Genomic DNA, 54,226 nt, shown 5'->3' with positions numbered 1-54,226 from the left:
GACTTGTTGAGGTTGCCGCCGGGACCGCGCACGCGAACGTGCACGCCCTCCAGACCGGCGTCCTTGACGCGCTCGGCGACGACCTCCGCCATCTGCATGGCGGCGTACGGCGACGCCTCGTCGCGGTTCTGCTTCACCACGGTGCCGCCGGACGACTTGGCGATCGTCTCGGCGCCCGTCTCGTCGGTGACCGTGATGAGCGTGTTGTTGAACGACGCGTACACGTGGGCGATGCCCCACTTTCCGTCCTCGGATTCACTCATGGTTGGTTACTCCTGTGACTCCGCGCGCTCGGGGTGGAGATCGTCCGCGAGCGGGCTCGTCTCGTCGAAGGCGATGGCGCCCTCGTCGTCGACGTCCACCTTCACCGACGGGCGCGTGACGCGGGCGCCGTTGACGGTGATGTGGCCGTGGACGATGAACTGGCGGGCCTGCTGGGTTGAGGAGGCGAAGCCCTGTCGGTAGACGACCGTCTGGAGGCGACGCTCCAGCAGGTCGGTCACGTCGAGCGACAGGACCGTCGAGATGTCGTCGTTGTCGCCGAGGATGCCGATCCGGCGGAGCCGCGTAACGAACTCCGCGCCGGCGTCCTGTGCGGCGTCGACGTCACCCTGCGCCTCGCCGAGCAGCCGTCGGGCCTCTCGGCGCATGTTGCGCAGTTCGGACTGGGCGCGCCAGAACTCCTCTTTGTTCTTCAGACCGTACCGCGAGAGGAGGTCGGACTCCTCGGCGATGCGCTCGCCCTGATACGGGTGGTTCGGCGTCTCGTAGCCCTTGGTGTTCTTTCCGGTGCTCATTCGTCGTCACCGCCCTCGTCGTCTTCCATCTCCTCGCGGATCTCCTCGACGTTGACCCCGATGGTCCCCTCCGAGCGACCCGTGGACTTGGTGCGCTGGCCGCGGACCTTCTGCCCGCGCTTGTGGCGCACGCCCTTGTACGATTCGATGATCTTCATCCGGTTGATGTCGTGGCGCCGCTTCTCGTTGACGTCCGTGCCGACGAGGTGCGTCGTCTCTCCGGTGAAGAAGTCGTTCTGTCGGTTCGTCATCCACGACGGGACGTGGTCTTCGAGGTTCTCGGCGATGTCGACCACCGCGTCGATATCCTCCTCGTCGAGGAGCCCGAACGTGGCGTTTCGGTCCACGTCGGCCTTCTCGGCGACCAGCCGCGCCGTGCGCGTGCCGATGCCGTCGAGTTCGGACAGGCTTCGCTCGACCGTCTTCGTCCCGTCGAGGTCCGCGCCCCCGATCCGAACGAAGTACTGGAGGTCTTCCTCCTCCTCCGGCGAGTCGTCCTGTGGTTCTTCCGTGCTCATGTGTTGGTTGTGGTGAGCCCTACCGGCGCGATCCGGCGGTACTCGTCCGTTCGAGCGTTGCGGCGGGGATTCGAACCCCGGAGGCAGTGACGCCACAGAGTTAGCAACCCTGCGCCTTGGGCCAGGCTTGGCTACCGCAACCCGCGTTGTATCATCGCCCTCTCGGACTCGGGGCCCGACGCCCCTACAGTTCGTGCGTTCGTATGCTCCCGCTTTCGGTACTTAAACATCACGAAACGGTCGGGTCGCTGTGGGCGACTCGCACGGTGGCTGCGAGCGTCGTCCCGCGGGCCGCGCCGGTTCGATGGTCGCGTCAGTCCGGTGGCCGCGCCGGTTCGATGGTCGCGTCGCTCGTTTCCGTGAGGCGTACTGTTTAGTGGGTCCCGCGGGAGGGTCCGAATATGAAGGCCGTTCAGTTCGCCGACCACGGCGACCGCGACGTGATCGAGTACGGCGAGTTCCCCGAGCCCGACCCCGACCGCGGCGAGGTGCTCGTCGACGTCAAGGCGGGGGCGTTGAACCACCTCGACGTCTGGACTCGCCGCGGAATGCCCGGCATCGACGTGGAGATGCCGCACATCCCGGGGAGCGACGCCGCGGGCGTCGTGGAGGCCGTCGGTGAGGGCGTGACGCGCTTCGAGCCTGGGGACCACGTCGCCGTGAGCGCCGGCGTCTCCTGCGGCAACTGTGAGTTCTGCCGGAACGGCGAGGAGTCGCTGTGCGTCTCCTTCCACATCATCGGCGAACACGTCCGCGGCGTCCACGCCGAGAAGGCGTCGGTCCCGGCCGAGAACCTCGTCCCGGTCCCCGACGGCGTCGACTGGGAGGTCGCCGGCTCCGCGTCGCTCGTGTTCCAGACCGCGTGGCGGATGCTCCAGACGCGCGCGGACATCGAGGCGGGCGAGAAGGTGCTCGTCTTGGGCGCCTCCGGCGGCGTCGGCCACGCCGCGGTCCAGATCGCCGACCACGCGGGCTGTGAGGTGTTCGCGACCGCCTCCACCGAGGAGAAGCTCGCGCACGCCGAGGACTGCGGCGCCGACCACGTCATCGACTACGAGGCGAACGACTTCGCGGACGAGATCGCGGCGCTCACCGGCAAACGAGGCGTCGACGTCGTCGTCGACCACGTCGGCGAGGCGACCTACCCGAACTCGCTGAAGTCGATGGCGAAGGGCGGCCGGCTCGTCACCTGCGGCGCGACCACCGGCCCGAACCCGGGCGCGGGGCTCAACCGAATCTTCTGGAACCAGCTCTCCGTCATCGGCTCGACGATGGCGACGCCGGGCGAGGTCGACGATGTCCTGGAACTGGTCTGGGACGGGACCTTCGAGCCCCGCGTCCGGGAGGTCCTCCCGATGAGCGAGGCTGCGCGCGCACACGAGATGATCGAGAACCGTGAGGGCTTTGGCAAAGTGGTGGTTAGACCCGACAGTGAGCTCTGAGACCGACGCGGCCGACGGCGACGCGGCCGATCGCGACGCGGCCGCGGGCGCCGACGGCACTACCGACGGCGGCTATGTCCACGCCCCGGAGGGCGAGAGCGGCGGCGCCGACGGTACGGGGCCGTCGGAGTCGGCCGGTCGGGAGCCGGCGGCCGACGGCTTCGGCCGCGAGGGGTGGGCGCTGACGGCGGCGCTTTTCGTCTGCGCTATCGTCATCCCCGGGATCATCTACGCGTATCCGTACGCGGCCGGGTGGTTCGGGCTCCCCTTTTTCTCCACGTACCTCGTGCTGCCGCTTGTCCCCGCGCTCCTGCTCGGCCTCGTCGCCGTCTGGTCGATGACGGCCGCGACGGCCGACCCCGAGGCGTGAGCGAGCCGGGTCGGTGACGGCGAGCGAGTCCTCGACACGGGCGCCGACGGGCGCGCGCTCCCGCAGCCGAACGACAACCGTTTTGAACGACACCCGCGCAGTGGTGATATGTTGATCACCGTCTCCGGCCCGCCTGGAAGCGGGAAGAGCACCAACGCCGTCCAGCTGGCGGACGCGCTCGGTCTCGGGCACGTCTCCGGCGGCGACATCTTCCGCGAGATGGCGGCCGAACGCGACATGACGCCGGTCGAGTTCAACGAGTTCGCCGAGGAGGACCCGCAGATCGACCGCGACCTCGACCGCCGGCTCCGCGAGATCGCCGTCGAGCGCGACGACGTGGTCCTCGAATCGCGGCTCGCCGGGTGGCTCGCGGCCGACCACGCCGACTTCCGGTTCTGGTTCGACGCGCCGCTGTCGGTCCGCGCGGAGCGGATCGCGGAGCGCGAGGCGAAGCCGACCGACCGCGCGCGAACGGAGACGGAGCGCCGCGAGGCCTCCGAGCGCAAGCGGTACCGGGAGTACTACAACATCGACATCGAAGACCTCTCGATCTACGACGCCGCGTACAACACCGCCCGCTGGGGGCCCGAGCGCTTCCTCGACGTCCTCGTCGCGACCGTCGAAGCGTACGACCCCGACGACGACGAGGGGAAAGCGCCCGTCGACGGCGTCGTGTACGACTTCTGAACCCGCGACTGACCTCCGCATGACAGATCCTTCCGACGCCGACCCCGACCCGCTCAGAGCGCCTCCCGGAGAGCGGTCGGTGCCGGAGCTGCTCCGGTTCGGCGTCGTCAACCTCGACAAGCCCGCCGGGCCCTCCTCGCACCAAGTGTCGGCGTGGGTGCGGGACGCCATAGACGAGACGCTCGCGACGCTCGACCCCGAGGGGCCGCCGACCCGCGGCGTCGCTCACTCGGGGACCCTCGATCCGAAGGTCACTGGCTGTCTCCCCACGCTGACCGGCGACGCGACGCGCATGGCGCAGGTGTTCCTCGAAGGGGCGAAGGAGTACGTCGCGGTGCTGGAGCTCCACGGGTCACCCCCGTCGGACTTCCGGGAAGTCGTCGCCGAGTTCGAGGGCGAGATCTACCAGAAGCCGCCGCGGAAGAGCGCCGTGAGCCGTCGGCTCCGCACGCGGACGGTCCACGAGTTGGACCTGCTGGAGGTCGCCGACCGCCGGGCGCTCCTCCGGATCCGCTGCGAGTCGGGGACGTACGTCCGGAAGCTGTGTCACGACATCGGACTCGCGACGGGGGGCGGCGCGCACATGGGACACCTCCGGCGCAGCGCCACGGACCCGTTCGACGACCGCGACCTCCGCACGCTTCAGGACCTCGTGGACGCGCTCGCGTGGGCCGGGGACGGCGACGACGCGCTCCTCCGCGAGGTGGTCCGCCCGGCGGAGGACGCCCTCGCCCACCTCCCCGCGGTGACGGTCGCCCGGTCGGCCGCCCGCAGCGTCGCGACCGGGGCTCCCGTGTACGCGCCCGGCGTGATCGACGTCGACGACGCGGCGATCCCGGCGGCGGTCCGCGACGACGCGTCGAACGATAGCGACGCGCCGACCGACACGGATGGCGACGCGCCGACTGACCGCGACACGGACCCGGACCCGCCGCTCGCCGCGTGCTTCACGCCGGACGGCACCGCGGTCTGCCTCGGGCGCGTCGTCGGCGACCCGGACGCCGAGAACGGGACGGTCGTCGCCTTGGAGCGCGTTCTTTTATAAATTCGCCGCCCCCAGATGCGGACATGGACGAGCCGGACGCAGACGGAGGCGGAGTGGTAGCCGTCGGGAGCGCGAGCGCCGAGCCCGGAACGCTTGACCGCGGGTGGCTCACGGTCGGGGACCTGCCGACCGGCGGCACGGAACGGCTCCCGGTCGCGGTCGCGAACGGTGCCGCCGACGGGCCGACGCTGTGGCTCACCGGCGGCGTCCACGGCGACGAGGCGACGGGCGTCGCGGTCGTCCAGGACGCGGTCGCGACCTTCGGCGACCGCCTCGCCGACCTCGCCGGCGTTGTCGTCGTCGTGCCCGTCGTCTCCCCGGCCGGCCTGCGCCGGAACGCGCGAGAGACGTACTACGCCGACGAGGACCCGAACCGGCACTTCCCGGACGCCGACGCGGAGTCGGCCCGCCCGCCGAAGCTCCAAGAGCGGATCGACGCCCGGCTGTACGCCGCGATCACCGGCGAGTCGTCGGTCGAGGGGAACGAGTTCTCAGTCGACGCGGTCGGCACCGACGCGACCGCGGACGCGCTGATCGACTGTCACACCGCGGGCGTCGGTAGCGAGCCGTTCGCCATCCGCGACCGCGTGCTGTACGGTGACCGACGGAATGAGGCCGAGGCGGCCGCGCTCTCTGAGGACCTCGGCCGACTCGTCGAGGCGTTCGGGCTTCCGGTGGTCCGGGAGTATCCCGCCGCAGAGTACGTCGAAGAGAACCTCCAGCGATCGACCGCGGGCGCCGTACTCAACGAGGCGGGGATCCCGGCGTTCACGGCGGAGCTCGGCGCCCACAGCGTCGTCGACGACGCGCTCCTCGACGCTGGCGTCGCGGGCGTCGTCGGCGTCGCGGTCGAACTCGGGCTCCTTGACGAAGTACCCGAGTCGGCTAGCGAGCCCGGGGTCGGCGTGGCCCCGGCCCCTGTCGAGTTTCCCGTGCGGCGCTTCCGCGGGCCGACGACCGATATCTCCGGACTCGTCCGGCACCGGGTGGCGGCCGGGGACGCGTTCGACGAGGGAGATGTCCTCGCGAGCGTGGTCGACGCCGCGGGCGCGGAGCGCGGGACGGTCGAGGCGGACCGCGATGGGTACGTCCTCGGTCGCGCCGAGGGGCTGGCCGTCTACGAGGGCGACGCGGTCGGGAGCCTCGCGGTGCGGGACGCGGGCGACCTCGTGGTCCCGCGGGACGGCGACGACTGAAGCGAAGTCCTTAATTACCGGACCGTCGTTTTTCAGCGTGTAGTCAGGGACCGTGGGGTAGTGGTATCCTATGCGGATGGGGTCCGTATGACCTGAGTTCGACTCTCAGCGGTCCCATACGGAATTCTACGCGGACCGTCCGGATGCGGCTAGCGCGACCGCTGTCGCTCTTCGCGGACGGTGCGACGCGATCCGGGACAGTACACGTGCGGGTCGGTAACGGATGCGTACCTCTTTGCCCGTGTAGAATATCAACGAAACATGAAACGAACGGGCGGTGCGTTCCGGATCCTCCTGCTCGCGGGGATCATCTTCCTCGCGGGCTGTGCCGGCGCGGTACCCGGCGATCAGGCGCCGACGGGACCGGACGCGGGCGACGAGACGGCGGCCGAGGCGGCGAACGGCACCGTCGAGGTCCACTTCATCAACGTCGGGCAGTCGGTCAGCACGCTCGTCGTCGGGCCGGAGGGAGCGACCATGCTCGTCGACACGGGTCACTACAACGACGACGGCGAGTACGTGCTGGAGTACCTCCGGCGGCACGACATCACGCGGATCGACCACCTCGTCACCTCGCACAACGACGCGGACCACATCGGCGGCAACGCGGCGATCATCGAGCACTACGAGACGGAGGCCGACGGGATCGGTGCCGTCTACGACCCCGGCATCGCCGCGAGCACGCAGACCTACGCCGAGTACCTCGACGCGGTCGAGGAGCACGACGTGACGCTGTACGAGACGCGCGAAGGCGACGCGATCTCGTTCGGCGCGGTCGGCGTCGACGTGCTCGGGCCGCCCGAGCCGTACCTCGAAGGCGAAGCGCGCAACGAGAACAGCGTCGTGCTCAGGCTCACCCACGGCGAGACGAGCTTCCTGCTGTCCGGCGACGCCGAAGACGATCAAGAAGCGTACCTGATCGACGCGTACGGGTCGGAACTGGAGTCGACCGTGCTGAAGGCCGGCCACCACGGCTCGTCGAGCTCGTCGAGCGGCCCGTTCCTCGACGCGGTGGGACCGCGGGCGGTCGTCGTGTCGAGCGCGTACGACTCCCAGTACGGTCACCCGACAGAGGAGGTCCTCCGGCGGTTCGCGGACCGGTCGCTCCCGACCTACTGGACCGCGACGCACGGGACCGTCGTCCTCGTGAGCGACGGGAACGGCGTCTCCGTGCGGACGCAGCGCGACGCGCCCACCGACCCGCTCGCGGTGCGCGACGGCGAGCCGATCGAACCCGGGGCAGGCGGCGAGGTCGTCGAACGCGCTCGGCTCGGCGGCGACCCGGTCGACGGCGGTTCCGGAGGCGGAGGCGACGACGACAGCGACGCCGACGACGACGGCGGCGACACTGACGGAGGGGACGAGACGGCGTCGACCGATCCGGCCGCAGCCTTGGAAGTCGCGGCGATCAACGCGGACGCCGAGGGCGACGACGGCGAGAACCTGAACGACGAGTACGTGGTCTTCGAGAACGCGGGCGACGAGCCGATCGACCTGTCCGGGTGGACGGTCGCGGACGAGGCGGCGCACAGCTACGCGTTCCCGGAGGGATACACGCTCGACGCGGGCGCGACGGTGACGCTCCGGACGGGGAGCGGCGCAGACACCGACGCCGAGCTGTACTGGGGGGCGGGGTCGCCGGTCTGGAACAACGCCGGCGACACGGTGATACTCTCGAACGCCGCCGGGGAACGCGTGCTTGCGGTGAGCTACGAATGACCGGTATCGATCTCCCCGACGGCGAGTACACCGCGGTCGTGGACGGCGTCGAGGACGGGCTCGCGACCGTGTTCTTCGAGCGCGACGGCGACGAGGTGGGGGACGCGGTGCTGGACGCCTCGCGGCTTCCGCCGGACGGAGGGCACGCCGACGCGGTCCTGTCGGTGACGCTCGACGGCGGGCGTATCGAGGCCGCCTCGTACGAGCCCGAGGAGACGGAGCGCCGCGCCGAGGCGGCGCAGGACCGGTTCGATCGGCTCTCGGAGCGACCGCCGTCCGACGAGGGGGCGTAAGGGCGGCGCCGGTCGCTCCGCAACCACTAAACGCGGCTCGCTCCTTGCTTCGGTAATGGCCGACTGGACGGAGAAGTACCGCCCGAGCACGCTCTCGGAGGTGCGCGGCAACGACAAGGCCCGCGACGCGTTCGCGGAGTGGGCCCGCTCGTGGGACGACCATCACGAGGCGGTCGTCCTCCACGGCAGCCCCGGCGTCGGGAAGACGAGCGCGGCGCACGCGCTCGCGAATGACATGGGGTGGGAGACGGTGGAGCTGAACGCCTCCGACCAGCGCACCGCCGACGTCATCGAGCGGTTCGCGGGCCGGGCCGCGCGGAACGCCACCCTCAGCGGGAGCGCGGCCGGCGGCGGCGCGGCCGGCGGCGACACCGCCTCGCGACAGCTCGTCATCGTCGACGAGGCGGACAACATCCACGGCAACTACGACCGCGGCGGCGCCTCGGCGATCACGACGCTGGTCAAGGAGTCCGGCCAGCCCATCGTGCTCATCGCCAACGACTACTACGACATGTCGCGGGGGCTCCGGAACGCGACCCAGGAGATCGAGTTCCGCGACGTCTCCGCGCGCTCCATCGTCCCCGTCCTCCGCGACGTCTGCCGCAAGGAGGGAATCGAGTTCGACTCCGACGCCCTCCAGCGGATCGCGGAGGGGAACCGCGGCGACCTCCGAGGCGCGGTCAACGACCTCCAAGCCGCGACGCAGGGGCGCGACTCGATCGCGGTCGAGGACGTGGTCACCGGCGACCGCGACAAGGCGCTGGGGCTGTTCCCGTTCCTCGACGCCGTGTTGAAAGAGGAGTCCGCCGAGGAGGCGCTCCGGTCGGCGTACGCCGTCGACGAGACCCCGGACGACCTGACGGCGTGGATCGAGAACAACGTCCTCGACGTGTACGAGCCGGCGGCGGCGGTTCGCGCGTACGACTTCCTCGCGAACGCCGACGTGTGGCTCGGCCGCGTCCGCGCCACGCAGAACTACTCCTACTGGCGGTACGCGACCGACAACGCGGCGGCGGGCGTCGCGTCCGCCCGCGACGGCGAGAAGGGGGGCTGGACCCGGTACGGCCGCCCGCAGTTCTGGTCGTCGTCGGACGCGACCGCCGACGAGGTCGTCGGCAAGATTGCGGCCGCGAGCGGCTGTAGCGTCGCGACCGCCAGACGCGAGGTGCTCCCGTTCCTCGAGACCGTCACGCACCACTGTAAGCCCCGCGACCTGACCGTCGCGATGGCGGCCGCATACGACCTCGACGAGGCGGGCGTCGCCTTCGTTACCGGCTCCGGCGAGTCGACGAACAAGGTCGCGTCGATCGTCGAGGACGCGCAGGCCCGCCGCGAGGAACTGATCGAGGAGCACGCGGACGGCGCCTTCGCGCACGCCGCGGCCGACCGTCGAGACGACGAGAGCGACTCGGGCGCGGCCGACGACCCGGACCGCGACGGCTCCGAGGCGACCGCCGACGGGAGCGACCAGCGCGACTCGGCGGACGGCGCGGCCGCTGACGAAGCGGCCGACGAGGAGGAAGACGACGATCAGGCCGGGCTGACCGACTTCATGTGAGCCGGTCTCGGTGGGTAGTTCACCGGTTCCCGCTGCCGCTGAGGGGGGACGAACTCGGCCCCGAACCGCCGTCGCTCACGCCCGCAGGCTCGATCGCATCCACGCGGCAGAACTCGAACCGCGCGCCGCCCTCCCGGCCCTCCGTCACCGAGACGGTCCACCCGTGCGCCTCGGCGATTCGCTCGACGATGGCGAGCCCGAAGCCCGTCCCGTCCTTCGCGGTGGTGTGTCCAGCATCGAAGACGGCGTCTCGCTGGTCGGGGTCGATCCCGGGCCCGTCGTCAGCGACGTAGAACCCCTCGCGCGTCCGCCCGACCCGGACGCGGACCGCGGCCTCGTCGGGGTCCGAGGGAGTGCCGTCAGCCTGCGACCCCGCTCCCGAGGCGAACGTCCTCGGCGCGCCGCGCTCGTCTGGGTCCGACTCGTCGCCGCCGGTGCCGGCCGAGCCGGGTCCGTCCGGGGTCCCGTGTTCGATCGCGTTGCGGAAGAGGTTCTCGAGCGCCTGTCGGAGTCGGTCCGCGTCCGACCGGATCGTCGGGAGCGGTGCGTCGACGACGAGCGCGGCGTCGGCCGGTCGGCCCGTCGTCCGCCACGCGCTCTCGACGACCGACCGCAGGTCGGTCGGCTCGGTCGCCTGAACCGTTTTCCCCTCGCGCGCCAGCGTCAGGACGTCGCCGATGAGGTGGTCCATGCGGTCGAGGGCGTCGAGGGCGCGGTCCAGCTGCTCCGTCGACGCGTCGCCGTCGAGGTCGTCGGCCAGTTCGATGTTTCCGACCGCGACGGAGAGGGGGTTCCGGAGGTCGTGGCTCACGACGCTCGCGAACTCCTCCAGCCGCTCGCGCTGTCGTTCCAGCCGTTTGCGGCGCTCGACGCGCTCGTCGGCGGGGAAGAGGTACCCCGCCACGTCGCCGCGTTCGGTCGCCCGGCCACGCTCGTGGACCCACTGCGGCTCACTGTCGGACGCGACGCGGTACACCACGTCGACGGGGTCGGTCTCGAGCGCCTCCCGGAGACGGTCGCGGTCCTCGTCGGCCACGCAGTCGAGCCAACCGCCGTCCGGCCGCTCCGGGGCGTGGACCCGCGGATCGTCTCCCGCCTCGATCACGAACCGAGAGGGGTCCCCCTCGGGTCGGCGGTAGGCGATCCCGGGCCGTCGCTTCATCGGTCGTGACACGTGTCAACCAGATTACTCGGTCCACATAAACATTACTCAACTATCACTTGTCATACACTGAGATCAAGTCAAAATAACACGAAAAAATCGATCGCGGAAGCGGAACCGCCGAGAGACCTTTGTCGCGTCCGCCGATTGATCGCCGTATGCGCGCTGCGATCCTTCGAGACCACGGGGAGCCGCTCGCGGTTCGCGAGCTTCCCGACCCCGAACCGGAGCCCGACGGCGCCGTCGTCCGCGTGGAGGCCTGCGGCGTCTGCCGCAGCGACTGGCACGCGTGGGCCGGTCACGGGGAGTGGGCGGACGACCGCGTCCCGCGCGGCCAAGTGCTCGGCCACGAGCCGGCCGGCGAGGTCGTCGCGGTCGGCGACGAGGTCGACCGGTTCCGCCCGGGCGACCGCGTGGTCGTCCCCTTCTCGCTCGGCGACGGGACGTGCCCCCACTGCCGCCGCGGGGCCGGCAACGTCTGCGAGGACGGCCGCGCGCTGGGGTTCGAGGCCGCCGCCCCGGGCGCGTTCGCGGAGCGAGTGGCGGTGCCGGCCGCCGACTACAACCTCGTCGGGCGCCCCGCCTGGCTCGGCGCGACCGCGGCCGCGGCGCTCGGCTGTCGGTACATGACGGCGTACCACGCGCTCGCCGAGCGCGCGAACGTCAGCGGCGGCGACGCGGTCGCCGTCCACGGCTGCGGGGGCGTCGGCCTCTCCGCGGTCCAGATCGCCGCGGCGCTCGGCGCGCGCGTGATCGCGGTCGACATCGACGACGCGGCCCTCTCGCTCGCTCGCGAGCTCGGCGCCGACGAGAGCGTGAGTCTGGGGTCGTTGCCGGAGGAAAGTTCGGTCCCCGAGCAAATCCGCGACCTCACCGACGGCGGCGCCGACATCTCGCTCGACGCTCTGGGGATCGCCGAGACCTGTCGGAACTCCGTCCGGTCGCTGCGTCCCCGAGGCACCCACGTCCAAGTCGGGCTCACGACGGACGCCGAACGCGGCGAGGTGTCGCTCCCGACCGACTGGATGACCCGGTGGGAGATCTCGTTCCTCGGCTCGCGCGGGATGCCGCCGACGAGCTACCCGGACCTGTTCGCGCTGATCGAGTCGACGGGGATCGACCCCGGCGCCCTGGTCGCTCGCGAACTGTCACTGCCGGAGGTGTCGGGCCGGCTCGCGGCGATGGACGAGTACGAGGTGGCGGGCGTGGAGGTCGTTACCGAGTTCTGAGCGCGGCCTACAGCAGTCGCGAGAGGAACTGTTGCCCGCGGTCCGTCGACGGCTCGTCGAAGAAGGACCGCGTCTCGGTCCGCTCAACGACTCGGCCGTCGGCCATCAAGACGATCCGGTCGCCGACCTCGCGGGCGAAGCCCATCTCGTGGGTGACGAGGACCATCGTCATCCCGTCGGCCGCGAGCCCCTCGATCACGTCGAGCACCTCGCCGACGAGCTCGGGGTCCAACGCGCTCGTCACCTCGTCGAACAGCATCACCCGCGGCTCCATCGCGAGCGCGCGGGCGATGGCGACGCGCTGCTGCTGGCCGCCCGAGAGCGCGCCCGGGTGCGACTCGGCCTGATCGGCGAGCCCGACCCGGTCGAGGAGGTCGGACGCGGCCCGCTTCGCCTCGCCCTCCGGCTCGCCTTTCACCTTCTCCGGGGCGAGCGCGACGTTCTCCAGCGCGGTTTTGTGCGGGAAGAGGTTGAACGACTGGAACACCATCCCGATCTGCTGTCGGATCTCGTTGACGTCCGTCTCGATCACGGACCGGCCGTCGAGCCGGATGTCGCCGCCCTGAATCTCCTCTAGCCGGTTCGCACACCGGAGCAGCGTCGACTTCCCGGACCCGGACGGTCCGATGACGACGACGACCTCTCCCTCGTCGACGTCGACGTCGACGTCGTACAGCACCTGCGTGTCGCCGAACGACTTGTCGACGCCGTCAAACTCGACGAGCGGACCGGTCACGCCTCCTCACCCCCGTCGTCGTCGCCGGAGCCGAGCCCCGACAGCCGACCGAACATCCGGCTGTCGGACCCCCAGTCCGACCGGCGCTCCAGTCCGTTGACGAGCTGGCTCATCGACATCGTGATCGCGAGGTAGAGCACGCACACCCACACGAGCGGGGTCCACGGGTCCAGTTGGTTGCTGTTGATGTTTCGGAACACGCTCATGATCTCCGGGACGGCGATGACGGTCAGCAGCGAGGTGTCCTTCACGAGGATGATCTGGTCGTTGCCGATGGCCGCGAGCGCGTTGCGCCACGCCTGCGGGAGGACGACCTGCCGCAGCGCCATCACGCGGGACATCCCGAGCGACCGGGCCGCCTCCATCTGGCCGTTGGGGACGGCGTCGATCCCGCCGCGGATCGCCTCGCCGACGTACGCCCCGTGGTTCAGCGTGAGCCCGATGATCGCGGCCGGGATCGCCCAGTCCGTGAAGGGGAACTCGCCGGTCGCCCAGAGCCGCGGCACGCCGAAGTAGATGACGAACAGCTGGAACAGCAGGGGCGTGCCGCGGAAGAACTCGACGTACCCCTTCGCGATCCGTCCGGTGACGTTCGACGTCGAGATCCGGCCGAGCCCCACGAGGACGCCGAGCGACACGGAGAGGAGACTCGAGATCACGACGATCTGGATGACGAGGAAGAACGCCTCCGCGAACCGCCGCGCGATGAGCGGCGAGGCGAGCAGGCTGTAGTCGACCTGCGTCGAAAGGATCCAGGCCAACAGTCCCCCGATGGCCAGCACGAACCCCCCGGCGGCCACCTCGCCGACCCGCTTCACCAGCCGGTCGCGCATCAGTACGCCGCCGCCGCTCGACTCCGATTCTGTCTGTGTTGCCATGTGATATCAGGTAGAGACGGCGAGGTCCGGAGACTCAGCCGTCGAAGTACTCGTTGTAGATCTCCTCGTACGTCCCGTTCTCGCGGATCGTCGCGAGGGCCCCGTTGACCTCCTCTCGGAAGTCGTCGTCGTCCTGCCGGAACGCGATCCCGTACTCCTCGATCGTCAGCGTGAGGTACGGCGGCGCGTCGTCGCGGTCGGCCGCGACCCCGTCTCCCTCGAGGAAGACGACCTCCTCGTTCTCCGCGGCGAACGAGGCGCTCACGGTGTTGTCGTTGATGACCGCGTCCACCTGATTGTTGAGCAGCGCGTCGAACGCGCCGTTGATCTGGTCGTAGCTCTCGATCTGGAGGTCGCCGCCGAACTCCTCTTGGAGGTCCTCGGCGGCGGCCTCGCCGGTCGTCCCGCGCTGGACGCCGACGGACGTGCCCTGGAGGTCCTCGCGGGAGCCGATGTCGCTGCCCTCCAAGAGGAGGACGGTCTGGTACGCGGTGAAGTACGGGTCCGAGAAGTCGACCCGCTCGGCGCGCGACTCGTTGATCGTCATCGCGCTCATGATGACGCGGAAGTTCGCGTTGTTCAGCGACGCGATGATCCCGTCGAAGGAGGTCTCCTGGAACTCGTAGTCCATGTCGAGCTGCTCGCCGAACACGGCCTCGGCGATCTCGACGTCGAATCCGATGAGGTCGCCCGCCTCGTTGCGGTACTCGAAGGGCGCGTATGGGATGTCGGAGCCGATGGTGATCGTCTCACCGCCCCCGCCGCCGCCGCCGATACAGCCGGCGGTGGCCGCCAGTCCGCTCGCGCCGACCGCGGTCAGGTACTGTCGCCGGTTCACAGAACGGTTTTCGTCCATACACCGTTTCTCGGTTGATCACGATTTCAACGTTTCGGCCGCGAGATAGCAATATTTGCCGAACTGCGGGGGTTCGACAGGGTCGTTCAGGAGAGACGCCGCTCCGTTCGGGGCCGCGACCCGACGGCGAGCGGCCCGATCAGTCGCCGCCGATCGGGACGCTCCCGTCGCGCATCTCGTCGGCGCCGCGGAGGGTCCACGCCGCGCCCGCGGCGAGCGCGACGGCGACGGCCAAGACGGCGAGGTTGATCTGCTGCCACGTCGCGGTGTACAACACGAGGTCCCGGCCGAGCAGCAGCGTGCCCACGAGCGCGGCCAACGACCCGGCCGCCAACGCGCGAACGGTGTTGGCCGTCCCGGCGTCGAGCCCGTCGTACCCGCCCCGGACCGCCTCCGTCGCGTACGCGACGGCCGCGACGAGCCCGAGGTGTCCGGCGAGTCCGGTGATGTAGAAGGCGGCCTGCGCGGGCGGCGCGTATGTGAGGAACGGGACTGCCCGCGAGAAGACCGCGCTGGCGACGATACCGGCGACGGCGATTCCCGCGGCCGCCCGGAGCAGTCGCGCGTTCCCGCGCCCGCCGCCCCAGATCGTCGCCAGCCCGAGCAGCGTGAAGATGATCAGCGCCACGGACAGGTGCGCCGCGTGCGTGGACACCGTGTACCCGCCCGGGATGAGCCCGCTGAGGGTGACGGTGATCGCGCCGACGGTGATCTGGAGCGGTAAGATAGCGACCGCCAGCGTCGCCGCCAGCTTGGTCCGGCGCTCGAACCCGGACCCGAGCCACGTCCACCCGGCGACGCCGACGATGAGGAAGCCGGTGACCATCGCCCACGCCCGGTGGAACCACTCGATGAAGTCGGGGTTGATCGTGAGCGCCGGGATGAGCTGGTCGGAACACAGCGGCCACTGGGCCTGACACGCCAGCCCGGAGCCGGTCGCCGCGGTGTAGACGCCGAGCGAGAAGAGGACGAGCGTCATCCCCGTCGTCGCCGCCGCGTATCGCCTGAACGTTAGCCACGCGGGCCGAAGACTCATTAGCCGATTTCGGGCGCGCGCGCACTTAGACCGTTCGGCCGCTCCTCGCGATCGAGAAGGGCGCACGGGTCGACAGGCGGCGACGGACGGTCGAGGCGGTCGAGCGTCCCCCGGTACGCGACCGCTACCCGGACAGCTCTCGCTTCGCCCGCCGCGCCCGCTCGGACATCTCTTCGTCGCCGTCGACGTCCGCGAGCGTCTCGATCGCCTCCAGCTTCCGGACGGAGTCGTCGAGGAACGAGAGCACGTCGCCGGTGTACGCGTACACCATGTAATCGTCGGCCATCACGTCGACGATGGCCTGCGGGCCGAGCCCCTCGGCGCGCAGTTCGAGGACATAGCGCATGAACTTCTCCTCGGGGCAGCCGCAGTACGGGTTCGAATCGCAGTCGCAGTCGAGGAAGTCCTCGGCGAAGTCGAGGACGCGGTCGCGGGTCGTTTCGTCGAGCTTCGAGAGGCCGTCGCCGGTGAACAGCAGGTCGAGGGTGGCGCCGGCGAACGCCCCCTTCGGGATGTTCGCCTCCAGCTGGGAGGCGAGCTGCCGGTGGTTCTTCACGTAGATCTTGTCGGTAAAGGCCACAGTTAGCGATTTGTACGCCCGCAGCCCTCAAAAGCGACGCGGTGATCGAGAGACCGTCGGCGGTTCGAACGACATCGCGTCACACGCCCGTCCGGGAGTCGTAACCGTTATTTATCGAAGCGGGGTACTAGACGACGCGTGTCCGGGTTAGGGTAGTGGACTATCCTTCAGCCTTGTGGAGGCTGAGACGCGGGTTCGATTCTCGCACCCGGACCTACACGGCGGAGCCGTGTGGCGTTTTCACCGGTTCTCAACACAACGAGGACCATATGTCTCAAGTCAAAAAGGCGGGTATCCGGGTGGTCCCAAAACCGTCCGAAGAGTACCTGTCACAGCGTCAGTTGACCGACTACCGAGAACACCGAGAACGCCTCATCGGCTGGATGGTAAACATCGGGAAGGATCCCGACCACGGAGACGGATATGCCTACGATACTGCGAACGGACGAGCATATCGTCTCGACGCCTTCTACCGGTTCGTATGGGACGAAGAAGACCGCTATACTACCGAGATCACACACGATCACGCAGACGCCTACATGAGGAAGCTTGCCTACGGAGAGACCTCACAGGAGAACAAGGCAAGCCACCTGAAGGCAGTCAAAATGCTGTTCCGCTGGCGCGCACACACGCTTGACGGGGAGGAGTGGGAACCAGAAATCACGTTCACCACGAACACCGGGAATACCAACCCCAAGGACTTCCTCACCCGCGAAGAGCGTAGTGCCGTCAGAGAGGCCGTGCTGGAACACGGGAGCGTTCCGAGCTACAACAACCTCACACCCGAACAGCGCGACCGATGGAAGATACACCTCGCACAGCGCTTTGAGAAGCCTAAGAGAGATGTAGGCCCCGACGAATTCAAACAGGCCAACTCGTGGAAGATACCGAGCTTGTTCTGGACCGCACTTGATACCGGCTTACGCCCGGTAGAAGTCAAGCGGGCGAAAGTCGATTGGGTAGACGTTAGGAACTCTCTCTTACGGATTCCCAAAGAGGACTCTTCCAAGAACACCGACAATTGGACCGTCTCCCTCACGGATCGTACCGCGAACGCACTCGATAGATGGCTCACCGAGAGACAGCAGTACGACAAGTATCTGGATTCGGATTCTCTGTGGCTCAATCGGTCGGGGAATCCGTACCAGTACTACTCTCTGAACCGTCTGTTTCGACAGATCTGCGAGACTGCGTGTATTCCCTCTGAGGGACGCACGTTCTATTCGATCCGCCACTCGACGGCGACCTACATGGCCCGAGAGGAAGACTTGGGAGCGGCACAGGCTCAACTAAGGCACAAGAGCGCACAGACAACTATGCGATACGATCAGGCACCGGTAGAAGATCGACGGGACGCGCTGAACCGGATGGGATAACGATGACAGAGATCAATATTGACACCGAAGAGATCGAGGCACTCACCGAAGAATACGTTTCCTGTGGGACTCCCAAGCGGCGTCGGGAGATAGAGATAGAGCTACTGGAAGTGACCCTTTGGAAGGCACTTGAACGGGAGAACGGCCGCGCATTTGCGGAGTTCTCCAAGGAAGAAATGGAACTCATCTCTGACGCTATAGAGGGAGATGATCCCGACGTGAGTAGACTGGTTCGAAGGCCGTTCTTAGACAACCTATAAATAACCATAAGTAATATCCCAATCGGCCCAATTTTATTGGGAGAACAAGAGTTGGTGAGGCTACCTCAACACCGAGGATACGTCAAGCGGGTCTTCCGAGAGTACCGAGAGTGATGGGTCGTCCAGCACCTCCGGCTCTTCTGACGGCCCCGTGGCGGAGTTCTACGAGACGTGTAAGGAGCTGTCCATCGACACGGAGTCAGTCGTGGCTGAACAGCTCAAGGACACAAGCGACAAAAATATTATGAGGGAACCGACAACAAATTGATATTGTATGGATCCGGATTTCCCCGCTTCGGTGCCAGTTTGTAATGACATGGATGAAAAGAATGAGCAATACCAGAGAGCGAAAAATGAACAGAGACCCTTCCTCGCCGTGGTTGATGACGATGATCTTCCCGGTTGGCAAGCAATCTACGTAATGGATACTACTGGTGAAGATCGACGAAACTGGTACTATCTTACCGAAGAGGGTGTGGAAATTGCCGAAGAGCGGCGGAGTACTGCTGAGACACATCTCCAACACGATTCTTGGGTATCTACTTGTTCTAAAACTCGTGGAGAATTACACGGACTTTCAAAAGGTGACGCCGAATACCTCGCAGATCGTTTCGCAGAGATTGTTTGGAATACAGAGTATTGGAAAGAGGTAACCCCACGTGAAATATTCCAAGGTGAATATTAAAACAGTCTTTATTTGAAATACTTCGATTTGGCGAATATCTACAATTATGTCTCAATCAATTTGACAAAGCAAGATTAGTTCTTGTGCCAAGTCAGATCGGGAGGGAGCTTGTCAGCCATTCTACCCATGACCTCAGCAATCTTCTCTTCATCAAGACCGATTTTTTCGACTAATTCGACAAAGCGCTCGTCATTATTTTCCGCCGACTGAGTGGGGTGGTAGAATTTTCGAGAACCTTCAGAAATAGAATTAGGACCCATGGGGGACCATGTTGAACCTTCAGGCGTTCTACGCGCGTATGTGCCGTATCGACCGATAAAAACACAGAGACAGAACGAGGTGTACTCATCTTCACAACCCATATCTCTCAGAGGCTGAGTGTTTCTTAGATTTCTACCAGTAGATTTCTGATAGTGTGTGAAGCCTAATTGAGACGCAATAGCGTCGAACCGGTTTTTTCGATCCATCATCTGTTTTAGTGATTCATCATCACCTCGCTTTCGACGATCTCCACGGCCCGCGTCAAGCCATTTGAGATCAGCATACTCATCTTGTCTCTTGTGGTAGTTTCTATTGGTGAGAAGGCCCTCTTTAGCCCAAGATGTACTCGGTTCTGTACACTCGTTTGGGTGAAACATAGTTTCGTTCGATGTATCAAGCGAGGTGATCGGCTCGGGTTTGTTTTCGTCGAATGGCATATTGAGACGGGGAGATAGACTGAGTCGAGACTGTTCGCTCTCATGGCTGTAATTTGGAGCAGTACTCCATTAAGCTCCGATCTGACCGTAGGGTTGGTCTTTAAAAACATGTGTTCGCGAGAAGGCCCCCGTTCCAACTATTCTGACTGATCGCGGGGATCCTAATAACGAGAATCCAGCTACCGCAAATTTGATCGGAAGCCCGTTCTCGCGATTAGGTGTCCCGCAACGCATTCTGGTAAGTAGCTACGCCTAATCGGAAACAGCTGATCAGAGACAACCAATTAGAATGAACGCGTCGCTCGACTCGTTCCCTCTTTTACAGACGCGGTCTGTAGGTTTAACCATAGCGGTTTGCCTTTTAAAGAGAAATTATGCTGGTTCGCGTTTTTGACTGAACCTTCCACCCTAAGTAATACACAACGGTATATATAGGGGGGTGGGCCTTTATAAGTGGAATCTCTGAATATCTACATTAGCTCCGCAATCCCACACACGTTCTTGTATAGATCCGGCTATTTTGTAGAAATCGGCTCTCAAAGTTATTCTCGTGCGCGCTTGGGAGACAGTCGTTCTCGCGAATAGATTCGTCGATTAGAGTCCCTTGTAGCTCGTCAAAATCGGGAAAATTTCTGAGCGGGTTACCTCCGTCAGATGATGGATTAGAAGATATTCAAGTCATAACCACCTGTTTGTGAACTAAAATACGATATAATTATTTCGCATGTCCTTACCAATCTTTGATACTATATCTCCATCTACGGAGACTCTGGCTATTGAGATCATCAAATTCGTAACGATACTGTGTGTGATTGTGTGCCGTGGTACTCTCTTGACAATACATACAGCTGTTAACAGTTAATGGTAATGTTATAGAATAGTATTGTTGTTGATAGTATCGTCAACATACTTTGTCTCAGTTGGGAAAAGCCTGTAAAAGCCTGTAACGTACAGCAAATCTATTTGCGAGAAGGCGGCTTTGCTGTAGCTGTAGCTGTACTGTAGCTGTAGCTGTACTGTAGCTGTAGCTGTGGTAGTATCCTTGCTGTCTTCACAAAGATCTTGAACCGGCTATCAAGGCCTAATACAGCGGTTTTATGCTTGATAAGCACCGACTGTTGTTACGGTAGAAGCGTACCGAGTGTATGATGGAGGCTCTGCCCCTTGGCGAGGGTCGATTCTAAGGCCCCTGTCGTGTCTTCTAATAGCTTTTATGACTTCATAAGTAGGTTGATATGTCTTGGGGTTAAAAGCTCTTAGAGACAATCCTCAACCGTCTGAGAGGATCGGTGCTTTGACCGGGTTTTATTGTAGATTATTTGTCTGTGTTTTCGAAGAACGTGAACTGGTAAATCCAACCATTTTAATTTAGTTAATATATCTGATATAGGAATTATAGGAATGACAAATAAGTTGTGATATTCAAATTCTACGCCTATAGATCGCTTTCAGAGAACACCAACTGTGTGCTATTGGCGTCCAGCCAGTAAGCGTGTTTCTCGTATTCAGAGTCGTATTCAGCAACTAAAGACCAAAACTCGTCTGTGTGATTTTGCTCTTGGAGGTGGGCCAATTCGTGGATCACGATGTAATCAACGACCTCGGGAGGGGCCATCATTAACCTCCAATTCAATCCAAGGGTTCCTGTCGTTGAACAACTCCCCCACTTGGTTCGTTGATTCCTGACTTCGATCTTGTCGTACTCGACTCCCATCTCCTCCGCGAAGTGATCGGCCCGGTTCTCAAAGCGTTCCCGAGCTTTTCGACGGTAAAGTGTCTCCAAAGCCCGCTTGAGAGAGGTCTGTTCCACGTGGTGGCGTGCCAGCCAAAATTCGTTCTCGATTACCTGTGAAGAGGACCGTTGTTCTACGACAATCTTGTACTGTTCCCCGAGATATGGAAATCGTTCTCCTTCTTCAAATTCCCGATCAGGGATTTGCTCACGATAGGCGTCGTACTTTTGCTTCTTTTCCAGAATCCACACGGCGTTCTCCTTGAGAAGCTCCTGGGGGGCCGTGGTGGAGTCTTCTGGAAGAACCACCCGAACCCCATGTAAATCCACGTCTATCCGTGGTTGCGTTGCCTCAGCGCTATGGCGTACTTCGTAGGCGACGTTCTCCCGTTGAAGTGTGATTTCCCGAGTCGCCGTCTCAGACATAGTTGTTTACGAGATAATCTCGGATCGAGTCCACGAATGGGTCGTCAATAAGGTCGGGCCGGTTGTACTCAAGCGCGACCACGTCGAGGATCAGCTCTTCAATATCCTGTTCGGTCGCCTTGTTCGTTTGCCAACCCGAATACGCACGGTCAACACGGTCTTCAAACTGATCGACGATGGAATTTGCTATGTAGGTCGCCTTCTCCCGTTCAAATTCCTCGTCAAGCTCCTCTGTTAGGTGATTCTCAATAGCGTATTTGGCACGTTCGTCGGCGTCATCACCAGCTTCTTTCTCAACTTCAATGACTTCTTTTTCAACTGATTTGAGTGCCTCTACAGCCTCCGGATCAGCCACCTCACCGCCTTGGCAGCGTTCAACGATCTCAGTCACGCGCTCACTCAAACGCTGATAGCGCGGGTTCTGACCCGTTCTGGGATGTAGGTGATCTTGTGTTGCGTGGGCAATTTGAGAGGCTTTTACGCCGGGATTGTCCATTCCTTCTACGTCTTTGAGGAATTCCTCACCGATTTTGTACGTAGGGAAGTCGTCGCGGATCTCACCCACGTCCACGTTCTCGTTGATAATCTTGCGTGTCTTCTCCCGCATATCGTCTTCGGGGGCTTCCTTCCCCGAGGTCGTCCGTTCAAATGCTACCTGAATACGACTTAACCACTTGTACTGGTCCTGAATCCCTTCCTCAATCAGCCGACCGTCGGGGGCGACAGATTCATAGAGATTCTGGAGCCGGCGGAAGCCCTGTTTGAATTCGCGGCGTTCCGGGTGTTTACTGATCCGTGAGACGGCGGCGTTGGTGGCCTCTTGAGAGTCGTCTTTCGGGATCCCGTCGAAAATGTCCATAACCGTCTCCAACTGGTCAACGAGATCGTCGAATAGCTCTTCCTCGTTGCGGGCCGCGTATGCCTTCGTCTCGGTGTCGTAGTCGAGGGCGTCGGGCGAGGTCTTCGTCTCCGTACTTCTCAACGTTCTTCTTATACTGCTTCTCGTACTCGTCGGAGATCGCCTTGTAGTAGACGAGCGGGAGAATGAACTCTTTGTAGTCGGTCGGATCGACGGCGTCCCGGATTATGTCGGCACATTTGAAGAGGTGAGAATCGAGGTCGGGGAGTGACAGCGACATAGAGGAGTAGTATGTTCAGGGGGTCATATCTCCTGTGGTGGGAAATCATGCGATTTTGGTAAACATTTACGTGCTTGGAGTTACGATTAGGTGCTATCCGCTGAAAACCAGCATAAAAACAATTGACCCGCTGACTATCCCCACTGTAGTCAAGCGAGTTACGCGTTGAAATATAATATGATAAAACCCGGCCCAAACCCATCTTCGGAGATAGCCAGTCGAGTTGATTCTTGGTTGAAAGACAATTATGAGAGCTATCCAAGTGGGATCCATGAGTACCAGACAAACGAAGCTGGATTCGAAATCGAACTGGATCACGACTTCGATAGTGAACTATTCACAGAGATAGTTAACGAAGTTGTGTATCTTGAGGCGGAAGAACTTGACGATGGCTCAATAGCCGTACAAGAAGTCGAAGAAATAGGTGATGGGCTACTTCATCGACACAGTATTGGTGTGACGTTCGGTCCAGATAATATCATATCTCTCGGAGGGTATGATGAGCCAATTATGCCTTCAGGAGAACCATCCGACACTGCGGTTGAGGAAACCCTCGAATTGTTATTACTGTATCTTAGTCATCAGAGTTGATGAATCGGATTTCCGGTCATCGCCAATAGTGTAAGCGCTATCCCTATTAAAAATAAAATTACAGTAACGATGGTTAGGACCTTCTGTTGGCTTTGCTCAATTCTATATGGATCTTCTGGATCTACATCGTGAGGATCCGATAGGCCACGTTTGATTATTAATCTGAGCGGGACAATAACTCCAAAAGAGAGCGTACTTCCATAGAGAAGAATGTCACAGTTCATCTGACTCTGTGTCCCCAACAATATAAGACGCCCAAAATCGAGTGTGCGGGCGCTTCCGGTTTCTATCACGCACTTCAATATGTAGATGGTCTGTGAATGGAATATCTAAACTGATTCCATTATCTCCGCCAACATTATAACCATTTGCCAGCTTCGATGTTGTCGTGTTTCCATCATAGTGTATTCTAATCATCGATATGTCGTTATATGAATGCGCAACGCCAACGCTCTTCAAACGTCCATAGCCTTCTACTTCGGTCAGGGTTTTCCAGCAAGTACTATCCGCTGGCTCACTTTTTATAACTGGAAGCGCTGACATTTGGCAATCACATTGAACTGAAAATAAATTAATCTTTTGATATAACCCAAAGTGTAGTCATGATTAGTACCTATCTCTCAAATTAGGATGTTCGTCTAAGCGCTCATGGTGCGGCCCTTATACAATGACAGCCCATTCAGAGACAGTAGAGTGCCTGAAAGGCGCAAGACCAAATCGGGATCTCGATAGAAGTTTGCTTGAGTGAATTCCTTACCAGTCCGATTCAAACGAAGTGTTGAATCCAAAGTGCTCTGATAATCGCTGTATTTCACGTTGCTTCTGATCCGCACTCAGGTTCGTTTCAACATAATAGCTGTCTCCCAAGGGTCTTGGTTGCTTCATTTGCTTCCCATCAAATCCCGTCTCATCATGGATGATAGGGCGTGTCCGTCCTGGTATATATGGAAGTGGCTCAAGTTCCGAGATTAGATTATGGCTTCTAACGAGGTAATCCACAGCCTCGATGAACACGTCGGCCTGTTGTGACGCGCTGAACTCGGCAAGCTCGTTCTCCCCATCAAAGAACGTAATCTGATAGGCTCCGTTAGAGTTCTCTTGGTCTTTCTCAACTACAGCTTGAGGTGGTTCCTCTAAGCTGTCTCTGTCAGGTGAATCGCCGTCACTATTGATTTCGTTCTCAATATCACCGATCAGACGGTCAATCATCTCCTTTGCTTGGGACTCCGTCTGAGGAGTGATCTTACCCGAAATCCGTTCAGAGAACAGTTCCGCAACCTCCGTCGCTAAATCATCCTTCTCTCTTTCAAGTGTCGTCCGTGCTTCTCGGAGTTCCTTGATTCGGTTGAGAATCTTCTGCCACTCATTATTCTGGATCGCGTCTGTGGTGAAGGCTCTTAGTGTTGTAACCCTCTCAGGAAGACTTTGGAGGCCCGTTCTCCCGAGTGTATTCACGTTGACTTTGGTGTCAATCACTTCCCGCCGATAGAACTCGTATTCCTCTCCGTTCGTGAGTATCCCCAAATTCACGTCTTCGTTCTTGAGATAGGCTTCTAACTGCTCTCTGTGCTTGTCTGTAAGCGACGTGTCTACGCCTTTGGCTTCGAGGAAGGCTACGGGAGTACCATCCAGAATCAGGGCGTAATCAACCTTGTAGGTCTTTCCGAAGGCTTTGACAGAGTATTCCAGTTGAGTGTTGTCGGGGATCGTCCAGTCGAGAAGGTCGAGAAAGTCACGTAGAACGGCGGCTTTCGTGTTGGCCTCATCCATCTGTGGGGCCGCCTCAATAGTCGCTTGAGCGTGATCGACGTAGTCTTTCACCGCGTCCTCATCCATAGATGGTTGATGTTCAGACGGTTATCATATCAAAGTATTCGATGGGAGGCGGAGAACTCTCTGAACCTTTGTTGACCCTTGCGGCACAAAGACGGTATTTTATACCGTATGGTATCCTGTGTGTTAGGTGAGAACCGGTATAGGTCCCATCCTTCAGTTCGCGCCCGAAGATCGCATTTGCGTCAGAGGGCGCTTGTGGAGGCTGAGACGCGGGTTCGATTCTCGCACCCGGACCTTTTCCGACGAACGGAGTGAGGAGCGAAAAGTCCGGAAGGCGAGATTGAATCATGCGAGACGAGCGGAGCGCGTCTCGCCCGGGTTCGATTCTCGCACCTGGACCTTCTCGCGGCGAGCAGTATCGCGAGCTGCGAGGCTCCGTAGCGAATTGAAGCGGTGATCGAGGCGCCGGTCAGAACTCGATCCGCTCGCCGTCTTCCGGGATCAGCACGTCCGCCGTCTCCGCCCGGAGTTCCTCGCGCGAGAGCAGGCAGTGGTTGATCGCCTCCATGTGGACCACGGCGACCGGGGCGTCGGTGGCCTCGCGCACGGCCGCGACGTCCTCGACGCCCATCGTGATCGGTTCGCCGTGGTTGAACCGCGCCGCGCCGCCGTTGAGCACGACGGCGTCGGGGTCGAACTCCGCCAGCGTCTCCGCGACCGGGTCGTACCAGACCGTGTCGCCGGCGAGGTACAGCGTCTTGTCGCCGTCAAGCAGGAACCCGGAGACCGGACCCATCTGCTCGGCAAGTTCCCCGTGTCCGTGACGGCCCGGGGTTCGGCGGAGCGCGACGCCGTCGAACGACGCCGTCTCCTCGACCGGTCGCACGTCGGTGAAGCCGTCCTCGACGAACGCGTCCGCCTCCGCGGGCTGACAGAACAGCGGCACGTCGGCGTCGAGTCGCTCCGCGGCCGCGTCGTCGAAGTGATCCGGGTGGCGGTGGGTGACGATCACCGCGTCGTGCGACAGGTCGACGTCGGGAAGCGGGACGAGCGGGTTGCGCCGGTCGTTCGGGGTGTTGTCGATCGGCGGAAGCGTGCCTTCGGACGCGAACAGCGGATCGACGAGGAACGTCGTCCCGTCCACGGTCGCGAGCGCCGTGGCGTTGCGGACGAGAGTGACGGCGGGGCCGGCGCCGCGGGTGTTCGACATGTCGGGCCTTCGGCGCGCGAGGGGTTGTGCGTTGCGGCGCCGCTGTCGAGCGTCGGAATGTCGCCCGCGACACTAACGACCGGTCTCATCTCCGGCGGCGTGCCGCGTCGACCGGGAAACCCTCGTGGCGGGCGGTCGCCTGCGCGGCGACGGGCGGGTCGCGTTCGCGACCGGTGTCACGCGCCTGGGTTCTCCGCGCTGTCATCGCTCCCATCGGGGAGTACTCGGGCGGGGACTAGGGGCGCGCACGTTCGGATAGCCGTCGCGCGCGGTTAAACGGTCGGGTGAGAGGCTCACGACTTCCGGCCGGATGCCGAAGGAGAGCGAGCGGGCCGTCTCGTGGGTGACGCTCGCCAGCGTGGCGGCGGACAGGGTCGGGACGAGCGAGAACCCGTCGAACTTGGGCGTGCTTCGAACGCGCCTGACGCCCAGAACGGAACGTTCCTGCCGGATCGGCGAATATCTCCCGGACCGCGCCGGTCGGCGACGGTTCGTTGGGAACGCGCCGCGGTCGCCGACGCATCGTAGTCGGACCGACCGTCAGACCGAATCGCCGGCCGCGTTCGGCGGTATCGACGGCTATCCGAACGCACTTACGTCCCTGTCACGGACCCACGCGCAATGTCAGTACGAGTCGGCATCCTCGGTGCCACCGGCGCGGTCGGCCAGCGGTTCATCCAGTTGCTCGACGACCACCCGACCTTCGAGCTCGCCGCGGTCACCGCGAGCGCGGAGAGCGCGGGCAAGACCTATCGCGAGGCGGCCAAGTGGCGCGTCGACACCCCGATTCCGGAGGGCGTCGCCGAGATGGAGGTCGCCGAGACGAGCCCCGCAGGGGTCGCGGACGACGACGTCGACCTCCTCTTTTCCTCGCTCCCGTCGGGCGTCGCGGCCGAGGTCGAGCCCGAGTTCCTCGATGCCGGATACGTCGTCTCCTCGAACTCCTCGAACGACCGCATGGCGGCGGACGTCCCGCTCACGATCCCCGAGATCAACCCCGACCACCTCGGGCTCATCGAGGTCCAGCGCGACGAGCGGGGCTGGGACGGCGCCCTCGTGAAGAACCCGAACTGCTCGACGATCACGATGGTGCCGACGCTCGCGGCGATCGACGAGTTCGGCCTCGAAAGCGTCCGGGTCTCGACGCTTCAGGCGGTCTCCGGCGCCGGCTACTCCGGCGTCACTTCGATGGAGATCCTCGACAACGCCATCCCCCACATCGGCGGCGAGGAGGACAAGATGGAGACGGAGTCGCGCAAGCTGCTCGGCGAATTCGACGGCGCCGAGGTCTCCCTCCACGACGCCGACGTGGCCGCCTCGTGTAACCGGATCCCCACGCTCGACGGCCACCTGGAGAACGTCTTCGCCGAGTTCGCCGAGGACCCCGCGCCGGCGGACCTCCGCGAGGCGATGCGCTCGTTCGAGGGCGTCGGCGACCTCCCAAGCTCGCCCGAACAGCTCATCAAGGTGTTCGGCGACGACGAGCCCGAGCGTCCGCAGCCCCGCCTCGACCGCACGTACGCCGACGGGATGGGCATCGTCGCCGGCGGCGTCCAGACCACCGACGCCGGCGCGAAGTACAACTGCCTCGCACACAACACGATCCGCGGCGCGGCGGGCGCCTCGCTGCTCAACGGCGAGCTGCTCGTCGAGGAAGGGTACGTCTAAGCGCGCCGGCCGCCGACCGATAACCACTTTATTCTCCGCGTTCCGTCGGCCGACGCCATGGCAGAGCCATCCGCGAAACGGTCCGTCCGCCGGGGCGTCGCGGTCCTCCTCCTCCCGGTGTCCGGGGCGACGACGCTCCCCGCGTTCGTCGAGGCCGCGCTCCCCGGCGTGTCGAGTGTGGTCGGTGTCGTCCTCTTCGTCGCCGCGGTCGCGTACCTCGTCGGCAGCGTCAGTAGACAGGTGGCCGCGGCGGCCGACACGCCGCTGTGATCGGTCCCGGACGGGCACCGGACGGCACCGAATACTCCGGGGGGCCACGAGACCGCGCCGACCGAAGCGTTCAACAGTCCGTCGCGAATGTCCCCGCACATGGTCGACAGGAACGTCGTCCGCCGGGGGTACGACGAACTCGCGACGGCGTACGCGGCCGACCGCGTCGAGGACGGCCGCGGACGAGCGGTCCTCGACCGCTTCCGTGAGTCGCTGCCGCCGGACGCGCGGGTCCTCGACGCCGGCTGCGGGCAGGGCACGCCCGTGCTCCGAGCGCTGAACGACTCCGGGACCGCCGTCGGAGCGGACATCTCGCGCACCCAACTGGCGCTGGCCGCCGAGAACGTCCCCGGAGCGCCGCTCGCGCAGGGTGACCTCGTCGCGCTCCCGTTCCGCGACGGCGCCTTCGACGCGGTGACGGCGTACCACTCGCTAATCCACGTTCCGGAGGGGCGTCACCAGGCCGTCGTCGACGAGTTCGCCCGCGTCCTCGGCGACGGCGGACGGCTCCTCTGTTCTGAGGGACCGGAGCCGTGGAACGGCGAGAACCCGGACTGGCTCGACACCGGCGTCGAGATGCAGTGGCACATCGCGGGCGCGGAGGCGACTCGGCGGCAGCTCCGGAACGCCGGCTTCGTAATCGAGCGGGAATCGACCGTCGACGACTCGCTCGCCGACGGCGCCGACGCGCGCTGGACGTTCTTCGCCGCGCGGCTCACCGAGTGAGCAGCCGAGCCCTCGTTACTTCCCTTCGAACTCGGGTTCGCCGTCGCCCATGAACGCCGTGACGCCCTCGATGAGGTCGTCGGTGTTCATGACGTGGCCGAAGCCCATCGCCTCGACTTCGAGGCCGGCCTCGTTGTCGGTGCGCCCGGCGTGGATCGCGCGCTTCGTGTACTTCTGCGCGATCGGCGGGCCGCCCGCGAGCTGCGCTGCCAGCTCCCGCGCCCGGTCGTCGAGCTCGTCGCCCGGCACGACCTCGTTGACGAAGCCGTAGTCGGCCATCGTCTCGGCGTCGTAGCGGTCGGCGGTGAGGATGATCTCCTTCGCGCGCCCCTCGCCGACGACGCGCGCGAGCCGCTGCGTGCCGCCCCAACCCGGGAGCAGGCCGAGGTCGAGTTCGGGCTGGCCGAGCTCGGAGCGCTCGGAGGCGATCCGCATGTCTGCCGCGGTCGCGAGCTCCATCCCGCCGCCGAGGCAGTAGCCGTCGATGGCGGCGATGACGGGCTTGTCCGACTCCTCGAGCTTGCCGAACGTCTGTTGACCCTGCCGAGAGAGCTCGACGGCGTGGATCGGGTCCGCGCCGCCCGCGGCCATACTCTGGACGTCCGCGCCAGCGGAGAAGGCGCGGTCGCCCGCGCCGGAGAGGAGGATCGCCCGCACGTCGTCGTCGCCGTCGAGCAGGTCGATCGCGTCGGCGAGCTCGTCGAGCACGTCGCCGCTGATCGTGTTCATCCGGTGCGGGCGGTCGATCTCGACGTGCCCGACCCGCGCGTCGGCGTCGACGTCGACGTTCAGCACGTCGAACGCCGGGCCGCTCTCCGCGTCGCCGTCGGCTCCGTCGCCGCGGAAGCCGCCCGACTCGGCCGCCTCGCGCAGGTAGTCGGTCGCCTCATAGCGCTCCTCGCCGGTCTCCTCCGCGAGGGCGTCGAGCGTCTCGACCAGCGCGTCGAGCCCCTCTTCGTCAGCGAGCTTTGCCGGGCCGTCGGGGAAGCCCGCGCCGAGCTTGACCGCCTCGTCGATGTCGTCGGCGTCGGCCACGTCGTTGCCGATCAGGCCGGCCGTCTCGTTGGCCATCACCGCGAGCAGGCGGCGGCGCACGTCGTCGTCGAGCGCGTCGCTCGGGATCTGCGCGCCGTCGCCGTCCTCGTAGTCGTAGAATCCCTTGCCGGTCTTCTTGCCGAGGTCCTCCGCCTCGACCTTCTCGCCGAGCAGCGGGCAGGGGCGGTAGGCGTCGCCGAGGACCTCGTGCATGTACTCCAGCACGTGGTAGCCCACGTCGATGCCGACCTGGTCGGCGAGCTCGAACGACCCCATCGGGAGGCCCATGTCGAACTTCGTCGTGGAGTCGACCGCCTCCATCGTCGCGTCGCCGGACTCGACGATCCACGCCGCCTCGTTCATCAGGGGGACGAGGATGCGGTTGACGATGAACCCGGGGCTGTCCTTCCGGACCCGGACGGGCGTCTTCCCCATCGACTCGGCGAGCCCCTCGATCAGGTCGAGCGTCTCCTCGCTCGAGTGCTCCCCGGAGATGACCTCGACCAAGTCCATCCGCACCGGCGGGTTGAAGAAGTGCATCCCGCAGAAGCGCTCGGGGCGGTCCGTCACCTCCGACAGCTCGGTGATAGAGAGGCTGGAGGTGTTGGTGACGAAGACGGCCTCGTCGGGCGCGTACTCGACCACGTCGTCGTACACGTCCTTCTTGATGGCCATCTTCTCGGGGACGACCTCGACGACGACGTCGGCGCCGTCGAGCGCGTCCTCGAGGTCGACGAACGCGTCGACGCGGTCGAGCGCGGCGTCCGCCTCGTCGTCGCCGATTCGGTCCTTCTCCGCAAGCTTGCCGAGCGACCACTCGATCTGGTCGTACCCGTTCTGGACGAGCTCATCGTTGATGTCGCGGAGCGACACGTCGTAGCCGGCGAGGGCGGCCACTTCAGCGATACCGTGGCCCATGTTCCCGGCGCCGAGCACCGTCACGCGCTGGACGTCTTCGAGCTGCATACCTGAGAGTCGGAACCGTCATGGTTGAACGTTTTCATCTTCCAAACGTAAAACAAACTGTAAGTTTATTCGGGTGGGTTGGCGGCGGCTCGACGCGAGGTTCGAGAGACTGAGACGAGCACGAACGGTCGACGCGGGGTGCGAGGGACTGAGACGAGCACGAGCGCTCGACGCGGGGTGTGAGAGGCCGCGCGGACCGGTCCGGAACCGAACGTACTCCTCCGTGCGGTCCCTCGCTTCGGTATGGACGACGGCGTCGACGGAACGATCGACCCGGCCGCGGACGCTGACGGGCCAGCGGCGAAGAGTGGCGGTCCGGCCGCGGACGTAGACGACCCGGTGATCGAGGTCCTCCGCGAGGACCCGACGATGGCGACGCTCGTCGATCGACACGGGCCCCTCGACGTCGCGCCCGCGGACGACGAGTTCGCGCGGCTCTGTACCTCGATCGTGAACCAGCAGCTCTCGACCGCCTCTGCGGCGGCCATCCACGAGCGGTTCGTGGAAGTCGTGGGCGGCGACCCGACCCCGGAGCGCGTCCTCGCGGCCGACGAGGCGGCCCTGCGCGAGGCCGGGCTCAGCGGCACGAAGGTCGACTACCTGCGCAACGCCGCCGCCGCGTTTCGCGACGACGAGCGCGACCTCACGCGCGAGGAGTTGGCGGGCGTAAGCGACGAGGCGGTCGTCGACCGGCTCACCGAGATCACGGGCGTCGGCGAGTGGACCGCGAGGATGTACCTCGTCTTCGCGCTCGGGCGCGAGGACGTGCTCCCGCTCGGCGACCTGGCGGTTCGGAAAGGGATCGAGCTGGTGTACAACGGTGGGGAATCGCTGTCGCGCGCGGAGATGCGCGAGATCGCCGAGGCGTGGCGCCCGTACCGGAGCTACGGGACGCGATACATCTGGGCCGAGTACGAGTCCTGACCGCGCTCTCGTGGAGGAACGACGGGCCGAGCTATCGGGTCCGGGTCGACTGCTCCGGTTCGGGCTCGGGGTCGCCGGCCGTGGCTCGGTCACCGCTCGCCGCGTCCTCGCGGTACAGCCGGAGGATCTCCTCTAAGAGGACCGCGTGCCGATCACCGGGGACGTACTGGTGGTCGATGAAGTCCTCGGCGTCGCTGAACTTCTCCCGGAGCGCGAGCTTCCGCACGAACGCGACGGACTCGAAGAACGGGGGGCCGTCGGTCTCCTCGTCCGCGCCCAGCGTCCGGTCCGCGTCCGGGATCACCTCGGACTCGATCGCCTCGTAGTCGATCGTCTCCGGGTCGTACTCGTCGAGGGTCCGGGAGAGCACGTAGTCGGCCGAGAAGCGGTAGAACTCCGACTTGCTCTCGAACTGCCCCTCGTCGACGAGCGATTCGATCTCCTCGACCACCGACTCGGGAAACCGGACCGTGCTCTTCACCATGTGTCGTGTCCTCGACAGCCTCGGTCTTATACTTTTGTCAGACGCGCGTGAGCCAGATTTCGGCGGCGCCGGACGGGTCTACTCCTCCTCTTCGAGGATTTCGCCCGCCTCGTCGCGCTCGGCCTCGTCTCTGTCGGCGCGCCGCCGCACGTCGACTCGGTAGTCAGTGAGGATGTCGCGGCCGAGCAGCAGCGGGTACTCCATGTGCTCGCGGTCCTCGACGCTCGCGGTGACGGTGTGCTGGTTGCCGCCGATACCGATGACGAGGTCGACGACCGGCCGGGCCTTCCCGCCCTTCACGCTGCCCGACTTGACCCGCGTCATGCTCTTGATCGGACCCGCACCGATCTCGGCGGCCAACTGGGTGTCGATGCTCGTCCGGGTCGCGCCCGTGTCCGACTTCGCGAGCGCCTGCGTCGAGCCGGAGGTGCCCGTGACGACGACCTCCTCGATGTAGCCGATGTCGGGCTGCTCGGAGGGGGTCGGCTTCGGCGCGGGCGCGCAGGACGGCCGCGAGTCGTCGAGGGTCGCGGCGACGCGCTCGACCGCCTCGTCCTCGACCTCGCCGCCGACCGTCTCGATCGCCAGCTTCGCGATGTGCGGGGCCGGGCTGGTGCCGGTCGCCTCGAACAGCCCCTTGAACCCGGCCGTGGGGTTCACTTCGAGGACGTACCAGCCGTCGTACCCCTCGACGAGGTCGACGCCGGCGTAGTCGAGCCCCATCACCTCGGCCGCGTAGAGGGCGGTGTCGGCGGCCTCCTGCGGCATGTCGTCGGTGGCGTCCTCCACCGCGCCGCCCAACGCGACGTTGGTGCGCCAGTCGCCCTCGGGCGCGTAGCGGTACATCGACCCGACGATCTCGTCGCCGACGACGTACACCCGCAGGTCGCGGTGCTTCTCGTCGTCGCGGTCGATGAGCCGCTGGAGGAACGCCTGCCGGTTGCCGACCTTCGGGTTCACGCGCTCGGTCAGGTCGACCTTCCACGTCCCGCCGCCGTGGGTGCCGATCGCGGTCTTATACACGCCCACGTCGCCGAACCGCTCGCGGCCCTCGTTGAGGCGGTCGTTCGACAGCGCGAGCAGCGCGTCGGGCACGCGGATGTTCCAGTCGGCGAGCGTCGCCGCCGTCGCGAACTTGTGGATCGACGCCAGCACCGCGTTCGGCTCGTTCAGCATCGGCCGGATGCGCTCGAACGTCGCCGCCAGCCCGAGCAGCTCCGCGGGCTGGTCGGTGTTCGATAAGAGCAGGCGGTTCGCGATCACGTCGACCGCGGGCTCGACCGCCACCTCGCCGTCCTCGACGCTCACCGCGGCGTTCTCCTCGCGGAGCCACACCGGCTCGTGGCCGAGATCCTCGACGGCGTTACAGATCGCCTTCGTCTCCTTGCTGTTGTGCAGCGACAACACTCCCACCCGAACCGAGTCCGAACTCATACCTCTCACTGCGCGGGCCGACGTAAAAGACGCCCCGATCGTTTCGGCCGGACGAGATCCGGAGTCTCCGGGTCGCCATATATATACCCGACGCCGCGCTCCGGTCTGCCATGAGCGAGGACCGGGCGTTCACGTACAACGGCGGGGCGGTGCCGCCCGGCGAAACGCAGAACATCCGCTACGGCATCAGCGAGACGTACCTCGGCGACCCCGTCCGTATCCCGGTCACGATCGTCAACGGGGAGCGCGATGGGCCGACCGCCTTCCTGACCGCGGCCGCCCACGGCGACGAACTCAACGGAATCGAGGTCGTCCGCGAGGTCGCCCACGAGTGGGACCTCTCGGCGCTTTCGGGCACGCTCGTCTGTCTCCCCGTCCTCAACGTGCCCGGCTTCCTCGCCCAGCAGCGGTACCTCCCCGTCTACGACCGCGACCTGAACCGGTCGTTCCCCGGGAAGCCCGGGTCGACCAGCTCGAAGCGGATGGCCCACCGGATCTACGAGAACTTCATCGCGCCGTGCGACTTCGGGCTCGACTTCCACACCTCCACCCGCGGCCGGACGAACATGCTCCACGTCCGCGCAGACATGACCGACGAGTCGGTGTACCGGCTCGCGATGGCGTTCGGCTCGAAGGTGATCATCGACAGCGACGGGCCGAGCGGCACGCTCCGCGGCGAGGCGACCGACGCCGACATCCCCACGATCACGATCGAGATGGGGGAGGCCCACCGGTTCCAGCGCCCGCTCATCGACGACGCGCTCGACGGCGTCAAATCCGTCTTCGCGGAGTACGGACTCCTGGAGACCGACACGGTTCGCTGGCCCGGCTGGCGCACCGTCGTCGCCGGGGCGGGCGAGAAGACGTGGCTGCGCGCCGACTCCGGCGGCATCGTCGACACCCACTTCGAGAGCGGCTCGCTCGTCCGCGAGGGCGAGCGCATCGCGACGATCACCAACCCGTTCAAGGAGGACGCGGTCGCGGTGGAGGCCCCGTTCACCGGGCTCCTGATCGGCCTGCTGGAGAACCCGGTCGTCTACCCCGGGAACCCCCTGTGTCACCTCGTCGAGATCGGTGAGTCGACCCGTCGGGCGATCGAGGCCGGCAGCGCGCCGAAGCCCGTCGGCCAACCGACGCCGACGGCCGGGAAGTGAGGTCGCCCTCTGTGGTCGACGGGTCGCGCTCTGGGTTCGTACGTCGCCGTCGTGGCCGTGACACCGACCCGTCACCCCTCGCCGAGCCGCTCCCGTAGCCCGACCGCGGCCCCGGCGACAACCGCGAGGAAGCCGCCGAGGAACGCCACCGGCTGGAGGACGACCCGCTGGGCGACGACGGCGCCCGGCTCGCGCTCGACGGTCCGGGTCCAGAACTCGTACCGCTCGCCGTCGAGCTCGACGATCAGCAGTCCGTCGCCGAGCGTCGGGTCGGTCGGGTACGACAGCGAGTCGACGCGCTCGTCGGGGCTCTCGACGCCGAACGCGCCCTCGGGGGCGTCGCGGGCGCGGTCGAACGCCGCGCGGGCGGCGGGGTCAAGGTCGGCGTACGCGACGACGGCGTTCGAGTCGTCGAGACCTTCGTCGGTCGGAGCGTCGAGACCCACCGACGACCCGGCGGTCACCGACCGAACGGTGTGGGTGTAGGCCGGGTCGGCCTCGCCGACCGAGACCGGGAGGAACAGCGGGTTCGCCATCAGGAGGACGCCGAGCGCGACGAGCGCGGCGGCCGCGAGCGGGGCGCGCATACGCCGCCTTCGGCGGGCCGGGAGTTGAGCCTTTCCGAGCCGCGCGGCCGGCCGCAGCCGAACAGCTCCGCCATCGGCCGAGACGTGGCGCCGGGCCTCAGATCAGCCCGAGCGCCGTGAGGATCTGGTTGCCGAAGATCATCGCGATCAGTCCGGTCAGCATGACGAGGCCGGACGAGACCGTGATCGTCCGCACCGCGGCGTGCCGGTCGCTGATCGGGACCCGGCTGATCACCGCCTCGGCGACCATCCGGAGGATGCGGCCGCCGTCGAGCGGGAACGCCGGCAGGCAGTTGAACAGCGCCAGCTGGATGTTGATCCACCCCGACCAGAACAGGAGGTTCGCGAGCAGGAACGTCCCGCCGCCGAGCACCGCGAGCGGCCCCTCGACAACGAAAAAGTTGGTCAGGTCGCCGGTGAACCCCGCGAAGTTGAACGGGAGCCCGAACAGGCTGCCGAGCGGCAGGATGAGCGCGACGAACACCAAGCCGAGCGGCGAGTCGGTGACCCCGCCGAGCGGGACGCCGCCGGCGGTCCCCTCGCCCCCGTCGCCGCCGAGCAGTTCGAGGTACGCGCCGGCGGGGTACTCGGTGACGCCCACGTCGTCGAGCGCGAGCCCGCTCGTCCCGGGGAAGACGCTGACGCCGACGAAGCCGCCGTCGCGGTTCGGGTGGGCGTCGAGTTCGACCTCGTACGTGTCGCGTTCGCCGTCAGCGTCGTAGACGGTGACGGGGACGGTCTCCCCCGGCTCGCGCTCGCCGAGGACCGCGGAGAGCGCCCCGTTGTCGACGACGCGCTCGCCGTCGACCGAGACGATCGTCAGCGGCTCGCCGAGGGCGGCGCCCGCGTCGTGGATCGGCCCGTCCTCCTGAACCCCGACGACGTACGCGCCGATCGGCACGTCCGGGACGGTGACGGCGGCCTCGTCGTCGGCCGTTTCGACGCCCGAGGCGTCCTCGGCGCCGGGCGCGTCGCGGACCTGGTCGACGACGGTCGCGTTGCCGGTCACCGTCAGCGCGGCGCGCTCGTCGTCGCCGACCGCGGCGAAGAGGTCCGACTCGGTCGCGACCGGCTCGCCGTTCACCGCCGCGATCGTCACCGGTGCGCCCTCGATCCTCACGCCGAGGGGGTTGCCGCCGGCGGACCCGACCACCTGTAGCTCGCGGTCGACCCGCACCGTCTCCCGCGCGTCGCCGTCGTCGACCGTGAGCGCAACCGAGTCGCCGGCGTCGGCGATCGCCGACTCGAACTCGGCGCTCGTCTCGATCGGCGTTCCGGCGACCTCGACGACCCGGTCGCCCTGCGAGATGTCGGCCGCGGCCGCCGGGGAGCCGGGGTTGACCTCGCCGACCGCGTAGCCCGCCGCGGGCGAGATGGCGCCGACCACGGGGCCGAAGAGGAGCGCGAAGACGACGATCGTGAGGACGGTGTTCGCGGTGACGCCGGCAGCGAACATCCGTGCGCGCGCGCCGCGAGACGCCTCCTGCGTCGCCTCCTCGTCCGGTTCGACGAACGCGCCCACCGGGAGCAGCGCGAAGAAGACGAGTCCCATCGAGTCGATGTCGATGCCCTCGACCCGGCAGAGGAGCCCGTGTGCCCCCTCGTGGATCACCATCGCGGCCCCGAGCCCGGCGACGATCTCCGGCGCGACCGACAGGGGAAGGAAGTCGTTGACGCCGGGGATGATGAGGAAGTTCTGCGGCTGCTGGATCGCGGCGGGCTGTGCGTTCGTGAACGCCGACATCGCCGACGAGAGGATGAGCGCGAACGACGCCACCATCGCCACTAAGGCCCCGCCGAGGCCGAGGTTGGCGACCGCGCGCCAGAACCGCTTCGGCGCCGCCAGTCGGCCGAGGAAGGCGCGCCCGCGGAGGGTCCGGAGCGTCAACACCGGTCCGGAGATCCTGACCGCGTCCGGGAGGATCCCCTCGTTCCGCAGCCACATCGCGACCGCGGAGTACGCGAGGACCCCCGTCAGCACCCAGAACAACGTGTTCATTACCACGCCGTTGGGCTCGCCCGCTCGTAAGGGGTTCGGTTCCCGGAACCCTCGGCCGCACCGCGCGCACCGATACGGCCCGCCGCGGCCGTCGGGGAGGACTGATACGCGTCCGGTGCGTGCGTCGGACCGATGGCCGACGCCGACCGGTCCCACGCCGCAGACGCACAGCCCGCGCGCCGACGGCCCGATCCCGTCGAGTCGGACGCCGCCGAACGCTCGCTCGCGCCCCTCATGGGCGCGGCGTACGTTACCGCCGGGGTCGCCCACTTCCTGATCCCGGATCGGTTCGCGGAGGCGATCCCGCCGTCGTTCCCCCGGCCCGTCGGGCTGGTGTACCTCTCCGGGATCGCCGAGATACTCCTCGGGGTCGGCGTCGCGATACCGCGGACGCGGCGCCCGTCCGCGTGGGGGATCGTCGCCCTCCTCCTCGCCGTGTTTCCGGCGAACGTCCACCTCGCCCGGCGCGACACCCTCGACGACCTCCTCCCGGACCGACTCGTCGCTCCGGCGCGGCTCGCGGCGCTGGTCCGCCTGCCGTTTCAGGGCGTCCTGATCGCCTGGGCGCTGCGGTACGCGCGCGACGACGACCCGTCGGAGCCGTGTTCGGAGGCGTAGTTCCGGAGCGATCGAGGTCCCGCCGCGAACTCAACACCCAAGTACCCCCCGGTACAAGCGTGACCCATGATGGCGCTCATCGACTTCGTCTCCCGGCTGGTCGGCGACGTCGGGCGGTTCGTCGACATCTTCCTGAACGACCTCATCCTCGGCGCCGGCGACCCGCTGTCGGCGCTGCTCGTCCTCGTCGGACAGGTCCTGATTATCGCTTCCGTCGGCGCGCTGGGCTACGCCGCCGTCGGCGCGCTGCTCGGTGAGATTGGCGTGAACCTGCCCTCGCTCGGCGGACGCGGGCGCTCGGAGTAGTCGGCGGCGCCGGTCGCCGACCTCGTCGCGCCCAGACCGTCCTCAGTCGTCGTCAGCACCGATCGCCGACCGCACTTCGGCGCCGGCCCCCGGACCGTCGACGGTTTCGGCACCGTCGCCCCCGTCGGGAACCTCGAACTCGTTCAGCCGCGCCAACAGGTCGTCGGACCGGTCCGAGAGCGTGTGGACCCGGCCGGTCACCTCGGAGACGGTCGCGGTCTGCTCCTCGGCCGCGGCCGCGACGGTCTCCGCCTCGGTCGCGGTCTGTCGGCTCACGGAGGCGACGCCGTCGACCATGTCGACGACCTCCTGCGTGGTGCGCGCCTGGTCGTCGGTCGCGTCGCTGATCTCTTGGACCGTCTCGTCGACGCTCGTCACATCCTCGACGACGCCCTCGAACTCCCGCAGCGTCGACTCGATCGTCTCGACCCCCTCGGCTACCTGGGCCTCCATCGCCTCGGCGTCGGCGGCGGTCTCCGCCGACGCGGTCTGGACCTCCTCGATCCGCCCGGAGATCTCCCCCGCCGACTCGCGCGTCTCCTCGGCGAGCGACTTCACCTCGTCGGCGACGACCGCGAACCCGTCGCCGGAGCCGTCGGCGCGCGCCGCCTCGATGGAGGCGTTCAGCGCGAGCAGGTTGGTCTCCTCCGCGATTTCGTCTATCACGGCCGCGATCTCGTCGATCTCGCCGACCCGGTCCGCGAGGTCCGTGACCGCGGCCGCCGTCTCGCCGATCCGCGTCTCCAGCGTCTCAAGCTCCGCGATCGCCTCGGCCGCCTCCTCGCGGCCGGAGCGACCGCGTTCGGCGGCGTCGCGCGCGGTCTCGGCCGCGTCGTCGGCGCTCGCCGCAATCTCCTCGACGGTCGCCGACAGCGTGTTCATCTCGCTCGCGATCGCCTCCAGCTCGTCCGTCTGCTCGGCCGCGCCGTCGGAGATCTCCTGGACCGAGCGCGCGACCTCGCCGCTCGCGTCGTCGACCTCGTCCATGCTCGCGCGCACCTCGTCCGCGGCCCCGGCCACGTCGGCGGTGAACCCGCCGACCTCGCCGACCGTCTCGCCGAGCGTCGCGACGAGCCGGTTGTAGTTGTCGACGATCTCGACGTACCGGCCCTCGTCGGTCGCCAGCGCGTCCCCGTCGATGGTCGCCGTCAGGTCGCCGTCCTGCGCGCGCTCGGCGGCATCGCCGAAGGCGTCGACGAGCGCCTCCAGCTCGGTGGTGTAGGCCGCGAGATTCTCGGCCATCTCGTCGAGCGACGCCCCGAAGGCGCCCGGGACCTCCTCGTCGAGCGCGGGGTCGTCGAACTCTTGATCGGCGAGGGCCTCCGCCTGCGCGGAGACGGTCGTGAGGTACCCGTGGACCTCGCCGAAGGCGCCGACGAGGCTCCCGATCTCGTCGGGTTGGGTCGGGTCGAGGGCGCCCGCGGCGTCGCCGCCCGACGACCCGGTCGCGTCGGGCTCACGCGCGTCGTCGATATTCCCCGCGGCGATCGCCTCCGCCTGACGCTCCAGCGCGCGTATCGGGCCGACGAAGTCCTGTCGAACGATGAGCAGCGTGTTGTAGATGGCGACGACCGCGCCGAGGAACAGCGCCCCCGAGACGACGTACGCGGCGGTCCCCGAGATCAAAAACTGAGTGAGAAAGATGCCGACCGTGACGAGAAACTGGATGCCGACCGCCGTGACGACCTTGCGCTCTATCGATTCGGTGACGCCGAGCGCGTCCATCGTCCGCCACAGGAGGGCCTCGTACCGCCCGCGGACACCCGGGCGGCGCTGTCGTGTCGTGGACATACTTCGCCCTCGACGAGAACGGGTTATGAACCTCCCGCCGGCGTTATCAGCAGCGATTCTCGATTGTCAGCGGGCGAGAATCCGCCGCCAGCGTGCGTGAAAGCAGTGCGGGCGCCGCCGACGCGGCCCGGAACAGCCCTCGTCGACGCGGCCCGGAACAGCCCCCGTCGACGCGCCTCGGGAACCCAGTCGACGGACCTCAGAACAGCCCGTCGACCGCCTCGGCCGCGAGGTCGACGGCGGCCTCGAGGTCCGGGCCGAGCGGCGAGCCGACGACGAGGCCGTCGGCGTGCTCGGCGACGGCGGCGGCGCGCTCGCGGACGGTCTCGGGGGTGCCCGCCATACAGAAGGCGTCGACCATCTCGGGGGTCACGCGCTCGAAGGCGGCGGAGAACTCGCCGGCCGAGACGCGGTCACCGATCTCGCTCGCGGCGTCGGGGTCGATCCCGTGGCGCTTCAGGACGGGCGGGGCCGCGCCCGCGGCAATGAACGCGACCGGCGGCCGGGCAGCCTCGCGGGCGGCGGCCTCGTCCTCGGCGACCGACACCGCGGCGTAGGCGATCAGGTCGAACTCGCCCCGGCTATCGGGCCTGTCGTCGAGGCCGTCGTCGACCTGCTCGCGGGCCCACGCGAGGTCTTTCGGATGCGAGCCGTTGTACAGGAGGCCGTCGGCGTGCTTCGCGGCCATCCGACACATGTGCGGCCCCTCGCCGCCGACGTGGACCGGGATGTCCGCGCCCTGCGGCGGCTCGTAGTTGAGCCCGGCGTCCGCGGCGTCGAAGGTGCCCTCGTGGTCGACGCGCTCTCCGGCCCAGAGCCGCTGTGCGGTCTTGAACGCCTCCAGCACCGAGCGGAGCCCGCGCTCGTCTTCGAGGCCGAGGTTGGCGAGCGTCGAGGGGTCGCCCGGGCCGAGCCCGAAGACGGCGCGCCCCTCGGAGGCCTCGTCGAGGGTCGCGACCTTCGACGCGAGCGTCACCGGGTGGGTCTCGTAGGGGTTGGCGACCCCCGGACCGAGCCGGACCGAGTCGGTGGCGGCCGCGAGCCGCGAGAGAAACGCCCACGGGTCGCGGTTGTTGTAGTGACACGTCGAGTAGACGGCGTCGTAGCCGGCCTCCTCGGCGCGGACGCCGAGGTCGACGAGGCGAGACAGCTCGTGTTCTGGGGTGAGTTCGATTCCGAGCATGGTTACTCCTGAAAGGTCCACTCCCGCAGGGCCTGCCGGACGAAGTCGCCCTCGACCTCGCGGAAGTGATTGTCCGAGCCGTCGTGGTCGCCGAACTCCCAGTCCCGGACGACGACGACCGGGGTGCCGCCCGCGCCCTCGCCGGCGACGAGGTTGGCGGCGGCGGCGAGCTCGTCGATCACGTTCTGGACGGTGACGCCCATCTCGCGGCCGTCGCGGTCGCGTTCGCCGCGCCAGTCGCGGCTGGCGGGTAGCCCGGCCCAGCCGATCGCGACCCCGCGCTGGCCGTGCCGGAAGGGACGACCGGAGGTGTCGCTGACGACGACGCGGTCGGCCGCGAGTCCGTCGCGGATGCGCTCCGCGCTCTCGGTGGGGCGCTCCGGGAGCAGCAGCAGGTCGCCGTCCGGGACGTTCGAGCGGTCGATGCCGGCGTTGACGCCGACGTGCCCGAAGCGCGTCGCGGTGAGGAGGAACGGCGCCTCCATGACCAGCTCCGTCGACTCCTCGATGACCGCCTGCGCGAAGCGCGGATCCTTCTCCTCGTCCGCTATCTCGGCGAGCCGGTCGGCGACCTCGCGGGCCCGGGGGCCGGCCGGGAAGTCGTCGAGGTCGAAGACGCGTCCCTCGGCCTTCGAGACGACCGTGCTGGCGACGACGACCACGTCGTCCTCGCGGAGGTCGACGCGCTCGCCGATCATGGCCGCGAGGTCGTCTCCCTCCCGGATCTCCGGGAGGTCCGGAACCGCGAACAGCTCCATACGATCACCTGCGCGGCGACGAGGAAAAACCCCGCCGGTACCGGGCCGGTTTGACGGTATCGGGACGAAGCGGCGGAGTCCGATTCGCGGCGGACTGGCGAATAACTGGCGCGTTAAATCAGGCACAAAAATAGCATTTGCTAAAACATTCGTTGGTATAATATCGAAAAACCATGTTTATATAAGGACAAAGGGCGGATAATAGGTATTTCAGCCAAAATTTTTTACACACCGAGTAAATACTGTAAAACGCGATGAAGGAACTGACAACCGAAGGCGAATCGGCTCCGATCGGGACGCGGACGCGCGTCCCCGAAGAGGCCGACGACGGCGAACCGATCGTGACGCAGACCCGCGCCCCGTGACGGCGCGCGGGCGTCGACCACCCGCATTTTTTCTGCCGACGGCGTCCGTACGGCTTATACGCGACTCCGTCGAACGCCAAGTGTGGACCTCCACGTCCGGTACGAGGGCGACGACGACCCCGACAAGTGTACGGCCCGGAAGCTCGCGCGCTTCGACCTCGCCGAGCTCCACCGCTCGGACCGAGCCACGCCGTATGGGGTCGTCCTCAACCCCCACGCCGAGCGCGCGCTCTCGCCCGTCGACGCCGAGCGGGCCGCCGAGACCGCGCTCGTCGCGCTCGACTGCTCATGGGAGTCGGCGGGCGAGAAGATGTTCTCGCTCCCCGGCGAGCACCGCGCGCTGCCCTACCTCGTCGCCGCCAACCCCGTGAACTTCGGCCGTCCGATGCGGCTCACCACCGTCGAGGCGTTCGCCGCGGCGCTGGTGATTCTCGGCGAGCGCGACCGCGCCGAGCGCGCCCTGTCGAAGTTCACGTGGGGCGAGACGTTCCTCGAACTCAACGCGGAGCCGCTCCGCCGGTACGCCGACTGCGAGGACTCCGGCGAGATCGTCGACATCCAACAGGAGTACCTCGACCGCGAGTGACTCGGTGCGGGTTCGGCCCGAGACGGTAGCGGGCCAATACCGGCACCGAACGAGGTCGCGACAAGGCTTTTGCGTGAATCAGCCGTATCGAGAGCCGATGGTATCCACAGGCGACGACGCACCCGCGTTCACCGCGACGGTCGGCACGAGCGATCACGAGCCGTTCGACCTCGACGAGGAGATCGGCGACGGGCCGGTCGTGCTCGCGTTCTTCCCCGGCGCGTTCACGCCGCCGTGTACGAACGAGATGATCGCCTTCCAAGAGCGCGCCGACGCCTTCGCGGAGGCCGGCGCGACTCTCTTCGGGATCAGCGCCGACTCGCCGTTCTCGCAGGGCGCGTTCCGCGAGGAGCACGGGATCGAGTTCGACCTCGTGAGCGACATGGCCGGCGACGCGATCCGCGCGTACGACCTCGAGATCGACATCGCCGAACTCGGCCTCCACGGCATCGCGAACCGCGCCGTGTTCGTGATCGACGACGACGGCGAGGTCGTCTTCGACTGGGTCGCCGACGACCCGACCAACGAGCCGGACTACGAGGCGGTCCTCGACGCCGTCGAGAGCGCGTGAATTCCGGTCGCGGGGCGGCCGGTCCCGTCGCGTCCGCGGTTCTATTGTAATAAGATACCGGAGCCCCGCAGCGACGGACCGCTTCGAGCCGATCCCGCTATCCGAGGACGCCGCCGATAGCACCCGCAAGCGCCGAGTCGACCGCGAACAGCAGCGTCAGGAACAGTCCGACGACGAGGACCCCCGCGCCACCGAGCAGGCTTCCGAGTGGGCCACCGGCCAGTCCGACGAGGCCGCCGAACGCGGCGAGCAGGAGCGTGACGGCCACGCCACTCACCGAGCCCGCGAGCAGGCCGTGCCAGAAGCCGGAGAGCAGCCCGCCGGCGGCGACGTAGCCGGCGACGAACCCGCCGATGAGTCCCGCGCCGACGTGGCCCACGACGGGGACGAGCGTGGCCAGCAGCCCGGCGATCAGCATCACGACGAAGCCGTAGCCGACGGCGCGCCAGTCTGTCATACCCGCGGGTAGCCGGCTCGGAGGTAAATACTTCCTCGTCGAATTTGTTTACTTCGAATCTATTTTTATTAATCTCTTATAAAATAATGCCTCTATGTGGTAGCTAGATTAATAACGCTCCGGGAGCGACGTTCAGCTAATGAGCGAATCGAACCCGACAGCCGATCCCGACGAGTCGGACGGGAGCGCGCCGACGGGAGCGCAGCTCCGGCTCGCGGTGCCGGACATGGACTGCTCGTCGTGCGCGGGGAAAGTCGAGGGCGCGCTCGATCGGGAGGGCGTCCGCTCGGTCGACACTCGGCCCACGACGGGCGTCGTCGTCCTCACGTACGATCCGGAAGCGACGGACGTGGAGGCGCTGACGGCCGCCGTCGAGGGCGCGGGGTACGCGGTCGCGGATGCGGAGTCCGACGGCGTCGCCGACGGCCTGTTCACGAGCCCCCGCGCGATCGCCACCGCGGTCGGCGGGGCCTTCCTCGCGGTCGGGCTCGCCCTCGAGTGGCTGCTCCCCGGGCTCGACCCGACGTTCGCGACGATCGGCGGCGTCGGCTTCCTCGGGCCGTGGGCCGTCACGGGCGCCTCGGTCGCGTACCTGCTGGCGGTCGGGGTCGCCGGGCCGCCGATCCTCCGGAACGGGTTCTACTCGCTGCGGGGGGTGAGCCTCGACATCGACCTGCTGATGAGCGTCGGGGTCGTCGCCGCGCTGCTCGTCGACCTCCCGTTCGAGGCGGCGACGCTCGCGGTGCTGTTCTCGGTCGCCGAGCTGCTCGAACGCTACTCGATCGACCGGGCGCGCACCTCCCTCCGCGAGCTGATGGAGCTGTCCCCCGACGAGGCGGTCGTGATCCGGGACGGCGAGGAGGAGACGGTCCCCGCCGAGGCCGTCGCGACGGGCGAGCGGCTCGCGGTGCGACCCGGCGAGCGCGTCCCGCTCGACGGGGTGGTCCGCGAGGGCTCCGGCGCGGTCGACGAGTCGCCGATCACCGGCGAGTCGGTCCCGGCGGAGAAGGAGCCCGGCGACGAGGTGTACGCCGGCTCGATCAACGAGGCCGGCTACCTCGAGGTTGAGGCCACCGCGCCCGCCGAGGAGTCGACCATCGCGAGGGTCGTCGACCTCGTCGAGGCCGCCAACGGCGAGGAGACGCGCGCCGAGCGGTTCGTCGACCGCTTCGCAGGCGTCTACACCCCGATCGTCGTGGTCGGCGCGGTCGCGACCGCCGCGCTCGGCCCCGTCCTCGTCGGCGGCGGCGCGGAGACGTGGTTCGTCCGCGGACTCACCCTGCTCGTCGTCGCGTGCCCCTGCGCGTTCGTCATCTCGACGCCCGTCAGCGTCGTTTCCGGCGTGACCGCGGCCGCCCGGAACGGCGTCCTGATCAAGGGCGGCGAACACCTGGAGGCGGCCGGCGACGTCGACGTCGTCGCGCTCGACAAGACCGGGACGCTCACGCGCGGCGAGCTGTCGGTGACCGACGTGGTCCCCCTCGGCGACCGCGAGGCCGACGACGTGCTCGCGTGCGCGACCGCCATCGAGCGACGGAGCGAACACCCGGTGGCGGAGGCGATAGTGGTGCGGGGCACTGACACCGCCGGTTCCGAGGCCGCCGGTACCGGGTCCAGCGACGAGACCGAGGTCACCGACTTCGAGACGCTCACGGGCGAAGGCGTCCGCGCTGATATCGACGGCGAGACCCACTACGCCGGCAAGCCCTCGCTGTTCGAGGACCTCGGTTTCGACCTGAGCCACGCCCACGTCCGCCCTGACGGAGGGGTGGTTCGGGAGCGCGACGACGCCGACGACGCTGGCGGAGACGGAGCGCGCGGGAGCGAGGCGAGCGCCGCCGCGGAGCCCGAGCCCTGCGACCACGGGCAGTACCTCGACCTAGCGAGCGAGACGATTCCGCGGCTTCAGGCCGAGGGGAAGACGGTCGTCCTCGTCGGGACCGAGGCGGAACTGGAGGGCGTCGTGGCGGTCGCGGACACAGTCCGTCCGGAGGCGGCGTGGGTCGTCGACCGCCTCCACGAACTCGGCGTGGACCGGGTCGCGATGCTCACCGGCGACAACGAGCGGACCGCGCGGGCGACCGGCGACCGCGTCGGCATCGACGAGGTGCGCGCGGATCTGCTCCCCGACGAGAAGGTCGCGGCGGTGCGTGAGCTCGCCGCCGAGACCGACAGCGGCGTCGCGATGGTCGGGGACGGGATCAACGACGCCCCGGCGCTCGCGGCGGCGGACGTGGGGGTCGCGATGGGCGCCGCCGGCACCGACACCGCCATCGAGACCGCGGACGTGGCGCTGATGGCCGACGACCTGACCAGGCTCCCGTACGTCGTCGACCTCGCCTCGCGCGCGAGCTCGACGATCCGAACCAATATCGGGGCCTCCCTCGCCGTGAAGGCGCTACTCGCCGCGGGCGCTCCCCTCGGCTACGTGAGCGTCGCGATGGCCGTCGTCGTCGGCGACATGGGTATGAGCCTCGGCGTCACCGGGAACGCGCTCCGGCTCGGCAACGTCGAGCCCGCGGAGCCCTCCGGGGCGGCGACGGACGCGGCCGAGCCGAACGCGGACGCCGCCGCGTCGGAGCAGTAGCCGGTCAGTCGACCCGGAAGCCGGCCTCACGCTTTTTATTACCGCGGCGGTAACTGCGCTCGTATGCCCTCCGAGCGCGGGACGCCCTCCACCTCCGAGGAGGCGATGGACCGCACGGAGTCCGCGGAGGTCCGGGCCGACCCCCACGGCGACCGGAGCGTCTCCGAGACGGTCGCCGAACCCGACCCGATCGAGTGGGGGCCGGTCCGCCACGAGCGACTGCGCTCGCTCGCGATCGGGGTGTCAGTCGGAATCGCCGGCGCGGTCCTCGTCGTCTTCGGCACCGTCGCCGCCGGGGGGATCGCGGGTATCGCGTCCGGCGACCTCGCGGTCCCGAGCGTCGGGGCCGAGGCGATCGCCGTCGGGGTCGCGCTCTTGCTCGCGCTTCTGCTCGGTACCGTGCCGGTGCTGTACGCCGTGTACCGCGAGAGTTCGGTCGGGGAGCCGTCCGTCGCCCGACTGCGCGAGGCCGCAGAGACGCTTCGGCCCGGCTGGACGCTGGCCGGGCTCGGCGCGGTCGTCGCGGCGGCGCTGGCGCTGCCGACTGACTTCCTGCCGGCCCTCTGGCCGGTGTTCTGGGCCGTCTGGTTCGTGCCGGCGGTCGCCGAGTCGTCGGGGGTCGCCGTTCGGCTCGACCCGGCCGAGCGGGCGATCGCGCGGACGTATCCGGCGCGCGACCGGACTCGGAGCGACGACCTCGGGGCGGTCGTCAGGACGCGCCGGATCGACCTCCCGTGGACGACGGTGTTCCTGCTCGCGTACCGGGGGAACGCGTGGTTCCGGTCGACGCCGTGGCTGTTCGTCCCCCGCGACCGGGCGGACGCGGTCGAGTCCGCGCTCGGCGCGGTGCTGGCGGAGAGCGACGGGCCGGACCGGGCGAGCGTCCCGGAGCGGCTCACCCTCGCGACGCTGGGATCGTCCTCGCTCGTAGTCGGCCTCCTCATGGCCGTTGCGGCCGGCGAGGGAGCGGGCGGACTGGCGCTGGCGCTGCTCACGGCCCCGTTCTCGCTGCTGTTCCTCGCGCTCGCGGCGCGGTTGTGAGTCGCCCGCGGAGTCGACGCAACCCCGTCGCGACACCGGACCTGACACCCCCTACCACGCGACTCATATACCTGCGCACCCAAACTCGTTCATGGACAGACAGCGTCTGGAACGCGCGCTCGAAGACGAGTTCGGCGGGACCGAGGCCGAGCGGCGGGCCGTCTCGCGGGCGGCCCGCGACCTCGTCGACTCCGGACGGCCCTCCGAGGACCGCGGCCACGGCCTGACCGTGACGGGGGTGATCGGACACATGGAGGACGCGCCGGACGACTCCTCGCTGGTGGAGCGGTGGAACTGGTGGATGGGCGCGCTCGATGCTGCCTACGGCGGCTACGACTACTTCACGGTGCGGTTCGTCGAGGACGACGAGGCGACCGGCCTCCGGCGGTAGGGCGACAGCGGACCGCCGAGAGGGGCGACAGCGGACCGCCGGCGGCGAGCCCGACTGTCCGAATCACCGGCGAGCGGCAGCGGATCGTCCACTTTCACTTTCACTCCGCGGATGGCTCGGTTATAGGAGCGTTCCGGGCCGAACTAGGTGTATGAGCGCAGTCACCGCCGACCGACCCCGGTACGCGACGCCCACGCGCGTGGACATCACCGACTGTCGAACCGACCGCCTCCCGGACCGAGTCCGCGTGAACCGCGTCGACGGGAGCGAGGTCCACCTCGAACGCCGCGGCGGCCGGACGTTCCTCGTCACGCGACCGACCGAGTGACGGCGGCTTCCGGACGGTAGCGACCGAAAAGACCGCGACTACGGCGTCAGTCGTCGGCCGTCAGTTCCGCGCGCGCCGGCCCGTCGTTCCCGAGCCGACTTTCGAGACCCACGCCGAGCGTCTCGTTCGTCCGCGCCACCGACTCGGCCGCGTCGACGTCGGTCGTCATCGCGCGGATCGCGTCGACGTTCTCCGGGACCACGTCGGCCTCTTGGTGGACGTTCTGGAAGAGGTACAGGTCTCGCCCGGTGACGCTGATCGACTCCTCCCAGACGCAGTTCTCCCAGAGGTCGCCGCGGGGCCGCCCCGCGTCGGCGGCGTACTCCTTCAGCGCGCCCGCGCCGTCGATGCCCGCGGCCTCCGGCACGAGGAAGATCCGGTCCTCGTCGGCGAGGAGGTCGCGGACGGCCCCCGAGTCGGGGTCGCTCTCCAGCGTGACGTTGACGCTGTGGGTGTGCATCCCCGTGACCGGCGCCTTCAGCGCCGCGGTGTCGACCGGCAGGTCGGGAAGAATCTCGTTCACGTCCGGACCGTGATGAGAGGGGACCGCCGCGGGGTCGGGAACGATGTCGTTTATCGGGCCGCGGTCCGTCTCGCTCGGATCGCCGCCGCGGCGCACGAGCGTGACGCGCGCCTTCTCGACGCCGTAGGTCTCGTCGAGCGGCGCGAGCAGCCGCGAGAGCGCGGTCGTGTTACAGGAGACGACGCGGACCGCGTCCGCGCCGCGGGCCGCCTCGAACCGACCGCGGGCGTTGAAGGAGGCCTCGGCGACGGCGGCGTCCTCGCCGCCTTGGAAGATCGCCGGCGTGTCGTGGGCCTCGTAGACGGGCGCGTTGCGCTCGCCGACGCCGGAGGGCGCGCAGTCGACGACGACGTCGACGGCGTCGAGCAGGTCGCCGAGGATCCCGGACAGGTCGACGCCGGCGGCCGCGAAGTCTTCGACGCGGTCCTCGACCGCCGCGTACAGGTCGTAGCCGCGCCGCGCCGCGGCCTCGACGCCGTAGTCGGGCGACGCCTTCGTCACGCCGACGAGTGTCATGTCCGGCTGGGCCGCGACGGCGTCCGCGACCCGTTTCCCGATCGTGCCGTAGCCGTTGACGCCCACGCGTATCATATCTGCCCCTCGCTCGGGAATCGGTATAATCTTTTCGAGGTGGGTGAAATGAAATTAACTACCCCACGAGTAATCGATCGGTTAATTCGACGCCGATCGGCACCGGACGTAAATAATTCAATTACGGAATAGAGTAAACTCAGCGATGACAAGGCCTAACGCCCGGCCGAACGGAGACGCTGGCATGGCAGCCGATCTCTCCGACGCCGCGACGACCGCGGTCGAACAGTGTCTGAACGTCGCTCCCGACGAATCGGTCGCGGTCGTCACCGACGACGAGCGCGAGCCGATCGGCGAGGCGCTGTACGCGGCCGCGAGCGCCGTCACCGACGACGCGACGCTCCTCCGGTACCCCCCGACCGAACAGCACGGGACGGAGCCGCCGGCACCGGTCGCGGCCGCGATGGCGGAGGCCGACGCCTTCCTGGCCCCGACGACGAAGAGCCTGAGCCACACCCGCGCCCGCGGCTCGGCCTGCGACGCCGGCGCGCGCGGCGCGACGCTGCCCGGGATCACCGAGGACGTGTTCACGACGGGGCTCGACGCCGACTACGCCGCCATCGAGGCCGCCTGCGACGACGTGCTGGGGCAGATCGGCGACGCCAGCGAGGTCCGCGTCACCGCGCCCGCCGGCACGGACATCACCTTCGAGGTCGGCGACCGCGAGTGGCTCGCCGACACCGGCATGGTCCGCGACCCGGGCGATTTCTCGAACCTCCCCGCCGGCGAGGTGTTCGTCGCGCCCGCGAGCGCGACCGGGACCTTCGTCGTCGACGGGACGATGATGCCCCACGGCCTGCTCGACGACGGGCGGGAGCTGGCGTTCGAGGTGGAGGACGGGTTCGTGACCGAGATCGCCGACGACGCGATCCGCGCCGACGTCGAGGCCGCCGCCGACGAGGTCGGCGACGCGGCGTACAACCTCGCGGAGCTCGGCATCGGCACCAACGGCGGCGTTGCGGAACTCGTCGGGTCAGTCCTCTTAGACGAGAAGGCGGGCGGGACCGTCCACATCGCGATCGGAGACAACGTCGGGATCGGCGGCGAGACGGACGCGCCGCTCCACCTCGACGGGATCATCCGGGACTCGACGGTCTACGCCGACGGGGACGAGATCGACCTGCCGAGCGCGTGAAACGTCCGTGAGCGAAAATATTCCCCACTTACAAACTATCGAGGCGCTGGCGCGTGCCGACGAGCGGCCGCCATCGGCGACCGCGAGACAGCACCGCGCGAGGGAGTCGGTGGGTCGGAGCGAAGCGGAGAGCCACCGACGAGGCTGGGGAGGCGTGAGGTGCGGTGCGGGGCGGGATTCAAACGGGCAGCCGCGAATCGGGCGCAGGCGAAGTAAGGACCGCAGAGAGCGAGCGAAGCGAGCGACTGAGGACCACAGCGAGCGTGCGCCCGATTCGCGGCTGGGGCTTTGGGAGTATTCACCGCCGACCTGCTGAATCCCGTTTATAATCCGACGGGGAATTTGGAGGGAGCTCCCACCGAGCCGTCAACATCGACGTACTCTGCCTATTCTACGACCGCGAGCGCCACGCCCGCCACGTCGCGAACGCCGACCACCTGGTGTCGCCACCCGTCGCCGGCGTCGACGCAGAGCGTTCCCGCGTCCGTCACCCCGACCGAGACGCCGGGGCCGTAGCCGAGCGCGACGGGCGTCTCGTCCACGGGCAGGTCCGCGGGCGTCCACGTCTCCTCGCCCCACTCGCCGGCCCCGTCCGAGTGAACGAGCAGGTCACCGCCGACGACCGCCATCGCGTGCCCGTCGCCGTCGGACGCGACCGCCTCCGCGACCGCCTCCCGGGCCGTCATCCAACCGTTGCCAAGCCAGTAGAGCCCCGCACCGGTCGCCGCGAGCGGCATCCCGGCGCCGGCCACGTCGCGCGCGTCGTCGAGGCCGACGTCGGTGATGCCGCGCTCACCGACCCGGTACACCGCCTTCGCGCCAGCGACGAGACCGCCGTCGACCGCGCGCGGGTCCGTGACGGTTCCGATCCGCGTCGTCGACGAGACCGTCGCCTCGTCGCCCTCCCCGACGTTGATGCGCTCGATCGCCCCGTCCTCGCGGGCGACAAGGAGCGCGTCGTCACGGTCCCTCGCCGCGCCGACCGCGACCGCCGGCTCGTCGTCGACCGACTCGAACGCCGGGTCGTCGCCGACCGCGGCGACCGAGAGCCCGTCGGGCGTGGCCGCGACGGCGAGGTCGGGGCCGCCGCCGCGAGCGAGGACGGTGACATCGCGGGCGGGGTCGCGGGCGACCATGTCGAACGCGCCGACCTTGTCGGCCGACAGCGAGACGCGGACGATCCCCGTCCCCGTCGCGACGTAGGCGTCGGTGCGGCCGGCGCTGCCCGCGTACACGCGCTTTTCATCGATCGAGATGTCATCCTCGGCGGGAGCCATCGGAGGGCCGTTCTCCGCGGCGGGACATAAGCCCCGCGCGGCGGCGCGCGTTCCGACCCTCCGGGAACGCCCGCCCGTTCCGACGGCCATTTGAGCGCCCCTCGCGTACGCTGATTCGTGCAATCGGTCGCCGCCGAGTTCTCGACGCTGCTCGCGGAGGTGGCCCCCCGACTTGCCCGGATCACGGCGTTCATCGCGGGGGGCGTCTTCGCCGCCAACGTCGCCGTCGCGTTCGGGCTGGTCCGGTACGTCGCCGGGCTCGCGGGGTGGCTCACCCGACCGGCGAACCTCCCGGACGAGGTCGGCACGGCGATCCTCACGACCGCGGCGTCGACGACCGCGGGCTACGCGACGCTCGCGGAGTTCCGCGAGTCGGGGCTGCTCGACGACCGCGCGACGCTCGTCGCGGTGACGATGAACACGTTCTTCGGCTTCGTCCAGCACGTGTTCACCTACTACGTCCCGGTGTTGATCCCGATCCTCGGCGTCACCACCGGCGCCGTCTACGTCGGCGCGCGCGCCGGCATCGCGCTTTTGATCACCGTCACCGGCGTCGTCGCGGGCGGGTTCCTCCTCTCCGAGTCGAACGTCGACCGCGCCGCGCTCGCCGACGTCGAGGCGACCGGGCCCGAGGACGACGACCGTACCGACCGGGAGCGCGTGCGCGACGCGGCCGGGAAGTCGTGGCGGACCCTCCGGCGGATCGTCCCGCGGCTCGCGGTCGTGTACACGCTGGTCATCTGGCTCGTCACGACCTACGACGTGGCGGCCCTGACGAGCGTGGCGGAGCCGATCACGAGCGTGCTGGGCCTGCCGGGTGCCGCGGTGCCGGTCATCGCGGTGTTCACGCTCGACACGACCGCGGGCGCGGCGACCCTCGCCGGGACGGAGGCCGGGATCTTCACGACGCGGACCGCGGTCGCGTCGCTGCTCATCGGGAGCATCCTCTCGTTCGCCGTTTCCACGTTCCGGCGCTCGATCCCGTTCCAGTACGGGATCTGGGGGCCTTCGTTCGGGACGAAGGTGATCGCCGTCAACACCGCGCTCAAGCTCGTCTTCATTTCGGCGACGGTCGCGCTACTGCTCGCGCCGGTGTGGTGACAGGGCCGGCGGAGCCCGAATCAGTAGGTTCAACACCGGCCCGGATCGATCGGCGCACATGGCGCTCGAAAAGGACGTGGACTGTCCCGACTGCGGCGGGTCTCGTTCGTTCTACCGGACCGCGGCGATGACGCTTCACCTCGGCGAGAAGACGAAGTGGCGCTGTCCCGACTGCGGCTACGGCTACGTCGAGATCGACGGCATCGACACGCTTCCGGCCTGACGAAACCGTTCGCCGGCGCCGCCTCCTCGCCGGCCCCGGGTTTCCGTCCGCGACGCCGCCGCAACACTCAGTACCCCCGGGACTGACCCGGGACACATGAACCGAATTCGGCGACGGTCCGCGGGGGTGAACGCGCGTGGTCGGTGAGGCGCGCGATCCCGACGGCGACACCGGACCGCTGGATGGCGTCACCGTGCTGGACCTCTCTCGCGTGCTCGTCGGCCCGTTCTGTACCATGCAGCTCGGCGACCTCGGCGCCGAAGTGCTCAAGATCGAGCGGCCCGGACAGGGCGACCAGACGCGGACATGGGTCCCGCCGGCGTTCGGCGAGGGCGAGGGCGAAGAGAGCGCCTACTACGTCAGCGTTAACCGGAACAAGCGGTCGATCCAGTTGGACCTGACGACCGAGTCGGGGCGCGCGGTCGCGCGGGACCTCGCCCGCGAGGCCGACGTGCTCGTCGAGAACTTCCGGGTCGGTAAGACCGCCGAGTGGGGCCTCGACTACGGCGACCTCGTCGACGAGAACCCCGGGCTGATCTACTGCGGCATTTCCGGCTACGGCGAGTGGGGCCCCGACCGCGACAAGCCCGCCTACGACATCATGATACAGGCGCGGGGCGGGTTCATGTCGTTCACGGGCGTCGAGGACGGCCCGCCGGTCCGGATCGGCGTCGCGCTCGCCGACGTCGGCGCGGGGATGTACGCGACGCAGGCGATCCTCGCGGCCCTCCTCGAGCGCGAACTCGGCGACGGCCGCGGCCAGAAGATCGACGTGAGCCTGCTGGACGGGCAGGCCGCCTGGACCAGCTACATGGCGACGAACTACTTCGCCAGCGGCGAGCCGCCGGGACGGATGGGGAGCAAACACCCGAACATCGTCCCGTATCAGGCGTTCGAGACGAGCGACGGGTGCGTCGTCGTCGCCTGCTCGTCGGACCCGTTCTGGCCGCCGCTGTGCCGCGCGATCGACCGCCCGGACCTGCTCGCGGACGAGCGGTTCGAGACCAACGAGGGCCGCGTCCGCCACCGGGAGGAGCTCGACCGCGAGCTGAGCGAGACGTTCGCGTCCATGACGACCGCCGAGGCGACCGCGGTCCTGGAGGAACACGACGTGCCCGCGAGCCGCGTCCGCGACGTGAGCGAGGTGTTCGC

At 67.1% G+C, this 54,226-nt stretch carries 56 protein-coding genes, 3 tRNA genes and 1 pseudogene (1 of these 60 cut by a window edge); 32 read left to right on the top strand and 28 right to left on the bottom strand.

The window, feature by feature from the left end:
• The 4 genes from EXE52_RS10090 to EXE52_RS10075 form a co-directional block, all read right to left on the bottom strand.
• Positions 1 to 263, bottom strand: partial view of a 30S ribosomal protein S11 gene (locus EXE52_RS10090; RefSeq protein WP_004046448.1) — the 5' portion only. Its footprint begins 127 nt before the window's first position; only the first 263 of its 390 coding nucleotides appear in the window; its start codon is at positions 261 to 263; its stop codon lies beyond the left edge, outside the window.
• Positions 264 to 269: 6 nt separating this feature from the next.
• Positions 270 to 797: a 30S ribosomal protein S4 gene (locus EXE52_RS10085; RefSeq protein WP_006112313.1), complete on the bottom strand. Its 528-nt coding sequence runs from the start codon at positions 795 to 797 to the stop codon at positions 270 to 272.
• On the bottom strand, positions 794 to 1,315 hold the full coding sequence (locus EXE52_RS10080) for a 30S ribosomal protein S13 (RefSeq protein ID WP_049930734.1): 522 nt from the start codon (positions 1,313 to 1,315) through the stop codon (positions 794 to 796). The genes EXE52_RS10085 and EXE52_RS10080 overlap by 4 nt, the downstream gene beginning before the upstream one ends.
• Before the next feature lie 55 nt (positions 1,316 to 1,370).
• Positions 1,371 to 1,456 (bottom strand) — tRNA-Ser (locus EXE52_RS10075).
• A 260-nt stretch (positions 1,457 to 1,716) separates the two neighbouring features.
• Here EXE52_RS10075 and EXE52_RS10070 point away from each other — a divergent pair.
• From EXE52_RS10070 to EXE52_RS10030, 9 genes are all read left to right on the top strand, one after another.
• Positions 1,717 to 2,757, top strand: a complete 1,041-nt coding sequence (locus EXE52_RS10070) for a zinc-binding dehydrogenase (RefSeq protein WP_086215735.1) — start codon at positions 1,717 to 1,719, stop codon at positions 2,755 to 2,757.
• Positions 2,747 to 3,127, top strand: coding sequence for a hypothetical protein (locus EXE52_RS10065; RefSeq protein ID WP_089308635.1), 381 nt, complete (start codon positions 2,747 to 2,749; stop codon positions 3,125 to 3,127). Before EXE52_RS10070 ends, EXE52_RS10065 begins: the two co-directional genes overlap by 11 nt.
• Positions 3,128 to 3,235: 108 nt before the next feature.
• On the top strand, positions 3,236 to 3,814 hold the full coding sequence (gene cmk / locus EXE52_RS10060; RefSeq protein ID WP_049930728.1) for a (d)CMP kinase: 579 nt from the start codon (positions 3,236 to 3,238) through the stop codon (positions 3,812 to 3,814).
• A 19-nt stretch (positions 3,815 to 3,833) separates the two neighbouring features.
• Complete coding sequence (locus tag EXE52_RS10055) at positions 3,834 to 4,859, top strand: RNA-guided pseudouridylation complex pseudouridine synthase subunit Cbf5 (protein ID WP_089308636.1); 1,026 nt, start codon at positions 3,834 to 3,836, stop codon at positions 4,857 to 4,859.
• 23 nt (positions 4,860 to 4,882) lie between these two features.
• Positions 4,883 to 6,055 (top strand): succinylglutamate desuccinylase/aspartoacylase family protein, encoded by a 1,173-nt coding sequence (locus EXE52_RS10050; protein WP_089308637.1) that lies wholly within the window; start codon positions 4,883 to 4,885, stop codon positions 6,053 to 6,055.
• A 46-nt stretch (positions 6,056 to 6,101) separates the two neighbouring features.
• Positions 6,102 to 6,172, top strand: a tRNA-Pro gene (locus tag EXE52_RS10045).
• A 144-nt stretch (positions 6,173 to 6,316) separates the two neighbouring features.
• Entirely contained in the window at positions 6,317 to 7,774 is a 1,458-nt protein-coding gene (locus EXE52_RS10040; protein WP_089308638.1) for a lamin tail domain-containing protein, read from the top strand.
• Positions 7,771 to 8,067, top strand: a complete 297-nt coding sequence (locus EXE52_RS10035; protein ID WP_049930723.1) for a DUF3006 domain-containing protein — start codon at positions 7,771 to 7,773, stop codon at positions 8,065 to 8,067. The genes EXE52_RS10040 and EXE52_RS10035 overlap by 4 nt, the downstream gene beginning before the upstream one ends.
• A 55-nt stretch (positions 8,068 to 8,122) precedes the next feature.
• Positions 8,123 to 9,625, top strand: a complete 1,503-nt coding sequence (locus EXE52_RS10030; RefSeq protein ID WP_089308639.1) for a replication factor C large subunit — start codon at positions 8,123 to 8,125, stop codon at positions 9,623 to 9,625.
• A 19-nt stretch (positions 9,626 to 9,644) separates the two neighbouring features.
• On the opposite strand, the gene EXE52_RS10025 is transcribed toward EXE52_RS10030, so the two are convergent.
• The gene (locus tag EXE52_RS10025) at positions 9,645 to 10,799 is read right to left on the bottom strand and encodes a HAMP domain-containing sensor histidine kinase (protein WP_089308640.1); all 1,155 of its coding nucleotides are present in this window, start codon (positions 10,797 to 10,799) and stop codon (positions 9,645 to 9,647) included.
• 146 nt (positions 10,800 to 10,945) lie between these two features.
• Here EXE52_RS10025 and EXE52_RS10020 point away from each other — a divergent pair, with 146 nt between their 5' ends.
• Complete coding sequence (locus EXE52_RS10020) at positions 10,946 to 12,016, top strand: zinc-dependent alcohol dehydrogenase family protein (protein WP_089308641.1); 1,071 nt, start codon at positions 10,946 to 10,948, stop codon at positions 12,014 to 12,016.
• A gap of 7 nt (positions 12,017 to 12,023) precedes the next feature.
• On the opposite strand, the gene EXE52_RS10015 is transcribed toward EXE52_RS10020, so the two are convergent.
• The 5 genes from EXE52_RS10015 to EXE52_RS09995 all read right to left on the bottom strand — a co-directional run bounded on the left by EXE52_RS10015 (position 12,024) and on the right by EXE52_RS09995 (position 16,102).
• Positions 12,024 to 12,752 carry an amino acid ABC transporter ATP-binding protein gene (locus EXE52_RS10015; protein WP_086215741.1) on the bottom strand — a complete coding sequence of 243 codons (729 nt, stop codon included), beginning with the start codon at positions 12,750 to 12,752 and terminating at the stop codon, positions 12,024 to 12,026.
• Positions 12,749 to 13,585, bottom strand: a complete 837-nt coding sequence (locus EXE52_RS10010; protein ID WP_049930713.1) for an amino acid ABC transporter permease — start codon at positions 13,583 to 13,585, stop codon at positions 12,749 to 12,751. Before EXE52_RS10010 ends, EXE52_RS10015 begins: the two co-directional genes overlap by 4 nt.
• Positions 13,586 to 13,664: 79 nt before the next feature.
• A complete protein-coding gene (locus EXE52_RS10005; protein ID WP_049930712.1) occupies positions 13,665 to 14,486 on the bottom strand; it encodes a basic amino acid ABC transporter substrate-binding protein in 822 nt (273 codons plus the stop codon).
• 139 nt (positions 14,487 to 14,625) lie between these two features.
• The gene (locus EXE52_RS10000; RefSeq protein WP_255510318.1) at positions 14,626 to 15,522 is read right to left on the bottom strand and encodes a COX15/CtaA family protein; all 897 of its coding nucleotides are present in this window, start codon (positions 15,520 to 15,522) and stop codon (positions 14,626 to 14,628) included.
• Between the two features lie 124 nt (positions 15,523 to 15,646).
• Positions 15,647 to 16,102: a DUF5814 domain-containing protein gene (locus tag EXE52_RS09995; RefSeq protein WP_089308643.1), complete on the bottom strand. Its 456-nt coding sequence runs from the start codon at positions 16,100 to 16,102 to the stop codon at positions 15,647 to 15,649.
• 141 nt (positions 16,103 to 16,243) lie between these two features.
• Between EXE52_RS09995 and EXE52_RS09990 the strand changes: the two genes are divergently transcribed.
• From EXE52_RS09990 to EXE52_RS09975, 4 genes are all read left to right on the top strand, one after another.
• Positions 16,244 to 16,316 (top strand) — tRNA-His (locus EXE52_RS09990).
• Between the two features lie 55 nt (positions 16,317 to 16,371).
• Positions 16,372 to 17,478 carry a site-specific integrase gene (locus tag EXE52_RS09985; RefSeq protein ID WP_089308644.1) on the top strand — a complete coding sequence of 369 codons (1,107 nt, stop codon included), beginning with the start codon at positions 16,372 to 16,374 and terminating at the stop codon, positions 17,476 to 17,478.
• Between the two features lie 2 nt (positions 17,479 to 17,480).
• The gene (locus EXE52_RS09980) at positions 17,481 to 17,738 is read left to right on the top strand and encodes a hypothetical protein (RefSeq protein ID WP_089308645.1); all 258 of its coding nucleotides are present in this window, start codon (positions 17,481 to 17,483) and stop codon (positions 17,736 to 17,738) included.
• A gap of 274 nt (positions 17,739 to 18,012) precedes the next feature.
• Positions 18,013 to 18,423, top strand: coding sequence for a hypothetical protein (locus EXE52_RS09975; RefSeq protein WP_137703720.1), 411 nt, complete (start codon positions 18,013 to 18,015; stop codon positions 18,421 to 18,423).
• Positions 18,424 to 18,497: 74 nt separating this feature from the next.
• Here the strand turns inward: EXE52_RS09975 and EXE52_RS09970 are convergent, their stop codons facing one another.
• The 4 genes and pseudogenes from EXE52_RS09970 to EXE52_RS09955 all read right to left on the bottom strand — a co-directional run.
• Complete coding sequence (locus tag EXE52_RS09970; protein ID WP_137703719.1) at positions 18,498 to 19,121, bottom strand: hypothetical protein; 624 nt, start codon at positions 19,119 to 19,121, stop codon at positions 18,498 to 18,500.
• A 1,435-nt stretch (positions 19,122 to 20,556) separates the two neighbouring features.
• Positions 20,557 to 21,279: a M48 family metallopeptidase gene (locus EXE52_RS09965; protein ID WP_089308107.1), complete on the bottom strand. Its 723-nt coding sequence runs from the start codon at positions 21,277 to 21,279 to the stop codon at positions 20,557 to 20,559.
• Positions 21,272 to 22,138 carry a hypothetical protein gene (locus EXE52_RS09960; RefSeq protein WP_089308108.1) on the bottom strand — a complete coding sequence of 289 codons (867 nt, stop codon included), beginning with the start codon at positions 22,136 to 22,138 and terminating at the stop codon, positions 21,272 to 21,274. The genes EXE52_RS09965 and EXE52_RS09960 overlap by 8 nt, the downstream gene beginning before the upstream one ends.
• A gap of 79 nt (positions 22,139 to 22,217) precedes the next feature.
• Positions 22,218 to 22,418: pseudogene (locus EXE52_RS09955) on the bottom strand (type I restriction-modification system subunit M N-terminal domain-containing protein); the annotation flags it as partial.
• Between the two features lie 177 nt (positions 22,419 to 22,595).
• Here EXE52_RS09955 and EXE52_RS09950 point away from each other — a divergent pair.
• A complete protein-coding gene (locus EXE52_RS09950) occupies positions 22,596 to 23,009 on the top strand; it encodes a hypothetical protein (protein WP_137703718.1) in 414 nt (137 codons plus the stop codon).
• 213 nt (positions 23,010 to 23,222) lie between these two features.
• On the opposite strand, the gene EXE52_RS09945 is transcribed toward EXE52_RS09950, so the two are convergent.
• The 3 genes from EXE52_RS09945 to EXE52_RS09935 all read right to left on the bottom strand — a co-directional run bounded on the left by EXE52_RS09945 (position 23,223) and on the right by EXE52_RS09935 (position 25,995).
• On the bottom strand, positions 23,223 to 23,552 hold the full coding sequence (locus EXE52_RS09945) for a hypothetical protein (protein ID WP_137703717.1): 330 nt from the start codon (positions 23,550 to 23,552) through the stop codon (positions 23,223 to 23,225).
• A gap of 210 nt (positions 23,553 to 23,762) precedes the next feature.
• On the bottom strand, positions 23,763 to 24,845 hold the full coding sequence (locus tag EXE52_RS09940) for a type I restriction endonuclease (protein ID WP_089308109.1): 1,083 nt from the start codon (positions 24,843 to 24,845) through the stop codon (positions 23,763 to 23,765).
• A gap of 409 nt (positions 24,846 to 25,254) precedes the next feature.
• Positions 25,255 to 25,995, bottom strand: a complete 741-nt coding sequence (locus tag EXE52_RS09935; protein ID WP_089308110.1) for an MBL fold metallo-hydrolase — start codon at positions 25,993 to 25,995, stop codon at positions 25,255 to 25,257.
• 621 nt (positions 25,996 to 26,616) lie between these two features.
• Between EXE52_RS09935 and asd the strand changes: the two genes are divergently transcribed.
• From asd to EXE52_RS09920, 3 genes are all read left to right on the top strand, one after another.
• Positions 26,617 to 27,663: an aspartate-semialdehyde dehydrogenase gene (gene asd / locus EXE52_RS09930; protein ID WP_086215746.1), complete on the top strand. Its 1,047-nt coding sequence runs from the start codon at positions 26,617 to 26,619 to the stop codon at positions 27,661 to 27,663.
• A 57-nt stretch (positions 27,664 to 27,720) separates the two neighbouring features.
• Positions 27,721 to 27,933: a hypothetical protein gene (locus EXE52_RS09925; protein WP_049931540.1), complete on the top strand. Its 213-nt coding sequence runs from the start codon at positions 27,721 to 27,723 to the stop codon at positions 27,931 to 27,933.
• A gap of 99 nt (positions 27,934 to 28,032) precedes the next feature.
• Entirely contained in the window at positions 28,033 to 28,659 is a 627-nt protein-coding gene (locus tag EXE52_RS09920; protein ID WP_086219692.1) for a class I SAM-dependent methyltransferase, read from the top strand.
• A gap of 15 nt (positions 28,660 to 28,674) precedes the next feature.
• Here the strand turns inward: EXE52_RS09920 and EXE52_RS09915 are convergent, their stop codons facing one another.
• Positions 28,675 to 30,660 carry a 3-hydroxyacyl-CoA dehydrogenase/enoyl-CoA hydratase family protein gene (locus tag EXE52_RS09915; protein WP_089308111.1) on the bottom strand — a complete coding sequence of 662 codons (1,986 nt, stop codon included), beginning with the start codon at positions 30,658 to 30,660 and terminating at the stop codon, positions 28,675 to 28,677.
• 369 nt (positions 30,661 to 31,029) lie between these two features.
• On the opposite strand from EXE52_RS09915, the gene EXE52_RS09910 reads away from it, so the two are divergent.
• Complete coding sequence (locus EXE52_RS09910) at positions 31,030 to 31,584, top strand: DNA-3-methyladenine glycosylase (RefSeq protein WP_049931703.1); 555 nt, start codon at positions 31,030 to 31,032, stop codon at positions 31,582 to 31,584.
• A gap of 31 nt (positions 31,585 to 31,615) precedes the next feature.
• Here the strand turns inward: EXE52_RS09910 and EXE52_RS09905 are convergent, their stop codons facing one another.
• Positions 31,616 to 32,068 (bottom strand): hypothetical protein, encoded by a 453-nt coding sequence (locus EXE52_RS09905; protein ID WP_089308112.1) that lies wholly within the window; start codon positions 32,066 to 32,068, stop codon positions 31,616 to 31,618.
• 78 nt (positions 32,069 to 32,146) lie between these two features.
• Positions 32,147 to 33,502 (bottom strand): RimK/LysX family protein, encoded by a 1,356-nt coding sequence (locus EXE52_RS09900; protein WP_176450716.1) that lies wholly within the window; start codon positions 33,500 to 33,502, stop codon positions 32,147 to 32,149.
• 110 nt (positions 33,503 to 33,612) lie between these two features.
• Between EXE52_RS09900 and EXE52_RS09895 the strand changes: the two genes are divergently transcribed.
• A complete protein-coding gene (locus tag EXE52_RS09895) occupies positions 33,613 to 34,656 on the top strand; it encodes a succinylglutamate desuccinylase/aspartoacylase family protein (protein ID WP_086215751.1) in 1,044 nt (347 codons plus the stop codon).
• A 71-nt stretch (positions 34,657 to 34,727) separates the two neighbouring features.
• Here EXE52_RS09895 and EXE52_RS09890 read toward each other — a convergent pair whose 3' ends face one another.
• A complete protein-coding gene (locus tag EXE52_RS09890; protein ID WP_049931545.1) occupies positions 34,728 to 35,243 on the bottom strand; it encodes a hypothetical protein in 516 nt (171 codons plus the stop codon).
• A gap of 97 nt (positions 35,244 to 35,340) precedes the next feature.
• On the bottom strand, positions 35,341 to 37,242 hold the full coding sequence (locus tag EXE52_RS09885; RefSeq protein ID WP_089308113.1) for a site-2 protease family protein: 1,902 nt from the start codon (positions 37,240 to 37,242) through the stop codon (positions 35,341 to 35,343).
• 132 nt (positions 37,243 to 37,374) lie between these two features.
• Between EXE52_RS09885 and EXE52_RS09880 the strand changes: the two genes are divergently transcribed.
• Complete coding sequence (locus EXE52_RS09880; protein WP_089308114.1) at positions 37,375 to 37,860, top strand: DoxX family membrane protein; 486 nt, start codon at positions 37,375 to 37,377, stop codon at positions 37,858 to 37,860.
• A 66-nt stretch (positions 37,861 to 37,926) separates the two neighbouring features.
• Positions 37,927 to 38,166 carry a hypothetical protein gene (locus tag EXE52_RS09875; protein WP_049931548.1) on the top strand — a complete coding sequence of 80 codons (240 nt, stop codon included), beginning with the start codon at positions 37,927 to 37,929 and terminating at the stop codon, positions 38,164 to 38,166.
• A 42-nt stretch (positions 38,167 to 38,208) separates the two neighbouring features.
• Here the strand turns inward: EXE52_RS09875 and EXE52_RS09870 are convergent, their stop codons facing one another.
• The 3 genes from EXE52_RS09870 to EXE52_RS09860 form a co-directional block, all read right to left on the bottom strand.
• Entirely contained in the window at positions 38,209 to 39,891 is a 1,683-nt protein-coding gene (locus EXE52_RS09870) for a methyl-accepting chemotaxis protein (RefSeq protein ID WP_089308398.1), read from the bottom strand.
• Between the two features lie 265 nt (positions 39,892 to 40,156).
• Positions 40,157 to 41,140: a 5,10-methylenetetrahydromethanopterin reductase gene (locus EXE52_RS09865; protein WP_049931549.1), complete on the bottom strand. Its 984-nt coding sequence runs from the start codon at positions 41,138 to 41,140 to the stop codon at positions 40,157 to 40,159.
• A gap of 2 nt (positions 41,141 to 41,142) precedes the next feature.
• Positions 41,143 to 41,898, bottom strand: a complete 756-nt coding sequence (locus EXE52_RS09860; protein WP_049931550.1) for a coenzyme F420-0:L-glutamate ligase — start codon at positions 41,896 to 41,898, stop codon at positions 41,143 to 41,145.
• A gap of 447 nt (positions 41,899 to 42,345) precedes the next feature.
• Between EXE52_RS09860 and EXE52_RS09855 the strand changes: the two genes are divergently transcribed.
• Entirely contained in the window at positions 42,346 to 42,849 is a 504-nt protein-coding gene (locus EXE52_RS09855) for a DUF367 family protein (protein WP_086216982.1), read from the top strand.
• A 97-nt stretch (positions 42,850 to 42,946) separates the two neighbouring features.
• Positions 42,947 to 43,420: a redoxin domain-containing protein gene (locus EXE52_RS09850; RefSeq protein WP_086216983.1), complete on the top strand. Its 474-nt coding sequence runs from the start codon at positions 42,947 to 42,949 to the stop codon at positions 43,418 to 43,420.
• Positions 43,421 to 43,517: 97 nt separating this feature from the next.
• Here EXE52_RS09850 and EXE52_RS09845 read toward each other — a convergent pair whose 3' ends face one another.
• Positions 43,518 to 43,877 (bottom strand): DUF5518 domain-containing protein, encoded by a 360-nt coding sequence (locus EXE52_RS09845; RefSeq protein ID WP_049931553.1) that lies wholly within the window; start codon positions 43,875 to 43,877, stop codon positions 43,518 to 43,520.
• Between the two features lie 139 nt (positions 43,878 to 44,016).
• On the opposite strand from EXE52_RS09845, the gene EXE52_RS09840 reads away from it, so the two are divergent.
• The 4 genes from EXE52_RS09840 to EXE52_RS18505 all read left to right on the top strand — a co-directional run bounded on the left by EXE52_RS09840 (position 44,017) and on the right by EXE52_RS18505 (position 48,224).
• Complete coding sequence (locus tag EXE52_RS09840; protein WP_089308115.1) at positions 44,017 to 46,464, top strand: cation-translocating P-type ATPase; 2,448 nt, start codon at positions 44,017 to 44,019, stop codon at positions 46,462 to 46,464.
• A 63-nt stretch (positions 46,465 to 46,527) separates the two neighbouring features.
• A complete protein-coding gene (locus tag EXE52_RS09835; RefSeq protein ID WP_089308116.1) occupies positions 46,528 to 47,505 on the top strand; it encodes a hypothetical protein in 978 nt (325 codons plus the stop codon).
• Positions 47,506 to 47,596: 91 nt separating this feature from the next.
• Entirely contained in the window at positions 47,597 to 47,896 is a 300-nt protein-coding gene (locus tag EXE52_RS09830; protein ID WP_049931556.1) for a hypothetical protein, read from the top strand.
• 151 nt (positions 47,897 to 48,047) lie between these two features.
• Positions 48,048 to 48,224 carry a hypothetical protein gene (locus EXE52_RS18505; protein ID WP_167373071.1) on the top strand — a complete coding sequence of 59 codons (177 nt, stop codon included), beginning with the start codon at positions 48,048 to 48,050 and terminating at the stop codon, positions 48,222 to 48,224.
• A gap of 46 nt (positions 48,225 to 48,270) precedes the next feature.
• Here the strand turns inward: EXE52_RS18505 and EXE52_RS09825 are convergent, their stop codons facing one another.
• Positions 48,271 to 49,338, bottom strand: a complete 1,068-nt coding sequence (locus EXE52_RS09825; protein WP_049931557.1) for a type II glyceraldehyde-3-phosphate dehydrogenase — start codon at positions 49,336 to 49,338, stop codon at positions 48,271 to 48,273.
• Positions 49,339 to 49,522: 184 nt separating this feature from the next.
• Here EXE52_RS09825 and EXE52_RS09820 point away from each other — a divergent pair, with 184 nt between their 5' ends.
• Positions 49,523 to 50,473, top strand: coding sequence for an aminopeptidase (locus EXE52_RS09820; RefSeq protein ID WP_089308117.1), 951 nt, complete (start codon positions 49,523 to 49,525; stop codon positions 50,471 to 50,473).
• 386 nt (positions 50,474 to 50,859) lie between these two features.
• Here EXE52_RS09820 and EXE52_RS09815 read toward each other — a convergent pair whose 3' ends face one another.
• Positions 50,860 to 51,750: a hypothetical protein gene (locus tag EXE52_RS09815; protein ID WP_089308118.1), complete on the bottom strand. Its 891-nt coding sequence runs from the start codon at positions 51,748 to 51,750 to the stop codon at positions 50,860 to 50,862.
• A gap of 117 nt (positions 51,751 to 51,867) precedes the next feature.
• On the opposite strand from EXE52_RS09815, the gene EXE52_RS09810 reads away from it, so the two are divergent.
• The 3 genes from EXE52_RS09810 to EXE52_RS09805 all read left to right on the top strand — a co-directional run.
• Entirely contained in the window at positions 51,868 to 52,851 is a 984-nt protein-coding gene (locus tag EXE52_RS09810; RefSeq protein WP_049931560.1) for a nucleoside recognition protein, read from the top strand.
• A 58-nt stretch (positions 52,852 to 52,909) separates the two neighbouring features.
• Complete coding sequence (locus tag EXE52_RS18500; RefSeq protein ID WP_167373072.1) at positions 52,910 to 53,074, top strand: hypothetical protein; 165 nt, start codon at positions 52,910 to 52,912, stop codon at positions 53,072 to 53,074.
• 136 nt (positions 53,075 to 53,210) lie between these two features.
• Positions 53,211 to 54,226, top strand: a 1,016-nt coding sequence (locus tag EXE52_RS09805; RefSeq protein ID WP_137703716.1) for a CaiB/BaiF CoA-transferase family protein, incomplete at its 3' end; no start/stop codon positions are given.

The sequence above is a fragment of the Halorubrum sp. CGM4_25_10-8A genome, assembly GCF_005435025.1.
Lineage (GTDB): Archaea > Halobacteriota > Halobacteria > Halobacteriales > Haloferacaceae > Halorubrum > Halorubrum ezzemoulense.
Note: the sequence above shows the minus strand (reverse complement) of the source record. Positions and strands in the feature narration are given on the sequence as shown.

Excerpts from the sequence above, each read along its gene's own strand:
- EXE52_RS10085 (WP_006112313.1), bottom strand. The coding sequence starts at position 797 with ATGAGCACCGGAAAGAACACCAAGGGCTACGAGACGCCGAACCACCCG.
- EXE52_RS10080 (WP_049930734.1), bottom strand. The coding sequence starts at position 1,315 with ATGAGCACGGAAGAACCACAGGACGACTCGCCGGAGGAGGAGGAAGAC.
- EXE52_RS10070 (WP_086215735.1), top strand. The coding sequence starts at position 1,717 with ATGAAGGCCGTTCAGTTCGCCGACCACGGCGACCGCGACGTGATCGAG.
- cmk (WP_049930728.1), top strand. The coding sequence starts at position 3,236 with ATGTTGATCACCGTCTCCGGCCCGCCTGGAAGCGGGAAGAGCACCAAC.
- EXE52_RS10055 (WP_089308636.1), top strand. The coding sequence starts at position 3,834 with ATGACAGATCCTTCCGACGCCGACCCCGACCCGCTCAGAGCGCCTCCC.
- EXE52_RS10050 (WP_089308637.1), top strand. The coding sequence starts at position 4,883 with ATGGACGAGCCGGACGCAGACGGAGGCGGAGTGGTAGCCGTCGGGAGC.
- EXE52_RS10040 (WP_089308638.1), top strand. The coding sequence starts at position 6,317 with ATGAAACGAACGGGCGGTGCGTTCCGGATCCTCCTGCTCGCGGGGATC.
- EXE52_RS10035 (WP_049930723.1), top strand. The coding sequence starts at position 7,771 with ATGACCGGTATCGATCTCCCCGACGGCGAGTACACCGCGGTCGTGGAC.
- EXE52_RS10030 (WP_089308639.1), top strand. The coding sequence starts at position 8,123 with ATGGCCGACTGGACGGAGAAGTACCGCCCGAGCACGCTCTCGGAGGTG.
- EXE52_RS10020 (WP_089308641.1), top strand. The coding sequence starts at position 10,946 with ATGCGCGCTGCGATCCTTCGAGACCACGGGGAGCCGCTCGCGGTTCGC.
- EXE52_RS10010 (WP_049930713.1), bottom strand. The coding sequence starts at position 13,585 with ATGCGCGACCGGCTGGTGAAGCGGGTCGGCGAGGTGGCCGCCGGGGGG.
- EXE52_RS10005 (WP_049930712.1), bottom strand. The coding sequence starts at position 14,486 with ATGGACGAAAACCGTTCTGTGAACCGGCGACAGTACCTGACCGCGGTC.
- EXE52_RS10000 (WP_255510318.1), bottom strand. The coding sequence starts at position 15,522 with ATGAGTCTTCGGCCCGCGTGGCTAACGTTCAGGCGATACGCGGCGGCG.
- EXE52_RS09985 (WP_089308644.1), top strand. The coding sequence starts at position 16,372 with ATGTCTCAAGTCAAAAAGGCGGGTATCCGGGTGGTCCCAAAACCGTCC.
- EXE52_RS09980 (WP_089308645.1), top strand. The coding sequence starts at position 17,481 with ATGACAGAGATCAATATTGACACCGAAGAGATCGAGGCACTCACCGAA.
- EXE52_RS09975 (WP_137703720.1), top strand. The coding sequence starts at position 18,013 with ATGGATCCGGATTTCCCCGCTTCGGTGCCAGTTTGTAATGACATGGAT.
- EXE52_RS09970 (WP_137703719.1), bottom strand. The coding sequence starts at position 19,121 with ATGCCATTCGACGAAAACAAACCCGAGCCGATCACCTCGCTTGATACA.
- EXE52_RS09965 (WP_089308107.1), bottom strand. The coding sequence starts at position 21,279 with ATGTCTGAGACGGCGACTCGGGAAATCACACTTCAACGGGAGAACGTC.
- EXE52_RS09960 (WP_089308108.1), bottom strand. The coding sequence starts at position 22,138 with ATGGACATTTTCGACGGGATCCCGAAAGACGACTCTCAAGAGGCCACC.
- EXE52_RS09950 (WP_137703718.1), top strand. The coding sequence starts at position 22,596 with ATGATAAAACCCGGCCCAAACCCATCTTCGGAGATAGCCAGTCGAGTT.
- EXE52_RS09945 (WP_137703717.1), bottom strand. The coding sequence starts at position 23,552 with ATGTCAGCGCTTCCAGTTATAAAAAGTGAGCCAGCGGATAGTACTTGC.
- EXE52_RS09940 (WP_089308109.1), bottom strand. The coding sequence starts at position 24,845 with ATGGATGAGGACGCGGTGAAAGACTACGTCGATCACGCTCAAGCGACT.
- EXE52_RS09935 (WP_089308110.1), bottom strand. The coding sequence starts at position 25,995 with ATGTCGAACACCCGCGGCGCCGGCCCCGCCGTCACTCTCGTCCGCAAC.
- asd (WP_086215746.1), top strand. The coding sequence starts at position 26,617 with ATGTCAGTACGAGTCGGCATCCTCGGTGCCACCGGCGCGGTCGGCCAG.
- EXE52_RS09925 (WP_049931540.1), top strand. The coding sequence starts at position 27,721 with ATGGCAGAGCCATCCGCGAAACGGTCCGTCCGCCGGGGCGTCGCGGTC.
- EXE52_RS09920 (WP_086219692.1), top strand. The coding sequence starts at position 28,033 with ATGGTCGACAGGAACGTCGTCCGCCGGGGGTACGACGAACTCGCGACG.
- EXE52_RS09915 (WP_089308111.1), bottom strand. The coding sequence starts at position 30,660 with ATGCAGCTCGAAGACGTCCAGCGCGTGACGGTGCTCGGCGCCGGGAAC.
- EXE52_RS09910 (WP_049931703.1), top strand. The coding sequence starts at position 31,030 with ATGGCGACGCTCGTCGATCGACACGGGCCCCTCGACGTCGCGCCCGCG.
- EXE52_RS09905 (WP_089308112.1), bottom strand. The coding sequence starts at position 32,068 with ATGGTGAAGAGCACGGTCCGGTTTCCCGAGTCGGTGGTCGAGGAGATC.
- EXE52_RS09900 (WP_176450716.1), bottom strand. The coding sequence starts at position 33,502 with ATGAGTTCGGACTCGGTTCGGGTGGGAGTGTTGTCGCTGCACAACAGC.
- EXE52_RS09895 (WP_086215751.1), top strand. The coding sequence starts at position 33,613 with ATGAGCGAGGACCGGGCGTTCACGTACAACGGCGGGGCGGTGCCGCCC.
- EXE52_RS09890 (WP_049931545.1), bottom strand. The coding sequence starts at position 35,243 with ATGCGCGCCCCGCTCGCGGCCGCCGCGCTCGTCGCGCTCGGCGTCCTC.
- EXE52_RS09885 (WP_089308113.1), bottom strand. The coding sequence starts at position 37,242 with ATGAACACGTTGTTCTGGGTGCTGACGGGGGTCCTCGCGTACTCCGCG.
- EXE52_RS09880 (WP_089308114.1), top strand. The coding sequence starts at position 37,375 with ATGGCCGACGCCGACCGGTCCCACGCCGCAGACGCACAGCCCGCGCGC.
- EXE52_RS09875 (WP_049931548.1), top strand. The coding sequence starts at position 37,927 with ATGATGGCGCTCATCGACTTCGTCTCCCGGCTGGTCGGCGACGTCGGG.
- EXE52_RS09870 (WP_089308398.1), bottom strand. The coding sequence starts at position 39,891 with ATGGACGCGCTCGGCGTCACCGAATCGATAGAGCGCAAGGTCGTCACG.
- EXE52_RS09865 (WP_049931549.1), bottom strand. The coding sequence starts at position 41,140 with ATGCTCGGAATCGAACTCACCCCAGAACACGAGCTGTCTCGCCTCGTC.
- EXE52_RS09860 (WP_049931550.1), bottom strand. The coding sequence starts at position 41,898 with ATGGAGCTGTTCGCGGTTCCGGACCTCCCGGAGATCCGGGAGGGAGAC.
- EXE52_RS09850 (WP_086216983.1), top strand. The coding sequence starts at position 42,947 with ATGGTATCCACAGGCGACGACGCACCCGCGTTCACCGCGACGGTCGGC.
- EXE52_RS09845 (WP_049931553.1), bottom strand. The coding sequence starts at position 43,877 with ATGACAGACTGGCGCGCCGTCGGCTACGGCTTCGTCGTGATGCTGATC.
- EXE52_RS09840 (WP_089308115.1), top strand. The coding sequence starts at position 44,017 with ATGAGCGAATCGAACCCGACAGCCGATCCCGACGAGTCGGACGGGAGC.
- EXE52_RS09835 (WP_089308116.1), top strand. The coding sequence starts at position 46,528 with ATGCCCTCCGAGCGCGGGACGCCCTCCACCTCCGAGGAGGCGATGGAC.
- EXE52_RS09830 (WP_049931556.1), top strand. The coding sequence starts at position 47,597 with ATGGACAGACAGCGTCTGGAACGCGCGCTCGAAGACGAGTTCGGCGGG.
- EXE52_RS18505 (WP_167373071.1), top strand. The coding sequence starts at position 48,048 with ATGAGCGCAGTCACCGCCGACCGACCCCGGTACGCGACGCCCACGCGC.
- EXE52_RS09825 (WP_049931557.1), bottom strand. The coding sequence starts at position 49,338 with ATGATACGCGTGGGCGTCAACGGCTACGGCACGATCGGGAAACGGGTC.
- EXE52_RS09820 (WP_089308117.1), top strand. The coding sequence starts at position 49,523 with ATGGCAGCCGATCTCTCCGACGCCGCGACGACCGCGGTCGAACAGTGT.
- EXE52_RS09815 (WP_089308118.1), bottom strand. The coding sequence starts at position 51,750 with ATGGCTCCCGCCGAGGATGACATCTCGATCGATGAAAAGCGCGTGTAC.
- EXE52_RS18500 (WP_167373072.1), top strand. The coding sequence starts at position 52,910 with ATGGCGCTCGAAAAGGACGTGGACTGTCCCGACTGCGGCGGGTCTCGT.